Source organism: uncultured Treponema sp. (assembly GCF_946187725.1).
GTDB lineage: Bacteria > Spirochaetota > Spirochaetia > Treponematales > Treponemataceae > Treponema_D.
On sequence record NZ_CAMHSK010000010.1, the window covers coordinates 1 to 57,671 of the forward strand.

At 43.5% G+C, this 57,671-nt stretch carries 39 protein-coding genes and 2 tRNA genes (1 of these 41 running past the window's edge); 10 read left to right on the forward strand and 31 right to left on the reverse strand.

The annotated features are described in order from the left end of the window. Positions 1-206 precede the first annotated feature (206 nt). From Q0Q74_RS05820 to Q0Q74_RS05895, 16 genes are all read right to left on the reverse strand, one after another. Positions 207-818, reverse strand: a complete 612-nt coding sequence (locus Q0Q74_RS05820; RefSeq protein ID WP_294429322.1) for a septal ring lytic transglycosylase RlpA family protein — start codon at positions 816-818, stop codon at positions 207-209. Positions 819-898: 80 nt separating this feature from the next. Beyond that, positions 899-971: transfer RNA gene (locus tag Q0Q74_RS05825), tRNA-Pro, on the reverse strand. Positions 972-1,009: 38 nt separating this feature from the next. Then, positions 1,010-1,083: transfer RNA gene (locus Q0Q74_RS05830), tRNA-Asp, on the reverse strand. Positions 1,084-1,164: 81 nt separating this feature from the next. Continuing rightward, positions 1,165-2,199, reverse strand: coding sequence for a LysM peptidoglycan-binding domain-containing protein (locus Q0Q74_RS05835; protein WP_294429323.1), 1,035 nt, complete (start codon positions 2,197-2,199; stop codon positions 1,165-1,167). Between the two features lie 245 nt (positions 2,200-2,444). Continuing rightward, on the reverse strand, positions 2,445-3,677 hold the full coding sequence (locus tag Q0Q74_RS05840) for an HD domain-containing protein (protein ID WP_294429324.1): 1,233 nt from the start codon (positions 3,675-3,677) through the stop codon (positions 2,445-2,447). 1 nt (position 3,678) lies between these two features. Beyond that, positions 3,679-4,482 (reverse strand): hypothetical protein, encoded by an 804-nt coding sequence (locus tag Q0Q74_RS05845; RefSeq protein ID WP_294429325.1) that lies wholly within the window; start codon positions 4,480-4,482, stop codon positions 3,679-3,681. Further along, on the reverse strand, positions 4,482-6,242 hold the full coding sequence (gene recN, locus Q0Q74_RS05850) for a DNA repair protein RecN (protein ID WP_294429326.1): 1,761 nt from the start codon (positions 6,240-6,242) through the stop codon (positions 4,482-4,484). The genes Q0Q74_RS05845 and recN overlap by 1 nt, the downstream gene beginning before the upstream one ends. Continuing rightward, positions 6,235-7,086, reverse strand: coding sequence for an NAD(+)/NADH kinase (locus Q0Q74_RS05855; protein ID WP_294429327.1), 852 nt, complete (start codon positions 7,084-7,086; stop codon positions 6,235-6,237). Before Q0Q74_RS05855 ends, recN begins: the two co-directional genes overlap by 8 nt. 9 nt (positions 7,087-7,095) lie before the next feature. Beyond that, positions 7,096-8,169 (reverse strand): DegT/DnrJ/EryC1/StrS family aminotransferase, encoded by a 1,074-nt coding sequence (locus tag Q0Q74_RS05860; protein ID WP_294429328.1) that lies wholly within the window; start codon positions 8,167-8,169, stop codon positions 7,096-7,098. A 9-nt stretch (positions 8,170-8,178) separates the two neighbouring features. Beyond that, positions 8,179-8,676 (reverse strand): chemotaxis protein CheW, encoded by a 498-nt coding sequence (locus Q0Q74_RS05865; protein WP_294429329.1) that lies wholly within the window; start codon positions 8,674-8,676, stop codon positions 8,179-8,181. 90 nt (positions 8,677-8,766) lie between these two features. Then, positions 8,767-10,056 carry an NAD(P)-dependent oxidoreductase gene (locus Q0Q74_RS05870; RefSeq protein WP_294429330.1) on the reverse strand — a complete coding sequence of 430 codons (1,290 nt, stop codon included), beginning with the start codon at positions 10,054-10,056 and terminating at the stop codon, positions 8,767-8,769. Between the two features lie 98 nt (positions 10,057-10,154). Beyond that, positions 10,155-10,946 (reverse strand): ComF family protein, encoded by a 792-nt coding sequence (locus Q0Q74_RS05875; RefSeq protein ID WP_294429331.1) that lies wholly within the window; start codon positions 10,944-10,946, stop codon positions 10,155-10,157. Positions 10,947-11,036: 90 nt separating this feature from the next. Further along, complete coding sequence (gene mutS, locus Q0Q74_RS05880) at positions 11,037-13,703, reverse strand: DNA mismatch repair protein MutS (protein ID WP_294429332.1); 2,667 nt, start codon at positions 13,701-13,703, stop codon at positions 11,037-11,039. A 3-nt stretch (positions 13,704-13,706) separates the two neighbouring features. Next, positions 13,707-14,228: an OmpH family outer membrane protein gene (locus Q0Q74_RS05885; protein WP_367268328.1), complete on the reverse strand. Its 522-nt coding sequence runs from the start codon at positions 14,226-14,228 to the stop codon at positions 13,707-13,709. Positions 14,229-14,295: 67 nt separating this feature from the next. Then, positions 14,296-16,767 (reverse strand): outer membrane protein assembly factor BamA, encoded by a 2,472-nt coding sequence (gene bamA / locus Q0Q74_RS05890; protein ID WP_294429333.1) that lies wholly within the window; start codon positions 16,765-16,767, stop codon positions 14,296-14,298. 23 nt (positions 16,768-16,790) lie between these two features. Next, positions 16,791-21,257, reverse strand: a complete 4,467-nt coding sequence (locus Q0Q74_RS05895; RefSeq protein ID WP_294429334.1) for a hypothetical protein — start codon at positions 21,255-21,257, stop codon at positions 16,791-16,793. A 171-nt stretch (positions 21,258-21,428) separates the two neighbouring features. Here Q0Q74_RS05895 and tmk point away from each other — a divergent pair, with 171 nt between their 5' ends. The 5 genes from tmk to Q0Q74_RS05920 all read left to right on the forward strand — a co-directional run bounded on the left by tmk (position 21,429) and on the right by Q0Q74_RS05920 (position 26,039). Next, positions 21,429-22,049, forward strand: coding sequence for a dTMP kinase (gene tmk / locus Q0Q74_RS05900; protein ID WP_294429335.1), 621 nt, complete (start codon positions 21,429-21,431; stop codon positions 22,047-22,049). A gap of 189 nt (positions 22,050-22,238) precedes the next feature. Beyond that, complete coding sequence (locus tag Q0Q74_RS05905) at positions 22,239-22,853, forward strand: hypothetical protein (protein ID WP_294429336.1); 615 nt, start codon at positions 22,239-22,241, stop codon at positions 22,851-22,853. Between the two features lies 1 nt (position 22,854). After that, positions 22,855-24,027 (forward strand): 3-dehydroquinate synthase family protein, encoded by a 1,173-nt coding sequence (locus Q0Q74_RS05910; RefSeq protein ID WP_294429339.1) that lies wholly within the window; start codon positions 22,855-22,857, stop codon positions 24,025-24,027. Positions 24,028-24,326: 299 nt separating this feature from the next. After that, on the forward strand, positions 24,327-24,668 hold the full coding sequence (locus Q0Q74_RS05915) for a helix-turn-helix transcriptional regulator (protein WP_294429341.1): 342 nt from the start codon (positions 24,327-24,329) through the stop codon (positions 24,666-24,668). 129 nt (positions 24,669-24,797) lie between these two features. After that, complete coding sequence (locus tag Q0Q74_RS05920) at positions 24,798-26,039, forward strand: M20 family metallo-hydrolase (protein ID WP_294429343.1); 1,242 nt, start codon at positions 24,798-24,800, stop codon at positions 26,037-26,039. 70 nt (positions 26,040-26,109) lie between these two features. Here the strand turns inward: Q0Q74_RS05920 and Q0Q74_RS05925 are convergent, their stop codons facing one another. Genes Q0Q74_RS05925 through Q0Q74_RS05935 form a run of 3 tightly spaced genes read right to left on the reverse strand, consistent with a single transcriptional unit; the run spans position 26,110 to position 28,035 of the window. Then, positions 26,110-27,180, reverse strand: coding sequence for a phospho-N-acetylmuramoyl-pentapeptide-transferase (locus Q0Q74_RS05925; protein WP_294429345.1), 1,071 nt, complete (start codon positions 27,178-27,180; stop codon positions 26,110-26,112). A 43-nt stretch (positions 27,181-27,223) separates the two neighbouring features. Beyond that, on the reverse strand, positions 27,224-27,718 hold the full coding sequence (locus Q0Q74_RS05930) for a type II toxin-antitoxin system VapC family toxin (protein ID WP_294429346.1): 495 nt from the start codon (positions 27,716-27,718) through the stop codon (positions 27,224-27,226). 29 nt (positions 27,719-27,747) lie between these two features. Beyond that, positions 27,748-28,035: a type II toxin-antitoxin system Phd/YefM family antitoxin gene (locus Q0Q74_RS05935; RefSeq protein ID WP_294429347.1), complete on the reverse strand. Its 288-nt coding sequence runs from the start codon at positions 28,033-28,035 to the stop codon at positions 27,748-27,750. A 140-nt stretch (positions 28,036-28,175) separates the two neighbouring features. Between Q0Q74_RS05935 and Q0Q74_RS05940 the strand changes: the two genes are divergently transcribed. Then, entirely contained in the window at positions 28,176-29,831 is a 1,656-nt protein-coding gene (locus tag Q0Q74_RS05940) for a class I adenylate-forming enzyme family protein (RefSeq protein ID WP_294429348.1), read from the forward strand. Between the two features lie 39 nt (positions 29,832-29,870). Here Q0Q74_RS05940 and Q0Q74_RS05945 read toward each other — a convergent pair whose 3' ends face one another. Next, positions 29,871-31,496: a peptide ABC transporter substrate-binding protein gene (locus Q0Q74_RS05945; protein ID WP_294429349.1), complete on the reverse strand. Its 1,626-nt coding sequence runs from the start codon at positions 31,494-31,496 to the stop codon at positions 29,871-29,873. Positions 31,497-31,542: 46 nt separating this feature from the next. Next, positions 31,543-32,955, reverse strand: coding sequence for a hypothetical protein (locus tag Q0Q74_RS05950; protein WP_294429351.1), 1,413 nt, complete (start codon positions 32,953-32,955; stop codon positions 31,543-31,545). 242 nt (positions 32,956-33,197) lie between these two features. Here Q0Q74_RS05950 and thrS point away from each other — a divergent pair, with 242 nt between their 5' ends. Next, positions 33,198-34,955, forward strand: coding sequence for a threonine--tRNA ligase (gene thrS, locus Q0Q74_RS05955; RefSeq protein ID WP_294429352.1), 1,758 nt, complete (start codon positions 33,198-33,200; stop codon positions 34,953-34,955). A 90-nt stretch (positions 34,956-35,045) separates the two neighbouring features. On the opposite strand, the gene abc-f is transcribed toward thrS, so the two are convergent. From abc-f to Q0Q74_RS05970, 3 genes are all read right to left on the reverse strand, one after another. After that, positions 35,046-37,109, reverse strand: a complete 2,064-nt coding sequence (gene abc-f / locus Q0Q74_RS05960) for a ribosomal protection-like ABC-F family protein (RefSeq protein ID WP_294429353.1) — start codon at positions 37,107-37,109, stop codon at positions 35,046-35,048. A gap of 60 nt (positions 37,110-37,169) precedes the next feature. Continuing rightward, positions 37,170-41,615, reverse strand: coding sequence for an acyl-CoA dehydratase activase (locus Q0Q74_RS05965; protein ID WP_294429354.1), 4,446 nt, complete (start codon positions 41,613-41,615; stop codon positions 37,170-37,172). A gap of 237 nt (positions 41,616-41,852) precedes the next feature. After that, complete coding sequence (locus tag Q0Q74_RS05970; RefSeq protein ID WP_294429355.1) at positions 41,853-44,084, reverse strand: DEAD/DEAH box helicase; 2,232 nt, start codon at positions 44,082-44,084, stop codon at positions 41,853-41,855. 271 nt (positions 44,085-44,355) lie between these two features. On the opposite strand from Q0Q74_RS05970, the gene Q0Q74_RS05975 reads away from it, so the two are divergent. From Q0Q74_RS05975 to ispF, 3 genes are read left to right on the forward strand one after another with little or no spacing between them, the layout of a single operon-like run. After that, on the forward strand, positions 44,356-45,039 hold the full coding sequence (locus Q0Q74_RS05975) for a CarD family transcriptional regulator (RefSeq protein WP_294429356.1): 684 nt from the start codon (positions 44,356-44,358) through the stop codon (positions 45,037-45,039). After that, complete coding sequence (locus Q0Q74_RS05980) at positions 45,039-45,818, forward strand: IspD/TarI family cytidylyltransferase (protein ID WP_294429358.1); 780 nt, start codon at positions 45,039-45,041, stop codon at positions 45,816-45,818. The genes Q0Q74_RS05975 and Q0Q74_RS05980 overlap by 1 nt, the downstream gene beginning before the upstream one ends. A gap of 12 nt (positions 45,819-45,830) precedes the next feature. Further along, entirely contained in the window at positions 45,831-46,310 is a 480-nt protein-coding gene (gene ispF, locus Q0Q74_RS05985) for a 2-C-methyl-D-erythritol 2,4-cyclodiphosphate synthase (protein WP_294429359.1), read from the forward strand. A gap of 61 nt (positions 46,311-46,371) precedes the next feature. Here ispF and Q0Q74_RS05990 read toward each other — a convergent pair whose 3' ends face one another. The 7 genes in view from Q0Q74_RS05990 to Q0Q74_RS06020 are tightly spaced (at most 50 nt apart) and all read right to left on the reverse strand, a layout consistent with a single transcriptional unit that may run on beyond the window. Continuing rightward, positions 46,372-52,527 carry a hypothetical protein gene (locus Q0Q74_RS05990; RefSeq protein WP_294429360.1) on the reverse strand — a complete coding sequence of 2,052 codons (6,156 nt, stop codon included), beginning with the start codon at positions 52,525-52,527 and terminating at the stop codon, positions 46,372-46,374. Positions 52,528-52,567: 40 nt separating this feature from the next. After that, positions 52,568-53,236, reverse strand: a complete 669-nt coding sequence (locus Q0Q74_RS05995; protein ID WP_294429363.1) for an HAD family hydrolase — start codon at positions 53,234-53,236, stop codon at positions 52,568-52,570. Between the two features lie 50 nt (positions 53,237-53,286). After that, complete coding sequence (locus tag Q0Q74_RS06000) at positions 53,287-54,480, reverse strand: hypothetical protein (protein WP_294429364.1); 1,194 nt, start codon at positions 54,478-54,480, stop codon at positions 53,287-53,289. Then, positions 54,477-54,884, reverse strand: a complete 408-nt coding sequence (locus Q0Q74_RS06005) for a biopolymer transporter ExbD (RefSeq protein ID WP_294429365.1) — start codon at positions 54,882-54,884, stop codon at positions 54,477-54,479. The genes Q0Q74_RS06000 and Q0Q74_RS06005 overlap by 4 nt, the downstream gene beginning before the upstream one ends. Then, positions 54,881-55,492, reverse strand: a complete 612-nt coding sequence (locus Q0Q74_RS06010) for a MotA/TolQ/ExbB proton channel family protein (protein WP_294429366.1) — start codon at positions 55,490-55,492, stop codon at positions 54,881-54,883. Before Q0Q74_RS06010 ends, Q0Q74_RS06005 begins: the two co-directional genes overlap by 4 nt. Positions 55,493-55,505: 13 nt before the next feature. Beyond that, the gene (locus tag Q0Q74_RS06015) at positions 55,506-57,218 is read right to left on the reverse strand and encodes a hypothetical protein (RefSeq protein WP_294429368.1); all 1,713 of its coding nucleotides are present in this window, start codon (positions 57,216-57,218) and stop codon (positions 55,506-55,508) included. Positions 57,219-57,264: 46 nt separating this feature from the next. Beyond that, positions 57,265-57,671, reverse strand: the end of a protein-coding gene (locus Q0Q74_RS06020) for a tetratricopeptide repeat protein (RefSeq protein ID WP_294429370.1). It continues 2,485 nt past the right edge of the window; 407 of the gene's 2,892 nt are visible here — the last part of the coding sequence; its start codon lies beyond the right edge, outside the window — the gene reads right to left on this strand; its stop codon occupies positions 57,265-57,267.

Genomic DNA, 57,671 nt, shown 5'->3' on the forward strand with positions numbered 1-57,671 from the left:
CCTTTTCCGCAGGTTTTATGCCCCGTCCGACAGGATTCTCCCGCGAAGGCTCCCGACCCCTGCAGCATGATATGTACCGCGGGCGGGGCGTGACCGCCAGGCCATGGAGTGCCGCCGAAGGCGTTCCGGAGCAGGCCAAAGGCCGCGCAGGAATGAGCGCCAGCGAAGCACGGAACGGCGGCAGTAAGGAAAATTCGCGCCTAAAATTAAATGGTCTTTTTTACAATATAGCCCGCATATCCGTTTAGACGGAGACGCTCTTCTGTTGCCCGCAAATCCTCGTCCGGGATTCGTTTTAGCACGACACGGACTACGCGCTCGGTCTTCTGAAAATAAACATTTTTAAAACCGCTTTTCAGAAGATTCTGCGCGAGTCTGGAAGCATTTTCTTGATTTGAAAACGAGGCAATCTGCACATCCCAGAGTTCATGCGGGTCATCGCTTTTTTTGACAGTTTTATTTGGGGAGAGGATTTCTATTTTGACATTTGCTGTACCGGTCTTTATCATTCCGAGTTTTTGAGCGGCTGCCTTTGACACATCAATTTCACGATCTTTGACAAACGGCCCCCTGTCATTTACGCGCACATCTACATTTTTTCCATTGGCAAGATTTGTTACGCGAAGAACTGTGCCAAAAGGAAGAGTTTTATGCGCGCAAGTCATAGCATTCATGTTGAAGATTTCTCCGTTAGCGGTTTTTCTTCCGTGATATTTTTCTGCATAGTAAGAAGCTTTTGCATTTTCTTTATAGACTGATGAAAATGCAAAAGACGACAATGAGAATAGAAACAGCGTTAATAAAATTTTTGCTTTCATATTGTGATTATCGGCTGTTTTTGGATGGATTTTTTGACAGGAAATAAAAAAACACCGCCTGAAAAGCGGTGCCAGAAAAGTCGGGTAGACTGGATTCGAACCAGCGACCCCTACGTCCCGAACGTAGTGCGCTACCAGCTGCGCTACTACCCGAAAAAAAATAAAACCCGCTTAAAAAAGCGGGCAATAAACGGGAGCGAAGGGGCTCGAACCCTCGATCTCCGGCGTGACAGGCCAGCGCGATAACCAGCTTCGCTACGCCCCCAGTTGATGTTTGATAATATAGCAAAAAGACATAATCTCTGTCAATACTATGATTCTCGATTTTCGTTATTTTTTAGGAAAATCAACCACGCGGCGCCTTTGCCGGATCAATCGGCTGTCCGTTTTGGAAGACCATGAGAGAGATTTGTGACTTGCCTGTATAAGTGTCAATTCCTGCCGTTCCGATTTCAGAACTGTAGTTTATGTAATCACCTTTTGAGACATCGATTGAACCTAAGCCAGTGTATGCGTAAATATGCCCGGTTTTGCTCTGAATGAAGACGACATTTCCAAAACCTCGGTAAGAACCTGAGAACATAACCGTACCTGCACGAATGGCCTTTACTTCTTCATCTTTTTTCGCGGCCATGCTTACGCCGCCGACTTTTCCGTTTATGTAGACGATATTTTCAGTTTTTACCGGCCAGACAAGCGATGAATCGGCCTTTTTGCTTGAATAATTGTGAGGATCGTTTTTTGCAAGTTCTGGCACTTTGGCTGAAGAACTTGTTTTTGCGGCTTCCGATGAAGATTTTTCTGCCGAGCCAGATTTTGTGCTTGTAACTTCAGTTGAGGCAGGAATTTTTGCAGACGCGCCAGGAACTTTGATTTTCTGACCGACCTTTAACGCGGCTTCGCTTCCAACTCCGTTCAGTTTCTGCAAATCTGCGACCGAAATTCCATATTTTTTTGAAATTCCAAACCAAGTTTCGCCTTTTTGAACGGTATAAGTTCCGTCTGACAGAGCATTTTCCTTTGTTTGAGGGGTTGAAGCCTTTGCTGTTCCCGCAGATGATGCCGCCGTTTTTGTAGTGTTTGAACTTGCGGTTGCAGCTTGTGCGGTCTGAGTACCAGCAGCAGGAGCCTGAACGACGTTTTTTGCCGTCTGAGCAGATGTTTTTGACTGGTCAGGGATTTTTATCTTCTGGCCGATTTTGATACCTGCATCTGAAAGTCCGTTTGCTTCTTGAATCGTGCTTACTGAAACCCCGTAAGTTTTACTGATTGAATACAGAGTTTCGCCTTTCTGAACTTCATGTGTTGTATCAGAATACAAATGAGAGACGGCCGAACAAATTAAAATAAAAAATGCGACTTTAAAAACCGGAAATTTCATATCTTTGACATTTTCGGCAAGAAAAGAGAAAGATTTAAGTAAATTATGGGGGATTTTAAGGGGTAGTGGAAAAGCTAAGCTTTGAAACGAGGGATGTCTAAGAAGAAGTTTTTGCGGTGGTTGAGCCTGTTGAAACCACCACATATAGTATGAATGGTCATTTCGACAAGCTCAATGACCGTAACCACTGAACTTATCAGTCATCCCCTTTAATTTCTAACTGCTAATTGCTAATTGCTAATTGCTTAATCTTCCATGATTGACCAGAAAAGCTGCATTGCGTCAATTCCGTTGATTTTAACCCCTGAAAGATAGCTTTTGAGAATGTTGTCGCGACCACTTGTAAGCTGCTTGCTTGTGATTCCGTATTTTATCGAACTGTCAGCTTCAATAAATGCACTCAAATGGTCTGCCAGGCGGACAAGCTTTCCATCGACAGGAGAATAAACATCAGAGTTATAATTTTCGCGAAGTTCTTCCCATGTGACGGTCTGTGCGCTATGCCGGCCATCAAGTTCAGGAACAAGGATTCGATTCTGGAATTCATCGTTCGTAAAGTAAAGAATTTCGTCAACATAAAAATCTTCCATTAGCGGAACAAGCTCGGAATGAACGATGTCATCTTCAATATTTTTTACGATTCCAGGAAGTTCGTTTGTCGCCTGTTTTACAGGAGAAATTATGTCTCTTGTAACCGATTCAGGCAAATCATGGAAAAGCGCACTGAAAAAATCATTAAAAAGCCGCTTTTTGCATGGAGAATCACCGTTGTCACGGAGCAAAAGCAATGTTGCGACTGCTACAAAAAAACAATGTCCGAGAACGCTTGTCTGTGGAACGCGCGGAGTCTGATTCCATCGGGTCTGAAAACGAAGCTGCTCGGTCTTCATTATGAAATGAAAAGGTTTTTTGCGCTCCAAAAGCATTTTAACGCCTTTTAAATCGGCAAATCGCTTTAAATTTTCGCTCAGTTCCGTGTGAATTTTTTCTGTCCGCTCGATTTCATTGACTTTTTCAATCATTTCAAGCTCACGGAGAGAAGAAAATTTGTGCGCGGCTTCCAGAACACGCTCCGTCAGGGTAAATTCAGTGCGCTCAAGATTCGAATCCTGTTCCAGATATAAAGAAAAACGCTCCAGCAATTCATCATCGGAAATGATATCGCTGTATTTTGAGAAAACCCACTCATTGAGCTTTTTGTATTCTTCGGGGTACTTTGCCCGAATCATCTGCTGGACAGGCGATTTTATGTCACAGAGAGCGATTTTTCGGAGCAAATCAAACAGGGAAGCATAAATCATCCATTCCCAGTCAATTTCATGCCCTTCCGACTCTTCGTATTTTCCGATTATGTATGCGACAACCATCTTTTCGGCCGCTTTATCCATCTCAACCAAATCAAACGGTCTTACAAGGTCATTCCAGCGCTGAATGGAAAAACCTTCGAAAATTTTGAGAATGAGTTTTTTGTTAAGCATTTTAGTTTGCACGCCCCATTTTATGGTCAGCTTCGAGTTTCTGCTTCCAGACACCGGCCTTTTTCTTGATTTCTTCAGCCTCTTCTGATTCGCCCAAGGCTATGGCCACTCTTCTTCCGGCAGAAAGATAAAGGATGGCAAGACGCATATCATCGATTCGATGGGTTGAAAGTTCGTAACGGTCGCGATAAGCAGTTGCTGACTGATCCAAAAGTTTTCTTATGAGACGAATGTAAAGTACACTGTTGTCATAATCAGGAGAATGAGGATCGAAATAATCTTTTGAAGCCTGTTTTAAATCGAGAAGATTTCGTGCAACAGTCGCGAATCGCCCCTGAACTTCAACAAAAGACCACTTCCATTTTGTATTATCGCCGAATGCATCAATAAGAAGGGAAATAGCAAGGCCAAGCTTACGGATAAGATAAAATCGTTTTTCGAGAGGTGCTGTACCGATTGCGGCAATTTTATCATCAAGCTCTGTCTGAGGCGCATCAACGATATTAGAGACAATTTCTTCAAGATAGATGATTGCCTTGTAAATCATTTTTCGGGCATCATTGAGGGCATCGTTATCCTTTGTGTTCACGAATTTAACGGTAAGGTCGTTGATTGTGATGTAGTATGTTGCGCATCCAATCATTTCGTCACAAAGATTAAGCTTTTTATATGCGGCACCAGCAGGATTGTGTTCGATGGAGGCAAGAACCTTTTTTTCCCGATCAAAAGCCTCTTCTATCATTTTTTTGTAAGGTTCACATTTGATTTCGCAAAGCTCGCGATTTTCTGTAAGAACTTTTGCCATTAGTTTATCCCCCCAAACTTTGACAACATTGAACGGGCATGTTCAAGAGATTGTGAACTTGCCGCATCTCCAGAAAGCATTCTCGCAATCTCGGAGACCCTATCCTCACCTGTGATTTCATGGACACGAGTCTGTGTCGCCCCATTACTCACGCCTTTTTCTATTTTAATTTGATTATCGGCATAAACCGCGATGCTTGCAAGATGCGTAATGCACAAAACCTGACGATTTTTTGCCAAATTCTTGAGATGACTGCCTATTGAAACAGCAACTTCACCACCGATTCCAGTATCAATCTCATCAAAAATCATCGTGCCCACGGTTGAAGTGCCAGATTCATCTGACTGACACAAAATTGTCTTTAGTGACAACATGACTCGGCTTAATTCACCGCCAGAAGCGATTTTTGCAAGCGGCTGCAATGGCTGACCTGGGTTCGCGCTGATAAGGAATTCAATGTCATCGATTCCGTAAGGACCGCATTTTTGCGTAACATCATTTCCTGTTTTTTCGGCAACATTTACACAGAAACGGGTGCCCTTCATGCCAAGTGAAGAAAGAACCTGCACAACGCCCTGGGCCATTTTTTCCGCAGCAGCTTTTCGTGCCTGAGAAATTGATTTTGCCTCAAGGTAGACCTTTTTGCCAAGTTCAGCAATTTCCTTCTCAAGATTCTCTTTTTTGTCTGAAGATGAGTCCAGTTCTTCAAGGCGATTCTGTGCTTTTTCACAATATGAAATGACTTCAGAAAGAGGTGCCGTTACAGAAGAAGCGTATTTCTTTTTAAGATTATAAATTAAAGTCTGTCGCTCCTGAACCTGTGCAAGGCGTTCCGGGTCAAAAACAAGGGATGACGCGTAAGATTTGTACTCTTCGGCAATATCGTTAAGCTCGTAAAATGCGCTGTCAATTCGTTCAGTGAGCTTTTGAAGTGATTTGTCGGAAGAAGATGCAGAATCTGCAAATACACGGATTTTTTTGAGAACGGAAACAACAGCACCGCCCTCGCCGCCTGAAAGAGCCGAATTGATTGCTTCAACATCAGAGTAAAGTTTTTCAAATGAGGAAAGTTTGGTTTCTTCATCATCAAGCTCGACATCTTCATTCGGCTTTAATTTTGCATCGGTGATTTCCTTGACTGCAAAATTGAGAAAATCGATTTTTTGTGCACGATCACGGTCATCAGTGTTAAGTTCGTCCAAAATTTTGCGTTTTGCGACAAGCTCAGAATAAAGAGATGTAAAAGCAGAAACTTTTTCGGTCAGACCAGCATAAGAATCTAGGAATTTACGGTGCTCACTCACTTTCATGAGCGACTGATGTTCATGCTGACCGTGAATATCAATCAAAAATGCGCTGAATTCCGCCAAATCGGCACGAGTTACCGCAGTGCCTCCAATCCAGCTTCCTGATTTTCCGTTTTCGCGTATGACACGGCGAAGCAAGATTCGGTCATCTTCGGCTTCAATTCCATGTAAATTCAGCCATTCGTAAGCATTTAAAGGCTCTTCATCTTCAGAAAGCTCGCGCACTGAAGAAGGAGCACGCCCCAGATAAAAAGTGCCTGAAACTACAGATTCATGCGCTCCAGCGCGAATATGCTCAACGCCGCCCTTTCCACCAAGCAGAAAAGTCAAGGCACCGATTAAAAGGGATTTTCCCGCACCGGTTTCACCAGAAAGAACCGTAAAACCGCCGTTGAATTCAAGAGAAGCACTGTCGATAAGGGCAAAGTCTTTAATTGAAAGATCTTCAAGCATGTTGAGGGCCTCCTGACCAGTTCAATTTTGAGCGGAGTGCATTGTAAAATTTTTCTTTTGTGCAGCCAATCAGTTTCGCCTTTGCATCAATTTGTTTGATTTTAATTACATCACCGACATGCAAATCAACTGGAATCTGACCGTCCACACTAATTACGACATCAGAAATACGAGAAGGCAAAATTTCGATTTCAAGCTGCCCTTCAGGACTTAAAACAATCGGGCGACTCGAAAGCGAAAAAGCATTCATCAAAGTTAAAACCATAGCATCAAGCCCAGGATCAATTATTGGACCGCCCGCACTCGCTGAATAGGCGGTTGACCCTGTAGCCGTTGAAACAATCATGCCGTCAGCCTTTATTTCACCTAGCGGCACATTATCATATAAAACATTGAACGAAATCGTGTGCGCAGCAGTTTTTCCGCAGATTACAATGTCGTTTAATCCTGTTGCACTCAAACGACGCTTTTCATTGCAATATAAATCTGCCTGAAGCATACTTCGCTCATCAATCACTGATTTGTCGGCAAGAAAATCATCAAGTTCTTTTTTCCACTCATTTCGCTGAACACTCGCAATAAATCCGAAAGAACCAAAATTTATCGGAAAAATCGGGATTCCCAAAGGAGCACAACCGCGGGCCGCAAAAAGAACTGTACCGTCACCACCCATCGTAATAACAAAATCATAGCCGTAAAAAGGATATTGCTCAGAAAAACCGTTAAACAAAAAGATGTCAGTGCAAATTCCAAGCTTTTCAAGATACTGGAGGATTTCATTTCCGAGAGACTTTGATTCTTCTTTAAAACTGTTTACGACGATTAGTGACTTTTTTACTTTCATAGATTTTCGTTACGGCAATGTTCCCAGAACCTTGGCTATTTTGGTTGCAGATTCTGAACCAAGACGCGGATACAAAGGAAAAAGCACACAGCGGAGATACAGTGACTTAGCATGTATGAACTTAGACTGCTCTTCGTCTGCAAGAACGGCAATTACAGAATTTTCGTATGCCGGCCTGATTTCAATTTCCTTTCGTGAAGAATATTGTTTTGCATCCTTAAAACTTCCAGAAAGTACAACCGGAAATGACCAAATTGTCGAACCTTCTTCTGCTTCACGCACAAAAGTTTTGTTTTTACCGCTCATGAGCGATTTTTGGAAAATAGCAAACAAGGCTTTTCGAGCCTGTTCATTGCGGGCAAATTCTTTCATCTGAATGAAGCCCAATGCACTGTTCATATCCGGGAGAATATCAGTTTCAGGAGCATTATCGGTGAATTTTTTGAGGACAATCCATTCACGGCGTTTGGGAGAAATGAGAACGGCTCCACCGCCAGCCGTGATTGTATCATTTGCTTCGAGGCCAAGAATTGAATAGAGACCTGCCATCCCCGCCTTTTTGGGAGCATTTTCTTTATTATCTGGAGTTTCGCTGCCTTCTGCAGGAGCCGCTGGATAAACCGCTCCAACCGAATGAGAAATATCTTCGATTACAGGAATACCAAAAGCCAGGAAATCTTCGATTTTTGGCAGAATTCCCATTGTTTCATGCAAAAGAAGCAAACGGCCGCCGTTTTTAATTCCTTCTTCAACGGATTCTGGAGAAATAAGCCCGTCTTCTTCACGAACATCAAGAACGAGCGGGTTGAGACCAAGATTTTTGACTGCGGTATAGTGCCAGCTTGGAGCCAGGGCAGAAATCATTACAGATTCTCCCGGCTGCAAGTCCAATGCCTTGACTACATAAGAAAAAGCAATTGCGGGACTTCTGAATGCAACCGCGCCGTCACAGCCAGTAAATTCCTTTACCGTCTGGATAAGTTTTGCGTTCAACTCACCGGGACCGAGTTTTTCATCGACCATGCAAGTTAAAACCGCATCCATTTCTTTTCTGCGGATAGTAGAACTAAATGTCTGAATCATTTGTTATTGTTATTCCCCGTCTGAACCGGCATCGCCCGGATCAATAATCTTCTGAAGTTCCTTTGCGTTGAACAGTCGTCTCATATCAAGCATGATGAGATATTTATCGTCCTGACGGATAACACCGTGAATATATTCAGTACCGATTCCGCTAATCATCTGAGGCGGATCTTTGATGTCGGCAGTATTGATTGCTACGACTCGCGCGATTCGGTCAATGATAATGCCGATTCTGTTATTCTCAATGTTGAGAATGATGAATCCGCCTTCAAATTCCTCATCACCTTCAGGAACTGCAAGTTTTTGAATCTGGAAACGCTTGTGCAGATTGATTACAGGAATAATCTCGCTTCGGAGATTGAAAATTCCCTCTACATAGAACGGAGCGTTAGGAATCGGACGAACTTTCGTAACTTTTACGATTTCCTTTACATCCATGATGTCTACACCGTAGATTTCTCCGCCGAGCTGGAATGTAACCAATTGAATTTGAGTATTTTCTGCCATATTTTCCCCCTAGAAGATCCTAGATGTTATATATTTCAGTCATGCGCCACACGAATGTGGCATTTTGCAAGAATGAACTTTCTGTTCCCCTTACTCACCAAGCAATTTTTTAGCTTCAAGGAATTCTGAAATTCCGACCGCGACCTTTTTTGCCTCACGCATCGCAAGAACGACCGTTGCTGGTTTATGAACAACATCGCCGCCAGCAAAAACTCCGCGCCGGGTTGTCATGCCATACGGCTTCTGCTTTGTGATGACAAAACCGCCTTCATCAGCATCGATTCCTTCGGTTGTGCTGATGATTCTTGCAGCCGGACGAGAACCGATTGCAATAAGGATTTTATTTGCCGGCAAAATGACTTCTCCTTCTGGAGTCTGGCATTTGAGACCGGTAACTACACCGTTTTCACCGACAAATTCAAGAGGTGCGTGTTCCCATTTGAATTCGATTCCGTCACTGATTGCGCCATCATATTCGGCTTTTGCCGCGCGCATGAATTCGGCAGTCTTTCGATATGCGACAGTTACCTTTTTAGCCTTCATGCGAATTGCAGTGCGGCAGGCATCCATAGCGACATTTCCCGCACCAATTACGATTACTTCATCACCTTCATCGATTGGAACTTCTGACTTTTCGACATTGCCATCCTGATAGAGACGAACCATGCGCAAAAGGTAATTTGACTGAATTATGCCTTTGAGATCCTTGCCTGGAATATCAAGATCTTTTGAAAGGGCTGTACCGGTTCCGATGAAAACAGCATCAAATCCGTTTTCGAAAAGCTCATCAATTGTGATGTCGATTCCAATCATTGTATTTGTAACAAACTGAACGCCCAAATCAGCAATTTTTTTGGTAGTACTACGAACTACATCTTTTGGCAGACGGAATTCAGGAATTCCGTAGAGAAGAACTCCGCCCGGCTCACTTTCGCCCTCATAAACAACGACTTCGTAACCTTTGCGAGCCAAATCACCTGCAACAGTAAGACCTGCAGGGCCGGAACCGATTACAGCTACTTTTCCACCGATTTTTTCGATTTTCTTTTCACGGTTGAGGTTCATCTCGGTGTCAAAATCAGCGATAAAACGCTCAATCATGCCGATTTTGATGCCTTTTCCGGCTTTTGCAAGCACGCAATGACCTTCACATTGATTTTCATGAGGACAAACACGACCACAAATGGCTGGAAGATTGCTTCGCTGTGCGATTATGCTTCTGGCAGTACCAAAATCCCCCAAAGAAACAGCATGATTAAAAGCAGGGATGTCATTTTCGATTGGACAACCAGTACGACACAACGGCTTAGGACAATTCAAACAACGGCGTGCTTCGGAAATCGCTTCCTGAATTGTATAGCCTTTTATTTCTTCTTCCATAATATTTTGTACCTCATAAAAAAAAATTTTAGCATTTATAGTATAACGATAGATTTATTAAAATGCAAATCAATTAAATGAAATCTTAATTTTTGCAATCAGTCCACAGAAAATAAAGTTATGGAAAAGACCCGCTTAACGCCGAATTTCTTCAATTCCCTGGCACAAGCCTCAAGGGTTGAGCCAGTTGTCATGACATCATCGGCAAGCACCAGAGTTTCAGGTACATTACTGATTAATCGCCGTAATTTCCGCTCGTTTTTCAACCGATACGATGAAGAAATTCCTTCGATTCTCTGCACACGGTCAAGTTTTTTCTGTTGAACACGGCTCAATCGCTCCAAAAGACGCAGAATTCTCACATTCCAGCCTTTTTCGAGGTAAAAGCACAGTTCTTCAATCTGATCCCAACCTTTTTCCCGGATTTTTCCAGAACGAGGCGGAACAGGCACTACGCAAAGAGGTTCGCCGAGTTCTTCTTCAAGGGCCTTCAGTTTTCTAAATAAAAGAGCGGCAAAATACGCCGAAAGATTCCGTTTACCTTCCATCTTCCAGGCAAAAAGCAAAGCCTTTTTCCATAACTGATAACTGTGAAGGGTAAAAGCACAATCAATACTCTGAAGAGGCTGATTTTCGCGGCAATGCATGCAGATTCCACTCTCACTGATTAGAGCACGGCCGCAGTGGGAGCAAACTTCTCTTTCTCTGGAGGAAAAAAGTTCAGAAAGACAGTTTCTGCACAATGGAATACGGAGCGTGCGCCTTGAACAGCAAAGACATTTTTCACCGCCAAGCACAAGCGAAACCAGATTCTGCACGAATGAAATCGCAGCAAAATACAATGCGAAAAATCGGTTCTCAAAAACGATAGATGTTCTTTTCCCTTTCATCACTATATTATTTGAAAAGAAAATCACATTTCGGCAATCTGAATCGATAATTTTTTGTTATATTTGCAAAATTCTACAGATTCTTCGCTTTTATCGTCCGCTAAGAGATTTTTTCCATCTTGCGACCAAATCAAGAGCCTGTCTTGGGGTCATATCATCTGGATCACAGCTTAAAATCTCATCAAGAACAAGTTCTTCGTCAGTGAATAATCCCGGCAAGGTAGTTGATTTTTCAAGCGGAGTTTCTGTTGCAGTCTGAACCGTATTCAGATTCTGCACATTCGTTCCACTTTCAAAAGATTCAGAATCCGAATGAAGGGCAGCAAGGATTTCATTTGCACGACGAATTACGCTGGAAGGAACACCCGCCAGAGAAGCGACATGGATTCCGTATGAATTTTCGCTCGCACCCTCTTTAATCTTTCTGAGGAAGGTAATTTTATCGCTTTCTTCGCTCACATCCATGCACAAAAGTTTCAGTGCAGGATGATTCAATCGCGTAAGTTCATGATAATGCGTGGCAAAAAGAGTCTTGCACTTCAATGCATTCAAAAGATACTCGGAAACCGCCCATGCTATTGAAAGACCATCCTCCGTAGAAGTACCGCGTCCAACTTCATCCATAATGACAAGTGATTTTTCGGTCGCAGTACGCAGGATGTAGGCAGTCTCTGTCATTTCTACAAGAAAAGTTGATTCACCACGAGCAAGATTGTCGCTCGCACCAACACGACAGAAAATGCGGTCAACGATTCCAATATGAGCTTCGCTAGCGGGCACAAATGAACCAGTCTGCGCAAGAAGTGCAATCAACGCATTCTGGCGCAAATAAGTTGATTTACCAGCCATATTCGGACCAGTAATCAAGGCAAAATACGATTTCTGACTGTCCTTTTCTGCCGAAATATCAATGTCATTAGGAACGAATTCGCCGCCCGGAAGATGAAGTTCAACAACCGGATGACGGCCAGCCTTAACAGAAAAATGCCTTGAATTATCAACGAGAGGCTTTACCCAGCCATGCAAAATAGCCGCAAACGCAAATGCACTCGTGACATCAGCATAAGCGATTTCCTTTGCCGTCTGAAGCAGATAATTTGTATATTCAGCGATTTTTGAACGCACTTCAAGAAAAAGCGCCTTTTCGGTTTCGACGATTTTTAGTTCAGCGTCATTGATTTGCCTTTCAATCTGCTGGAGCCGCTCTGTAGTGTAACGATCTGCATTTGTAAGGGAACGACGAAGCATAAAATGACTCGGAACTGAATCGGCCTTTCCCCTTGTGATTTCAATGTAATAGCCAGTGAGATTATTGCTTCGAATTCTGAGGTTCATGATTCCAGAATTGTTTTTTTCTTCTTCAGCATAATCTTCAAGGATTTTGTTCACATTGTCATGAATTCTGCGGTACTCATCCAGTTCAGTTGACCAGCCTTCTTTGATAATCCGGCCTTCTCCCAAAGCCGTTGCAGGATCATCAAGAATGGAATTTCTGATTAAAGATGCGATTTCTTCAGCAATTGATTTTTCTGTCTTTGCAAAAGCAAAGGAATCAAGCTGTTTTCTTACTTCAAGCCATGCTTCAAGACTCGTACGCAATGCCTGCAAATCCTTGGCATGAGCGCGTTCCATCGCAATTCGTCCGGCAAGGCGTTCAATATCGAGAATATCAGCAAAAACTTCATGGACATATTCAAGAAGATTCCGATTTTTTACAAAAAGCTCAACATGATTCTGGCGTGAAAGGATTTCATCACAATTTGTAAGCGGATACAAAAGCCATGAACGCAAAAGCCTTTTTCCCATCGCGGTCTGTGTATGCGACACACATTCAAGCAGAGAAAACTGACTGGTCCCATCACGGAGATTCTGTACGATTTCGAGATTTCGGCGGGAAGAATCGTCCATTATGACAAACTGACTGTCACGATAAATTTTTATGCCTGTGACATGAGGTGCGTCGGTCGTTGCAGTCTTTTTGAGATAATCGAGCAAAAATCCTGCCGGGGCAACTTCCGGTGATTTTTCGTCAAGGGAAAACGACTGGAGATTCGCTGTCTTAAATTGTACAATAAGTCGCTTATAAGAAAGATTTTGGTCAAAATTCCAGTCAGGATAAAAAGATACGGCGATTCCCTCATATTGAAGGAGTGCGTTCTGAACGATTTCATTGTTTTCAAGGCTCTGAGGCAAAAGCAATTCCCTCGGATGACAGCGGCCAAGTTCTTTCGTGAAATTTTCGGCCATATCGCTCTCGTACCAGCTTGTCGCAAAAAAATCAGAAGTCGTTACATCGATATAGGCAAATCCGCATCTTCCCTTTTGAACGCAAACACAGGCAAGAAAGTTGTTCGCACCGCCGTCAAGATATTCGCTTTCGATTGCAGTTCCAGGAGTGATTACTTCGATTACCTTTCGCTCGGTTAGAGTTTTTCCGTTTGGCTCACCGACCTGCTCGCAGATGGCAATTCTTTTTCCACATCGTAAAAGCCGTGCAATATAGATTTTTGCCGCATGAAAAGGAATTCCACACATTGGTTCAGAACCACGATGCGTGAGAGTAAGATTTAAAAGTCTTGAAACCTCAATTGCATCCTGACCGAGCATTTCATAAAAATCTCCCAAACGAAAAAAGAGCACTTCATTCTTGTGCTGCTCTTTAATTGAGAGATATTGAATCATCATTGGGGTAAGTTCGGTAGATTCCGAACGGCTTTGAACCGAACCGGCAACAATCGCATCTTTTGAGCGGGGCATAACTTAAAGTCCCAGCTCGGAAATTACTTTTTCAGTGACATCAACTGATGAACTGTACCAAAGAATCGCGTTATCCTGCTGTAGTGAGAGAATCATGCTGTAGCCTTCGTTTTCCGCAACTCTTTCAAGCACTGAATAGAGTTTTTTATAGAACGAATCAGAGTTCTGAAGATTTCGTTTCATGGATTCAAGTTCGACATTTTTTGCATTTGTGTATTCGGTAAGTGCGTCCGTTTTTTTTATGATGTCAGCATCGATTTTTGAAGCAGAACTTTCATTATCGGAAGCCGTAAAATCAGCCTTCTGCTGTTTGAGCTTTTGAATTTCCTCGGTCTTTTTTGCAATTTCCTTCTGGAATTCGGCTTTTTTTGACTCATAATTACGCACTGGTGCAGAATTTCGGAAATAAGCCTGATAAACCTTTGCAGTGTCTACAACACCGAAGCGAGTAATCTGCTGTGCAAACACGCCTGATGTTAAAACAAGCGAAAAAAGAGCAAAAATCGAAAGTTTTTTGATATTCATGATGACCTCGTTTGTAGAGATGCCCGAAAACTGCGGCCGCCCTGCGACTGACATTTTCCGAACAGGTCTATTTATTCGTAATATTGAATGAAAGAACAAATTTCCAGTTTTTATCCCAGTGCCACTTTCCATCACCGACACCGTAATTGTCGGCTGAATCAAGTGAACCGAACTTACCTGTATTTGCAAACAGGAGACGCAACGGGAACTGCGGAATCGTGAAGCGAAGTCCTGGTCCGCAGCTAACAAAGAAGTCTTCTTTTGTCAAACTCTTGAGCATATCCGGCTCTTCCTTGATGACGGCCGCATCACCAAAGAAATCAACCGCAAGAACACCTGGAATGAGCGGAATTCTGAGCTCAAGAATGTTGCTCCACATGGCTTTTCCACGAACCTTGTTATAAATAGTTGTCCAGCCTCGTGCGTTAAACATACCATCGATGTAAAGACGACTTGAGTCTCCGATACCTGTTCCAGGTCTTGGGAATTGCATTGAAAGTCCAGAATAACCCATAAGAACAAGCTTGAAATCCCAGTTTTCTCCGACAGGAAGTTTGAAGAGCGTAAAATACTTTTCGAGTTTAGTATCTGTTCTCAAGAAATATTCTGTTTCAACAGGAGTAAGTCCGTACCATGTGAGTCTCTGGCTTGCGAACCAGCCCTTTGAAGGATCATAATTAATGTCCCGGTCATCAATAGAAACAGCAGTCCAGACAGAGTTCTGCCATCCCCAGCGATTGGCGTATTCGCTGATTGAAGCATCAACTGGGCTCCAGACATTTTCGTCATAAGTGTTGTTCTTTAAGCTGCCAGTAACGCCGCCAGTCCATGAAATGATTGCAAAATCAGGAGTCCATCTTCGGCCAAGAGAAAAGCCTGAACTCCATTTAAGCTGCTCATAATTCATGTAATAGGTGTCGTCGTCAATAATACCGTTGCGGTTAATTTTATTTCTGAGGGCAGAAAGACTTGAATGAGAAAGCTCAGTACTGATTGAAGTGCTGATTGCCATATCTTTGAGCCAGTTTGTGCCGTAACCAAGGCTGATTGACTGAGTATCCGTTGCGATTGTAGAACTTGCGCTAACAGAACGGCCTGTTCCCTTGATGTTTGAATCCTGCCATTTTACGAAGAGCGCAAAAGGAAGGTCATCCGGGTCAGAAACACCGCTGAAAGTAACACCAAATTCGATTGAAGTTGTAGACTGCTCTTCAACAGACACAATCAAATCAACAAGATTGTCTTCTGAACCAGGAACAACATCCGGAACAACTGCACTAAAATACTGCAGGTTGTAAAGATTTCGCAATCCGGTAGTAACTTTTGCCTTTGAGAAGATGTCGCCGGTTTCAATTGGAATTTCACGGCGGATTACATGTTCTTTTGTCTTTGTGTTGCCTTTGATTATGATGTTTTCGACATGAGAGCGGACATTTTCAACAATCATAAACTGATACGAAATCGTCTTTTTCTCAACATCTTTTTGCGGAACCTGATTGAAACGGTTTGCAGTGTAGCCGTTTTCATAATACAAATCCGCAACAGCCATGAGGCCTTCATTGAACTTTGTCTGATTGAAAATAGCACCTTTCTTGAGCTTAATCTTTGCCTGAAGCTCTTCATCATCAAAGATACGGTTTCCAACAAAACTGATGCCTTCGTAAGTGTATCTTGAACCTTCACTGATTACAAAAGTGATTGTAAGCTCATCGCGGTTCTTTTTTTCATTTACTTCGACAGTCTGAGTGATGTCAACAACATCCGCATCGATGTAGCCTTCATTTGCATAATAAGCAAGAATTGATTGGCGGTCAGCTTCAAGCATAGACTCCTGGAAAGCGCCCTTATTGAGCATTCCGACTTCTTTTAACTTGAGCTTTTTTTTGAGCGTTTTTGGAGAAATCGCCTTTAATCCAGAAAAATTAATGTGTGCAATTACGGTTGAGCGGCCTTCATCAATTGTGAATGTGATTTCGACACCCTTTGAAGTTTCTTTTGTAGAAGAAGTTACCCTTGCATTTGTGAAGCCTTTTTCGAGGTAATGATCACGAATTGACCGTTCATCAACAGAAAGTTTTGAAGGTATGAAAATATCTTTTTCTTTTGAAGTGATTGCTTCTTTGATTTCTGTAGTACGAATCTGTTTGTTACCATTGATGAAAATTCGGGTAACAGCAGGCTTTTCTTTGACCGTGAATGTAATTGTGACAGTGTTGCGCTTCATGTCACCAGGAAGCGCTTCCGGACTGATTTCATCAAACAAATCGAGCGCGTAAATTCGGTCCATCATGTCAGCAAAAAGCTCATCGGAGAATTTTTTGCCATAGAATCCAGAAACAACGCCCTCAACTTCCTTGCTGCTTACACTTTTGAGGCCCTTAAAATTTACTGACTTAATGATTGCACCGTAATACCAGTTGTCACCTGATTCAGAAGAAGTGCTTTCGGTGGAAGAAGCCGAACTCTGTGCGAAAACAGGCACTGCGGCAAAAACACAAAATACAAAGAACAAAGCGGTAAAACGCAGACGGATTGACATAAAATCCCCTCAAATCCATTTTTTTAGAAAGAAAACTTCCATGACAGAGTCATAGATGTAGACGGAACCCAAGTGTTCAAAAGTCCTTTTTGAAGCGAATCGATATCCGGTGCTACTCCGAGACGAATATTCACAAAAGGAGATGACATCTCAAAACCGAATTCTGGCTGAAGAATTACACCATTGACCGATGTGCCGTTGTCGATTCTGTTTTCGTCATAAGACCAATGAAGCATGGAGTCCACATAAATAGAACTGCCGAAGTACTTTCCCATATAAACAGTTGAATTGTCGATAAAGTTACCGATTGAAGGCTGTTTATTGTTTGTGCTGTCGTCCATGCTCAGTTTCAAAGAATTTTGCAGAACATTTGTCCGAATCGAAAATATATCAAAATTCAGCAATTCACGCAATGTATTCTCAACACGACGCATAACCGTAGACTGAATGAAAAAATCACCGCCGGAACCAAGGATGTCAGAGACGCCGCTGGAATCAGCAGAAATGACCTGTCCCAAAAGCTGCATGATTTCACGCTCGGATTTAGCAGGATTTGCTGAGAAGGTCGGGTTGAATGTACTGACCGCCTGATTGGTTGCAGACAATATAATAGAAACCATATTGCCGTTTTCATCCCGTTCACGAGTTTCCGCACGAACAGTTACTTTCGGGTCAATTGAATCCTGAGTTTCATTGAATACGATTCTACCCTCTTTCATATAGAAGTTTCTGTTGAGCCAAACGATTTCACCACCACGAAGGCTGATATCACTCTTGAATTCCAAATCCCCGGTATACGAATCAAAATAGATTGAAAGAGGCGTTCCCGGAGCAACGATTCCTCGAAGGAAAGGATTGAACAGAAGCTGAACTTTCTGACCAACAATGATGTCAAAATCAACATTCAAATTCAAAGAACTCGGATTCTTATTCGGAACCGAATCAAGTATATTATCGAGAGAGAACTGATTTTGCAGCGATGTTGCGACAATCTCAACATCCGTGTCGTCCGCAATGACAAAGCCAGAGACACTGACATCATTCGGAAGAGTATACGCAAGAGAAAGATTTCCACTCGCAAGGCCCTTCGCATGAATGAACGGGAATGACAAATCAAGCGGAACTTTTCTATTATCATCTATATTAATCTTCAATTCCAGAGAATTAGGAACCCATCGGTTAAAATCCATTCTATATTCTACCGTAGCAAGACCTTTTCCGAGCGTTACAAGAGTCGGAGTTACAACAGCCTCGCCCTGCCCTACAGTCATTATAACTTTATCTGCGTGCAGGTAATTCTGCGAAATGAACGGAATGACAAAATTCGGATGCGATACGCTGAACGCTCCCGTGAATTCAGGGTCTGTCGTCGGACCAGAAATTCTCAATGCCCCGGAAAGGAATCCTGAGTTAAAGCTGACAAACGGAATCTCAATTTCAGAACAGATAAAACGCATATCGGCGGCAATTCCCGTCAAATCGAGATTAAGGTTATTCTGCTCAATGCTTCCAGAAAGATTGAACTGGACCGGGCTGCCTTTTCCGGCCGAAGCGAAAATTTTTCCTCCATCAGTGTATGATGCCTTGAATCCGTTCGAAACATCGGTCATTACATCCCAACGACCAGGAGTGTGCATTGCGGTAATATTTAAAGGGAAATCACTCGCAATGAAATCACCTGTAATCTCCTTAGAAGTAAGAGAAACTGAATAATAATCAGGAACAGAGAACTTTTTCTCAGGAGGCGCGCCCTCAATGCTGATTTCAAATGGAGCGTGCAAAGTCTTACTCATCAGCTCGGCATCAACCGTAAGGGAAGATTTACCCTTGAATGTTCCCGGATCAAACGAAGCCTTTGCGTCAGATATTTTGAGGACAGACCAGTCACAATTCAGATTTTCAAAATGAATGCCCGTATCATCCAGGAAGAAAGAGCCGCTTGCCACCATCGGATAACCATAAAGCAAAAGCGAAGAACGATGCAGCATGATTGAAACGAACGGATTTGAAATAGTACCGCTCGCAGTAAAATCAGCAGAAACAGTGTTTTCAGGATTTTGGAACGAAAGCAATCGCGATGCAGGGAAAGATTTCAATTCAGCCTCTACCGAAAGATAAAAATCATTCTTCAGGGCATCAGCCGAAAAAGGAAGCTGATTCGGATTCGTCAAATCAGCGGAAAGCGTAAATTTTTCGGCGGAAATCGGGCTTTCTGCAATCAGAGAAGCATGAACCGAATCCAGAATATTTTCATTAAGATTCCATACGACATTTCCCGTACCGTCAAGCGTAGAAACTGTATCAGAATATGCAAGCGTACTGAGCACAAATCCGTATTTGCTGAGAGAGCCGGAAAGCGCAAGATGCGGGCTGAACTGCAAGTAAGAAGAAGGCTCATCGATTTCAAGACTAACGATATCGGCCTCGAAACCGCTTTCACTGTCAAGTCGAAGAACAGATGAAGTTGAAGCCGAGAAAACATATTTTCCGATGCTGAAAGGAAGCTGACTAAACTGAACCGTCGCACCAATCTGATTATCAATCGAAATAATCGCATCAAAATTATAGTCGCCAGAAACAGCAATCCATTCCGGGCTGAAATTTCCGAAGAAGCGGTATGGTACGGAATTGACCGTCAAATCACTCGTAAACGAGAATTGTCTGAAACTGTCGGCAAATTCAAGCGCGATTTCAGCATGCGCCGCCTGTCGTCCAAAAAGCAAGTCAAACTGGCTTACCTGGAAAGTCTGCTTTGAACCGTCAACCGCAAATCTGACAAGTTCAAGGTCTTTCTCGGTGTTAGCCAAAAGATTGTCCGGAGCATTCAGAGAAAATTCCTTGAAATCGCTGGAAAGATAAGCCTCTGTTTTGAAAATGTAAGGCCGAACATTTTCAGAAATTGAAGCAAAAGTCGCCTTTTTATCTTCGGGCATGAAGAATGCAAGAGTATCAACGATACTGTCTGCAAACACATCAGATACAAGCACGCTCGCCTGAACAAATTTCTCTTTTCCAGTCAAGAAACTTCCGTCAATCCGAACACGGCCAGTTTCTTCATAATCAGGATGAGCGAAATCCAAAAGCTCAAACTGGAAGTCAACGGAATTTTCGCCTGGGAAAAGCGTAAACTGAACACCGGTGAAACTTTTTTCATTCATGAAGATTTGAGGTGCAACGCAGGTAAAGCCGTTATGGTACGGATCAACGAAAATTTCTGTCGAAATAATTCCGCCGTTTTTGAGTGTAAAATAATCGAGCGTAAACAATCCCGAAGGCTGCATTGCCTTTATGTCAAAAGAACCAGAAAAATCAGCATCAATGAACGAACCGTTAGCCGCAAGTTTTGAAATATTGACGATTTCCTTGTCGCCGTCTGCCTTCAAGGTCAAATCGACGCTTTCACCGAGTATTTTTTTCGGAACCGCAAGCTTAATGTCAGTCAGGTAAGTAAAATCATTTTTATCGATTCGAGCCGAAAGAGAACCTGAAATTGTCGTGCCGTCAATTTTATGCAGAGTCGGATTTTTTCTACGGATTGAAACAAGTTTCAGCGGATTGAACCGGTCAAAATCCCCGGAAACAGTAAGGCTTGAATCCGACATATCGTATCGGGCAAAAAGCGAGAACGGAAGAACCGTACGCATTGTTCTGACTTCAAATTTCTCCTCGGAATAATTCAGAAGCATGTCCAGTCGGGAAAGAGTATAATCCGCACCGCTGGCACCAGAAAGACTCAGCAAAGCAGAGCTTCCCTCCATGTCAGGGAAAAGCGTTCCAGAAACCGAAAAATTGCACGCGAACGATGTCCATTTTCCGTCCGTCTTGACGACACCTGTCTTGCAGAAAATTTTTCCGTTAGTGTCGATTCCAACGCCGTCCGAAAAGTTAAAATCCTTGAGTTTCAGCGATTTCAGCGTAACGAGGGCATCATTTTGTTTATCCGAATAATGCAGCGAAAGATTTTTAACATTTATGTCGAGCGGGAGATCAAATTCTTTTTCAGCAAGAGAAAATTTTGAGTCCTTTTCGGCAGTGAGCATATCTTTTTGAAGAATGTCATTGCTTTCCTTTCGTTTTTCAAGAAGATTTTTGATTTTGTCGATGAACTGTGAATTCTGCAGTGCATCAAATTCGACCGTAACACCGCTAAGAGTCAGCTCCTTGAGTGCCACGACAGGATTTTTTGAGAAGAAACCGGCAACATTGTAAGACAGGGAAGCCCGCCTTATTTGCAGGATTTTATTCTTCGTCGAAACTTCATGAACCGAAATATTCTTAAAATTAACACCGACAAAAACCGACGGCGAAAGAGACTCGTAAGAAAGCGAAAGTCCAGTCTCATCTTCGAGTTTTTTAATAAGCGTGTTTTCAAGGTCAGACAAAGCCTCATTCAGACGCAGATACACCGGCCTCACAAGGGCAAGTGATGCAATCAGCAAGAGAATAAAAATTGAACTTCCAAGGCCAACGCCGTAAACCTTTGATTTCATCTGACAACAAAAAAATTCGACAGTTTTACTCTTCGTATATCGGCAAAAATAAGATTCTAATATATAAGAAAATAAAAAGAGCGAAAACAGGATACATAAGAGAATTTAAGACCGGAAAATTGAAAACCGTGCCGATTTGTGTTAATCTTTGGTTCAATCTGGAGTTTTATTATGATTTTGAAAAATTTTATCGTTTTTGAAGGAATTGACGGTGCCGGAACGAGCACGCAAATCAAACTGCTCAAAGAAAGAGAAGATGCCGACAGGTTCTTTTTTACGACAGAGCCAACCGACTCCGAAACAGGCAAATTCTTACGCAAAATGCTCAAAGGTGATGTAGAACTCGATCCACGGACAAGCGCATTTTTATTTGCCGCAGACAGAAACGAACATCTTTACGGAAAAGGCGGCACGAACTGCGGAGTCGTTGAAAAATGCGAAAGCGGTAAAATCGTTGTAAGCGACAGATATTTGTTTTCAAGCCTCACCTATCAGTGCGTAACTTGTGGCGAAGAGTTGCCGCGCAGACTGAACGAAAGTTTTCCTCTCCCGGAGATTTTATTTTTCTTCGACATCGACCCCGAAATTTCACTGAAGCGGGTGATTAGCCGAGGCGCAACAGAGATTTACGAAAAGCTCGACTTCCAGAAAGAAACAGCCGCACGCTACCGAAAAATAATCGACGAATACGAAGCAATGAATACAGGCATGAAAATCATCCGCCTGGACGCAACGCTCCCAATTGAGGAAGTCGCAAAAATTATCAACAAGCATTTAGAAGTGAGAAGTTAGCAAGTAGCAGTGAGCAATGAGAAATTAGCAAGTAGCAGTGAGCAATGAGAAATTAGCAAGTAGCAGTGAGCAATTAGCAATGAGCAATTAGAAACGGAAAATTTTATTGACGCTGTAAACCGAAGTTGAAATTATCAGCTTTCCACTTTCCACTTTCAGTTTTCCGTTTTATTTCCGATAATCAAAGAGATGAAAAAGAAATTTCTCACGGCGGTGATTGCCGCTTGTATCGCGATTTTCTCAGTTCAGAACGCTTTCTCTTACATGGTCAAATACAAGGAGGACTATTACAAGCTCTTCCATGTGCACTATCAGCAGTATCCTGACGATGTGATTGAAAACATTTACTGGCTTGAGCAGGCAGTTAAAGCTGATTTTTGCAATCCGCTGTATGCCCCGGTCAAAATCAATGATGAAAAAGATTGGGAAAAATACCGCTATCTCTTTATGATGCATATAAATCTTAAACTGATTGAGCAGCACACAAGGCTCGGCCGGACTTATGACAAGCAGGTCGCTCACTTCTACGATGCACCGTGGCGCGACGCTTACATCGAAAATCTGAACAAAGCGAAAACCTGTTATGAGGCAGGCCTTTACTATTGGCGAGAAGCAAAACTTTGGGCCGAAAAGGCAAATGTGGGAAAATTCAAATTCCTTACACTGACAGACATTCAGAACTGGGAAGACGAACGAGAACGGATTGGAACAGGAAAACTCGATTATGAGAAAATTCTGAACCGAGAACTCGCCCGCGTAAACAAAGTGATTGAAGAATTTGAAAAAATGAACAAGGACTACTAATATGACATTCGACGAAAAAGATATTATTTACCCGCCGGTACATCCCGGAACAGACAGGACTTTTATCCGCTTTTATGAAGGCGAACTTGATTTGAACGCAATTTTCTATTCTGCAGAAAAAGAAACGCTCCCGCAGAGAATTTTCGTGACAGACACGAGCGTAGCAGCACTTCCTGTTATGAAGGGATTCGTTGACTTTTTCCGTGGCGAAGATTTTTCTCATCCTAAGATTGAGGCAGGATTTACGGGCAAACGCGGCAAAGACATTCTTCTGATTTTGGGAGCAGGCGAACCGTTCAAAACGATTGAAAGCGTACTCGCAATCGTTAAGGCAGCACTCGACAACAACGGTCAGCGCTCGGCTGTTTTCGTAGGAATCGGTGGCGGTGTAATCACTGACATGACGGCATTTGCGGCTTCAATTTTTAAGCGCGGCGCACACTGTGAGCTTGTTCCGACCACGCTCCTTTCAATGGTTGACGCGGCAATCGGCGGCAAAACTGGCTGCGACTTTGATTCATACAAGAACATGATTGGCTCCTTCTTTCCGGCACAGAAAATCCACATCTGTCCGTCATTCATCGAAAGCCTTCCTCAACACGAATATCGCAGCGGAATGGCCGAAGTCGTAAAGACCGCCCTGCTCTATTCGCCGGAACTTTTTGAAAAACTTGAAAAATTCCCGCAAATTCTCGATGACAGAAAAAATCCGCTTGTAAAAGAAGCAATCCGAATCTGCGTGAACGCAAAAGCAAAAGTTGTAGAACAGGATTTAACCGAAAAAAATATCCGTATGCAGCTGAATCTTGGACACACTTTTGGTCATGCGCTTGAATCAATGTGCGGTCTCGGTGTAGTGACTCACGGTGACGGCGTTGCATGGGGAATGGCTCGTGCCGCTGATTTGTCACAAAAGCTCGGTCTCTGCACAAAAGAATATGCGAACCGCGTAAAGGCCTGTCTTGCCTCGTTCGGCTGGGAAACTGAACCGATTCACCCGGAAATGAAGAAAAAGTACGGAAATGATGACGAAATCGCAAAAACACTTCTTCTGGCGATGAAAAAGGATAAGAAAAACTCTTCGGACAAAGTGAGATTCATTTTGCAGTCAAATGTCGGTGAGACAGTCATAACAGAAGTGCCGGAAAGCGACATTCTAAGCGTCCTGAAGTAAGTAAAAGTCAAACTTCGAGTTTACATTCACGGTCTGCTACAAACCATGCTCTCAGCGAGAACATGACGGACAATCCCACGGAGCTTATTTTTTTCAAAAATAACTCAAGTGGGATTGCCGCCATAACCCCGCTTACGCATGGTTTGCATAAATCGACACTGAAATTCGAAATTGTCCATTTTATTTACTGTAAAGTGATTGGTTTCCGCCTTAAAATTACATTTTAAATGGGGAAAAATTCTCACTATTCCCATTTTCACTCTGTACCAAATCGAAAAATTCTCATCCATAATGAGTTCATGACTGAGTATCAGGAAAACTTTATTATTAAAATGAGGTTTTACAGAAAACAGGCAGGAATCACACAGGCAAAACTGGCTGAACTTTGTGGCGTATCAAGTGGGACGATTGGCAATATTGAATGTGGAATTACGAAGCCTTCTTTCGACCTGATTATCAGAATTGCTGAGGCCATAAAAATCCCTCCTGCGAATCTTTTCAAGACAGAATTGTATGATTATTATTCTGCCGATGACTCTGACGACAAACAGATTGAAGATGTTCAGGAATCGCTCAATTCAGCGGTAAATCAGGCTGTTTTTCAGACGCTAAAAGGTCTGAAGTTCAGGATTGTGCACTAAGTTTCGCGGGTTTTCATTTCTCCAATTACAGAAAAATTCTCCACATAATTTCATGATTGTGATAAAATCGACATGAAAAATCGACTGGTGATGGAACTATGTTTCCGCTCGCCTCTTATGGAGAAATAAATGAATTCTATCGAAACTTTCAAAAAAACGCTTGAAGATGACCGTTCGCGCATGATTGAGCTTGAACGGCTTCTTACATCAATCCCTGCAATCGCCCCGGAATCTGGTGGTGACGGCGAATCAAAAAAATGTGCCGCACTCGAAAAATGGCTTTGCGATGCCGGATTTGATGAGTCTCAGTTCAGTCACTATGACGCTCCGGACAACCGTGTTTCTTCTGGTGTACGACCGAATCTCGTGCTCACAATTCCTGGAAAATCTGATGATTATGCAATTTGGGTTATGGCACACATGGATGTTGTTCCGCCTGGAGATTTAAAGCTCTGGAACAGCGACCCGTTCACCGTTCAATATGACGAAAAAACTGACAAGCTGATTGGCCGTGGCGTTGAAGATAACCAGCAGGGCCTTGTTTCGGGTGTATTTGCCGCACTTGCGCTCTTAAAGAACAAAATTACCCCAGAACACACGGTTAAACTTCTCTTTATGGCAGACGAAGAATTTGGTTCTGTATATGGAATCAAATACCTGCTGAAGAATCATTCTGAGCTTTTTAATAAAAATGATTTGATTTTGATTCCAGACGGCGGTGATGAAAAAGGCGAAACAATCGAAGTTGCCGAAAAAAACATTCTCTGGCTCAAAATACACACAATCGGCCAGCAGAGTCACGGTTCAATGCCAAACAAAGGAAAAAATGCACATCTTGCGGCCTGTGATTTGGCACTCCGCCTCAATGATTTGGAAAATTTCTTCAACGAAAAGGACAATTTGTTCTGCCCGAATTATTCGACTTTCCAGCCGACAAAAAAAGAATCAAATGTTGAGACCGTTAACATCATTCCGGGAGACGATGTATTTTACATGGATTGCCGAATTCTCCCGCGCTACACGCTGGATGCAGTTCGTGCAGAAGTAAACAAGCGCGCCGCTGAAATTGAAGCAAAATACGGTGTAAAGATTGAAATCAGTGAACCGCAGGCACAGCAGTCTCCTGCAACACCTGTTGATGCACCTGTTGTAAAAAAACTTGCTGCAGCCATCAAAAATGCACACGGATTTGAAGCACGCCCGATCGGAATTGGCGGAGGAACAGTTGGTGCGGAACTTCGCTGCTGCGGCTACAATGCGGCCATCTGGTCAACGATGGACGAAGTATGCCATCAGCCGAACGAATATTGCTATGTACGGAATATAATCGCCGATGCAGTAACGCTCTGCGCTCTGTTTACAGAAAACTAAAAACAAAAAATGGAAAGCGGAAAAGTTAAAAATTCAACCTTCCGTTTTCCATTTTCATCTTTCTACTTTTTTATCGAACTTTGAAGATAATTCCCAAAACGCCGACTGTAATCAAAATCTGAAGAATCAGGAATTTAATTAAAACCTGTGTCGCGCTCCAGCCGTGATTTTTTCGCATGTGATCGTGAAGCGGGAAACGAATCGTCGTGAAGATTGAAATGTGCAGGAAGCGTTTCAAGAAAACCTTAACCAGTCCAAGACCGCCGTTCAAGAAAATCAATGAAGAAGTCGCGAGGATTATGAACGGATTTCGGGTAACCATTACGCATACACCAATGTAGAATCCAAGTGCACGGCTTCCAGCATCGCCCATGAGAACCTGGCTCGGAAATGCGTTGTGCCACAGATAGCCCATAAGAACGCCGGCAAGAGCAAATGTCATTACAGCCCATCCTGCACCGTCAGAAATATGGGGAACAAGAAGATATTCTGCAATGTCCTTATGACCGAGGATGAAATAGAAGACCGCACCAAGCGTAATCAAAGCAACAAGTACAAGCGTTGAACTCAGACCGTCAACTCCGTCCGTGCAGTTTGTTGTATTGATTGAGGCCCAAATCATGATTGTAGAGATTATTACAAAAAGCCACGGCACGACAGAAATTTCATGCGTAAATAAAGGAATCCAGAAATAAATCTTTCGGTCAGGTGAAGAATAAATCAAATAAAAACAAAGAATTACTGAAGCAAGAATCGCAATGAACAAATCAAGAAGAGCCTTGCGGTATTCCCCCCAGCTATTGATACTGTGGTCATCAAGATAACCGGTAAGCATCATAAGCCATGTCAAAATCAGTATGCTTGATTTTACCCAGTCAAGAGGAACAAAAATCATGCTCAAAATGACAAATGCCGAAATCCATACAACTCCGGCTCCAGTCGGTTTGCCCTTTGCTGCTTCGGCATTGACAGTGAATTCACGACCACGATCATGTGGAAGCACATCGTAAAATGCCGGCAAAAAATAGCGCACAATCAGAAAGCCTGAATAAAGCGCGAGAGCAATCAAAATCGTGTAAGACTGCAAAAGTCGAGCAGGACCAAAATACTTAGTTAAAATTCCGCCAAGATAATACAACATATTCATATTATCGGAAAAATTTATTTGCAGATTACAAAGATTATTAAATGCTTAAATCAGCATTTTGCGCTGCCTGCCGCAGGGCTTTATCCCAGGTTTTAAGAGCAACATCTTTACGCAAGGCAAGCTCCAGATATGTGGCATCGTAGTAAGAAAGCCCTTCATCAAGTGCAATTGAAAGAATCCGGGAACGCGTTTCTGAATCAGGCTGAAAATCCGTGTAAATTGGAAGTGCGGCTATGTCCATAAGAATTTCATTCAACTGGGCTTTTGTGATTCGACCTGCACTCCCGTCCTTTTTGGGCTTTGCGGCATTCAAAAGTACATTTCCGATTTCAAACCAAAACAGCTGAGGCACGATAATCTGACCGTTCTTTTCGATAAGATTCTGCAAAAAAGCCTGCGCCTCTGAATTTTCATCGCTAGTATAAGCTACCAGAATAGTACTCATAAAATACGATGTGTCAATTACCGCAACCGGAAGAGAATCTTCGATGTTTCCGTCTGAATCGATTACTATATGCTCTTTTTTTGCCATTTTCTCTCCGTTTTAGGCAGCCTTAACAACTACCTCAAACCATCATTGCGCCAGGTTTGAATCTGCTCAACAGAAATGGGATTGCTGCTATTTTTGCTGGAAATTGTTTTTGAAACCTTAATGAGACGCTGCCATGCTTTTTGTGCCTCTGTTGATTCCTTCTTTTTTGGGCTTTGCATTACGGCGACATCATGACCATTGCGGGTAATCGTAACAATAAAACCTTCTTCTACTTTGCGTAAAAGCTCTGCAAAATATGTTTTTGCCTGAAAAGAACCGATTGAAAGCCCTTGATTAACTCCAGCCGTTGCAACCATACGCACCCCCTTCTTCTTATAGATATAAAATAACACATGATTTTTCAAAAGTCAACCAGTTTTCCAACCAGTTTTATTTAATAAAAATCCCCCAAATGATTTTCGTTTCAAATTTTCAATTAGTCGATTATAATAGAGAAATGCGCACTTATGACGACACGATGTTCATCGACACTTTTGAGCACGAATACACCTGGCTCAACGGATTCATGCGGAATGTCGCCCGTTTTTCAAACAGAAATGCTCTTATAGATCCCGAAACATCACGCGTCTGGACTTACAAAACACTCAACGAAGAATCCAACCGTCTTGCAAATGCACTCCAAAGCATCGGTGTCCAAAAAAATGATGTCGTAATGGCCGCAATCAGAAACTGTCCGGAATTCGCCTTTTCTTACATTGGGCCACGAAAAATCGGTGCAATTTTACTTGCGGCGAATTTCAATCTTGCTGCAGGCGAATTTGCGCTTTTAATAAATCACAATAAACCGCGTGTCGTTCTGTATTCAGCAAATATTGCTAAAATCATCGATGAAGCCTCTAAAATCTGCCAGTGGAAGCCCGAAAAATTCATTCTTGTAGACAATATCGAAAAAGTCTGCATACCTGAGAATCATGTTTCTTACGAGGATTTCACAAAAAATGCTTCCTCAGAGAATCCAAAAATCAACTTCAGACCGCATATTTACGATGAAGTTTTACGGCTTTGGACCAGAGAAACAACGGCACTTCCAAAATCAGTCCCAATCAACGACATAAATGAAGTGCTTTCCGCTCACGATGTAATCATGCACTATCCGATGAATCAGAATGATATAACACTTAACATGACTCCTTGGTTCCATCGCGGAGGCTGCCATTCTGGAGGCTTGTGCCCGACTTTTTATGCAGGAGCAAGTGCCGTAATCATGCGGAAATTCCAGCCGACAGTTTCGCTTGAATGGGTCGAAAAATATCAAATCACCTTCCTGATGGGAAGTCCGCCGAACCTTGCCTTGCTCGCCCGCTCACAAGAAAAATCACCCAAAAATCTTTCTACTTTGCGGGGATTAGTCACAATGGGCGCACCCCTTTCAAAATCAGACTGTATACGATATATGCAAGTTCTCACTCCAAACATTTTCAACGGCTACGGCACAACCGAAAGCTTCTGGAATTCATTTCTCCGCCCTTACAATCTCCCTGACAGCGCAGGTTCCGTTGGTTTAAGTTGTACCGATGATGAAGTGCGTGTCGTCAAAATCTATAGTGACAGAAAAGCCGAGCCAGAAGATTGCGTTCCATGTGACAATAAAACCGAAGGAGAAATCATAATCCGTGCGCCCGGAAAAACGACTTACTCATATTTCAATAACGATGAAGCATGTCGTGATAAATTTTACAAGGGCTGGATGTACACAGGCGACAGCGGAATCTGGAACGAGGATTTATGCGTCACAGTCCGCGGCCGCAAAGACGATATGATTGTTGTCAGCGGAGAAAATATCTATCCAAATCAAATCGAAGAAGCAATTAACCGGCATCCAAAAGTCAAAGACTCAATCGCGACAGGAATTCCTGATAAAATTCGCGGTCAGGCAGTCGTGGCATACATTGTTCCAAAAGACAAAAGCCTCACCATACAGGAACTGTTTGAATTCTGCACAAAGAGCAAAATTCTTTCTATATATAAGCGTCCAAGATATTTCGCTCTTGTTGAGCAAATTCCGATGACGGCCACAGGAAAGAAAAAACGCTCCGAAATGAAAAGCCGTACGCTTGAAGACTTGGCAAAGGGCATTCTGCGAAAAGATTAAAGGGAGAGCGAGGAAGAGCTGATTACCGCTCGTCTCGCTTTAGATGACATTCGGGGCAGATTCAACCTTTACTTCTTTGAAATACAGGTATTTGTAAGGATGAATATCGAGAGCATTCACATACCAGCCGCCAATCTGCTGCAAATTTACCGCATGAAGGCTGATTGAGTGAGTAATTGGAAGCACTTCCCCTGAATCAAGCAAAAGCTGTTCCGCCTGAGCCAAAAGCTTATAATGCTCGCCATTATCGCTCGTTTCATTAGCCATTTTAATCAGCTCATCAAATTTCTCGCTATGCCATTTTGACGGATTGAGGGTCGAATTTGAGCGGAAAAGCTCCAGAAAGGCAATCGGATCCGCAAAATCTCCAATCCATGAATAAGAGAACAAATCTGCGTTCCAGCCGGGAATTGAATCGATGTAACGGTCATCGGGCGTAGTCTGGACTTTAAGTTCAACACCAAGTGGTTCCCAGGCGTTTTTGAGGATTTCAGCCTGTGATTTCTGTCTCTCCGAAATCGCAGAAATTCCAAATGTAAGCGAAAGTTTTTCATTCTCAGGAATTCCAAGCTTTTTCCGTGCCTCAATCATCATTTCCTGAGCATCCTCGATTGAAGTGTCAGTGATTCCTGTAACGCCATGATAACCCGCAAGCGGATAAATCAGCGTATTTGCCGCAACGAGACCGCTTTTTCTCAACAAATCCCACGGAACCGCTGAAAGAAGGGCATTCCTGAAATCAGCATCGTTCCAGGGCTTGTTTTTGCATGAAAAGAAAATGAATTCCGTGCCGAAAATCGCAGAGATTCGGATTGAGCTTTTGTTCAGAAGGGCATTCGTATCCATCATGCCGGAAAGCCAGTCAGCAGTACCGTCATTGTAAGCCCATGAATTATCTTTGATTTCATTTGACTGTAAAATTGTTATCTGAGGAATGTGAACATTTTTTGCATCCCAATAGCGTGGATTCTTCGCGAGAATCAGGGATTTTTCTGAATTCTCCTTGATAATAAAAGCACCGCTAAAAACAGAAGTGTCCGTACCGCCATTTTGATTTAACTTACATACGGCAAAGGCATGGTGACACAAAAGTTTTGCAAAATGAGCAACAGGAGAATTAAGCGTTACGACAAGAGTTTTGTCATTGCGTGCTCTGATTGCGACCTCGCTTTCCTGTACGGTGCCCTTTCTGAATTCGGCGGCACCCTTGATGCAGTCCAGAAGTGAAGCATAAGGAGCATTCGGTGTTCTCAAAAGTGAAATCCAGGCATTTTTTACGCTGTAAGCAGTAATTTTTTCACCGTCAGAAAAGGTCAGGTTGTCGCGCAGGGTAAAAGTCCAGCGCTTTTTATCGCGTGAAATCTTATAGCTTTCGGCAATTGCCGGCATCGGATCAAGATTTTTTGGATTATATGAAAAAAGCCCTTCGTAAAGGGAATCAAGGATTTGAGCTTCGCTTGAATAAGTGGCAGTGTGAATGTCGAGATTCCAGGGCTGAACGGCCATAAGAATCGTGAAATTCCTCTGCAACGAATCAATCACTGTTTTGTCTTCAGAAGAATCTTCCGTTTCTAGCTCATCAATCTGTGCTTCGTCAGAGAATTCCTGAGCATGAAGATGAAAGATAAAAAAAACTGCAAAAAACGCAAAAATAATTCTTTTCATAAACTTTATCATATTAGAGGTGTCGGAAACTGTGGCCGCCTTGCGACTAACCCTTAATTCCCAGTCGTCTCATCTGAGCTTCTTCTTCAATATATGAAGTGTACTCTACTCTCAGCTGATTTGCCTTGACGATTGAGTTTTTGAGGGTCGCAATGTCAATTTTGAGTCCTTTTACTTTTGATTTGTTTGTCGGACTTGCCGCAGCCTTAAAGAAATCATCAAGAGCATTCAGAAGTACCAGAAGATGATTACATTCAGAAATCTGGTTAGAGACAAATTCTGCGATTTTTTCTTCCGGCATTGCACTTATCTTCTTATAGCCCGGTGAATTTGTCTGTGCCACAGAAGCATAACGGCGAGTTTTTGTAGCCAAATCCGTCATGAAAGTCTGATAGTTGATTCGCTCGCTACGCTTGGTGTCGGTCGTCTGTTCAACAATCGTGACCGTATAAAAGAGAGGTTTTTCCGCGATTCCGAAAGCCTTTCTCAAGGCACGCTTCAATTTATCGAAGAAAGAATTATGCTCACTCTGAAGCAAATCATGGTTATCCTGAATTTTCTGGGCGATTACGGCAATCTGCTGAGGCATTGCTCCAAGAACCTGAAGAGCGCCCATAATCAGAGCCTTTGTATCAATTCTCTTTTCTGTCTTTTTGTCACTGTCTTTAGCAACATTCAGCTTATCGAGAAGGCGTTTCTGAAGTTCTTCCTTTTTTTCGCTCAAATCTTCCTGAACGATTTCTTCAATCAATTCATTATAGAAAGGAACTTTTCCCATTCCAGAAGAAAAATGCTTTTTAATCTGCTGGACTTCAGCCGCAGGGTCTCCGCCGATTTTGCCAGCCTCAAAAGCCGGACTCAGAAGAACATTGCGTCGAACCTGTCCTTTGTACCATTCTTTCTGGAAATCACTGTAATCTTTCAAAGCCGAATTTATATCAGAAAGTGCATGAGATGCCTTTGAAAGATTATCGTTTATCATGCTTGCTGTAAGCGGATCGCTGTTCTGTCTGGCCGAAAAAACCATGGTCGCAAGCACGCGGGTATTTATTTTGTTCGCGTTTGCAGAAAATGCGTTCCATGAAATTGAGTTGTTTACATCCATGAGTTTTTTAATATTCACGAGTGTAAGCTGGGAAACAGAAAATTTATAATAATTACAGAGGAAATCGAGAGTACTTTCATAATCAGAAAAACGCTGCCCCATAATGACGGAACGCTCATTTTCCACAAACTGTTCGCCGTCCGGTGCTTTGATGTCTGAAATCTTCTTGTCGAGTTTGTAAGGGTCCGGGGTAATCATCGCCTTTTTGACAAGGAATTCAAAGACAACTTTTACGCAAGTGTGCAAAAGTCTGTAATTTTCGAGAACGCGTGGAAGTTCCTCTGTGTCATACCACTGAGCCTTCGTGTCTAAAGCCTGAAGCAAAGTCTCTGTAAAATTATTTCCATTTTCCATATTATGAGTATCGGCATTTCTCAATTAGAAATTAGCAATTAGTAATGAGCAGTGAGCAATTTTTTATGGCGCGAATTTTTTCGTCGGACGCTGTTCCGCAGTTCGGTAGCCCTCATTCTTCCGCTGCGCTCCAGAACGCCTTCGGCGCTGCTCCATAGCTGGGCGGCATTTATTTTGATTATTGAAACTTATTGCTGAAAACACTATTCTATATAAACATTTTAAAAACAGAAGGTACAATTATGGCAGTTGATGAAAAACTTCAGATTGTGCGTCACTCTTGCGCACATGTTATGGCGGAAGCCGTCAAGCATTTGTTTCCGGGAACCAAAATTGCAATCGGCCCGGCTATCGAAAACGGATTTTATTACGATTTTGACTTTTCCACCGCCACTACCAAATTGACCGAAGATGATTTTGCTGCAGTTGAAAAAGAAATGCGAAAAATTCTTGCAAGCGGTGCAGAATTCGTACGCAAAGAAGTTTCAAAAGAAGAAGCTGTCAAGCTTTTCGCAGACGAGCCTTACAAACTTGAGCTGATTAACGATTTGCCGGAAGGCGAAACAATCTCAACTTACGAGCAGGACGGCTATCTCGACCTTTGCCGTGGCCCGCATGTTGCAACAACAAAAGAAATCAACGGTCAGGCTTTCAAGCTCGACAAAATTGCAGGTGCTTACTGGCGCGGTGACTCAAACCGCCCGATGCTCACACGAGTATACGCTCTCTGCTTTGAAAAACCGAACGACCTCAAAGAATATCTCGCTATGCTCGCAGAAGCCGAAAAACGCGACCACCGAAAGCTCGGTACCGAAATGGACTTGTTCCATGTTGACCCGGAAAATCCAGGTCAGGTTTACTGGCACCCGAACGGATGGACAATCTACACCACAATGCAGGATTACATGCGCAAAATGGTTCGCCGCGACGGCTATCAGGAAGTAAACACTCCTGCAATCATGCCACGCACTCTCTGGGAGCGAAGCGGTCACTGGGATCACTACCAGCGCAACATGTTCATCACCGAGTCAGAAAAGCGTTTGTTCGCAATCAAACCGATGAACTGCCCTGGTGCACTTGAAATCTTCAAGAGCCGACAGCGTTCATACAAAGACCTGCCTTTGCGTTTGGCAGAATTCGGTCATGATGTTCGAAACGAAGCAAGCGGCACTTTGCACGGGGTAATGCGCGTTCGAGGATTCGTTCAGGACGACGCTCACATCCTTTGTACAGAAGACCAGGTTGCATCAGAAGTTGCTAAATTCTGTAAGCTCCTCAAAAATGTTTACCATGACTTCGGTTTCGATGATTTGGTCGTAAAATTCTCAACAATGCCAGAAGACCATGTAGGCGATTTGGCAACATGGGAGCGTGCCGAAAAGGCTTTGGCAGACGCTTGTCATGAAGCAGGATTGAATTATGAAATCCAGCCGGGCGAAGGTGCATTCTACGGTCCAAAACTGGAATTCAAGCTTTACGACTGTATCGGTCGCGAATGGCAGTGCGGCACAATTCAGGCTGACTTCCAGCTTCCGTCTGCAGAGCGCCTTGACGCAACATACATCGGTGCCGACAACCAGAAGCATCACCCGGTAATGCTCCACCGTGCAATTTTGGGTTCTTTTGAGCGATTCCTTGGTATCCTCATTGAGAACTTTGCTGGTGCATTCCCGACATGGCTTGCATTCGAGCAGGCAGCAATCGTTCCAGTCACAAATGATTTCGATGACTACGCAAAAGAAGTCAACGATATTCTTGTGGCCAACGACATCCGCTCGAACGCATATCTTTCAACAGACAATATGCGCTCAAAAATCAAGACAATCACAAAGGAGCACAAGACTCCTTACATCTTGATTCTTGGCGAAAACGAAAAGAAAGAGCGAACAGTTACAGTCCGATTCCGCCAGTCAAGCGGCCTCGAGCAGAAAACAATGAAGATTGAAGAGTTCGTGGGCTATGTACAAGAGAAAGTAAATACACATTTCGTGGGTATCTAAAGCAGCCCTACGGGCACAGCTCTTCGGGAGACTCGCTAAACGCTTCTCAAGCGTTTTTGCCCCGCATCCGTGCGGGGCTTTTTTTTGCTTTTAATTAAATTCTTCAAGCTGCATTGCGGCTTCTTCCCACTGGGCGTTTAGCTCGTCGAGTTTTGCCGACAACTCAGAAATGCGGGCTTGCACAGCTTTTGCTTTTTCGCCGTTTGAGTAAACTTCGGGATTGGCCATTTTATTTTCTTCGAGAGATTTTTCTTCTTCGATTTTGGCGATTTCAGCTTCTATTTGTGAAACACGCTTTTCAGCCTTCCGTTTTTCTGCCTCGTATTTCTTTTTCTCTTCATAAGAAAGCCGTGCATCCGATTTTTCAGACTGATTCGGGGTGTTGCGGGGTATGGAGCGACCCGACAGGGGCAAAACCTGCGAGGCAGGTTTTGAGCGAGTCTCGGTGAAGGCTGTGCCTGAACCGCTCCCCGCCAATTGTGGGACTCCCCCCTTCCCATTGCTAATTGCTAATTGCTCACTGCTAACTTCCTCCCCGTTTGCCTCTCGCTCAATCCGTTCCATGTAATAGCGGTAGTCGCCTGGGAATGTGCGGAATTTGCCCGGTTTGAGTTCGAGCACGCGTGTTGAAAGCTCTTCGATAAATCCTCGGTCGTGGCTGACGAAAATTACTGTGCCACCAAAGTCTTTGAGGGCTTCGAGAAGGACATCTTTTGAATGCATGTCCAGGTGGTTGGTCGGTTCGTCAAGAATGAGAAGGTTGACCGGCTTGAGAAGGAGTTTGAGCAGTGCCACACGCGATTTTTCACCGCCCGAAAGCACATCGAGGCTCTTGAAAACATCATCGCCACGGAAAAGGAACGCACCCAGCATATCACGCAATTTCGGAATCAAATCAAGCGGCGCTTCGGCCTCAATCGTTTCAAGAATAGTCGCGCTGCCTTTGAGGGTTTCGGCGTTATCCTGCGAGAAGTAGCCGATTGAAACGCCTGCACCCAGTTTTACGCTGCCCTCAAAATTTGGGTCAACACCAGCAAGAATTCGCAAAAGAGTGGATTTTCCGGCACCGTTGTGACCTGCGACCACAAGACGGTCTCCATTTTCAAGAAGCAAATCAAGATTGTCGAGAACCTTTTTTTCTCCATCGTAAGATTTTGTTACTTTTTCAAGCGTGGCAACAAGACGCCCCGAATGAGGAGCCTGCGGGAACTTGAAATGAATCTTTTTGAGTGATTCAGGAATGACGATTTCGTGCTCAAGGATTTTGTCGAGCATTTTCTGTCGCTCCTGAGCCTGTGCCGCCTTTGTAGCCTTGGCACCAAAGCGGTCGATAAATTCCTGCAAGTGACGGATTTCTTCCTGCTGCTTTTCGTATTCTTTTATGAGTGTTTCTAGCTCGACTTCACGAACCTTTTCGTAGTGAGTAAAATTGCCGGGGTATCGGTGAAGCTCGCCGTTAAAAAGCTCGTAGACTTCGTTGATTGTATGGTCAAGGAAATATCGGTCATGACTTACAAGCAAAAATCCGCCTGCATAATTGTTCAGAAATTTTTCGAGCCATTCACGCGCCTCAATATCGAGGTAGTTGGTCGGTTCATCAAGAAGAAGAATGTCCGGGTTTACCATGAGATTTTTGGCAAGGGCGATTCGCATCTGCCATCCGCCGGAAAATTCTTCGCAATTGCGGTCCAAGTCTTCATGAGAGAAACCAAGACCAATCAAAATCTGCTCGGCGGTTACATTCCTGCGGTTAAAACCGGAACTTTCCATTTCGTTTATGATTTCATCATGGCGTTCAAGAAGGACTTTCTGATTTCCAATGCCTGCTTTCAAATCATCACCGATTTTATCAAGTTCTTCCTGCAATTTGTATCCGAATGCAAAGGCTTTGTCGGCCTCTTCACGAAGCGTGCATCCGTGGTGAGTAAGGCCGCTCTGAGGAAGATAGGCGATTCTTGCATCTTTGGAAACCGCACGAGAACCGTCATCCGGTGAGACAAGTCCTGCCATTACTTTGATGAGAGTTGATTTACCTGTTCCGTTTGCGCCAGTAAGCGCTGCCTTGCTGCCAGCAGCTAAATTTACCGATACATTTTTAAGAATATCCCTGTCGCCAAAAGCAAGCGACACCTTGTTGAATTGAACAAATGCCATAATTAACCTAAATGATAAATTGATATAGATTCGCACCGATTAAAAGTGCGCTTCCCCAGATTAACCGACGGTCTGGTACCTCGATTTTTCGTTCATAATCAGCATTTGCAGACGGTTTTCGACATTTGCAAAGCTTGTGTCCGGGTCAAGGTCGAGCGGCAAAATCTGAACGGCAGGAAATTCTTCCTTTACCTTTTTCATGATTCCACGGCCACAAATATGATTCGGGAGACAACCAAACGGCTGAAGAATTACAAACGACTGAACTCCTCGAAGCGCGTATTCCTTGATTTCACCCGGAATTAACCAGCCTTCACCCGAAAGGAAGGTACGGTTCATGATTTCGTCAGTTTCGGCTGCAAGAACAGGGAGCGGTGTTGCCTTTTCAAAGAGAGGATGCTGACTAGCTTCCTTTTCACAGACTTTCTGCGCATACCCAAAGAGTTTTTCTGCGACGCGGTCAAAAATCGCATTCATTTTGTCGAATTTGACATTCAAATCCTTTGACTCGACTACGCGGGCATAAAAATCTTTTCGGAACACATTCGCCATTCGAGGCAGAATCACTTCCATTCCGTTTTCTTCAAGATATCGTTCAACATGGAAGTTTGAACCAGGATGGAATGTAACGAGATATTCACCGGTCACAAAGACACGCGGACGCGGATTTGAGCGGTCGTATTTAATCTGACAGAGTTTTTTGATTCCTTTTTTGTATGCTTTGAGTGCCTTTGAAATGCCTTTGTCAATTCCAAGTGCGATATCATCAATCACTTCGTCAAATACGCGGTTTGTCTCGCCCTTGTTAAGCTCATACGGACGAATCTGACGGCGCAGTTCTTCGAGCATGTCCATCATCGTAACGACCCACAGCGAGCGGATGTTAAAGAGCGCACCGAGTCTGAACCCAGGATGCATATTTTTTGAATCAACAGGGTCAGTTGAGACAATCGGAACCTGATTGAATCCCGCCGCATCAAGCGCACGACGGAGCAATGCCGAATAATGCGAAAGACGACAGTCGCCCTGATATTTTGCCATACCGATTGCAACGCGGTCGAGCGGATATTTGCCGCTTTGAAGCGCAGAAATTGCCTCACCGATTACCATTTGAGCCGGGAAACAAGTGTCGTTGTGAACATATTTTTTGCCCACCTGAATCTGACTGTTTTCACCAAGCGAAAGCGGCAGTGCACGCAATCCCTGTTTTCGCAAAACACCAGAAAGCAGCTTACAGAAAGCGACAGAAACATTCGGAATCAGAACTGTGCGCATCTCCAAATCTTCTTTGCTGAATTTTGAAGAATAAGCGTCGCCCAACTCTTTAAACGGGAGATTGCCTTTTTTGGCCCTTCGCTCAGTAATCGTCTCGATGAAAGACTTTACGCGGATATTTAGGGAATTGGCCGCCCCGCCCTCATCAAGCTTGAGAATCAGCGGAGATTTTTCGGAAGTCTCGTTCATGATTCTGATGATTTCGTCTGAAAGAATCGCATCATGTCCGCAACCAAAGCTTACAATCTGAACATATTCAAGCACCGGCGATTTTGCCGCCAAAAGCGCGCCCGAAAGCATTCGTGTGTGGAAGTTATTTGTGACTTCGGCACGGGTGTAACGAAGATTAACATCGTTCAGTTCCGGCAAAGAATCAACCGTAAGAACAGGAATGTATTGCTTTGTAAAGACTCGCGAAAGATCGTGGCTTACAAGCGCATCCGTGTGATAAGGACGACCGGCCAGAACCACGGCAAAACTTCCTTCTTCGGTCACTTTGTCGATAATCTTCTGGCCTTCCTCACGCAATTTTGCACGGAAAGATTTAAGTGCTGTTTCACCCTGCTCAAAAGCGGCCTCAATTTCACTTTTTGGAAGCCCATAAGCCGAGTTAAAGTAATTGAGAATCTGATTTTTGCGGTCAGTTTCCGAATACCAGTGGAACATCGGGTTGTCAAAAGGAACATTCCAGCGTCGTGCAGGATTTTCGGAATGAGAAATAATCAGCGGATAGCCTTTTACGACTGCACAAACATAATTTGATGCTCTTGCCTTGTCGGTCGCAGGCATTTCCATGACCATTGGCATAAAGATTCGGCAATTTTCTTTGATTTTTTCAAACTGTTTGACCAAATCCTGGATGTGGCCGTGGGCTAGTTTGGCTGGGAAGCAGACAGTGTCGCTTGGAACGAATGGGATGCCGTTTTCGAACATTTCCCGGCTGCTTTTGTGCGAGAGAATTACGTCGTAACCGAGAGAACGGAAGAAAGTTGACCAGAAAGGCATTGAATCCCAGAATTCGAGAGTTCGTGGCAATCCGATTGTGATATTTTTCTTTTGGCTGACTTCTTTATAATCCCATTTTTTGAAAAGAAGCTGCTCGCGGATAAGGAAAAGGTCTGGAGTGTAGCGTGTCTTTGACTCAGGAATCACGCCCGGCTTTGTTTTCTCAGGCTCGCCAAGTCCAGAAACGGCTTCTTCGTCCCCGTCAGAAAGACGGATATTTTTGTCCTCGTCGCTCAATTCTTCCGGCAGAACAACTTCACCGCGCGCACAACGGTTTCCTGTGATGTAAGTCGTGCCGTTCGAGAACTGAATCAGGCTGCGTGAACAATGGTTCGCACATTTTGAGCAGATTACATTTTCGCGCTGTGTGTAAGAAAGTGATTCCAGTGCATCAAAGCCGATAAAATGGGATTTTTCGCCCAAATTATGCTTTTCTTTTGTGAGCAACGCCGCACCGATACAGCCCATTTCGCCTGGGTATGGAGCGCGCTGAACGTCCACGCCTAGATACTGCTCCAGAGAGCGCAAAACAGCATCGTTTTTGAAAGTTCCACCCTGAACTACGATTTTATTTCCGAGAATGCTTGTATTTGAAATTCGGACAACCTTTGTGAACACGTTTTCGATAATCGAGCGGCAAAGGCCAGCCATAATGTCATCTGGGCCGCAACCATTTTTCTGCTCGGTGATAATCGTTGAGTTCATGAAGACCGTACATCGGCTTCCGAGGTCAGCAGGCTTTTTTGAGCGGAAAGCCGCATCCGCAATTTTGTCAGTCGGGATTTTGAGTGAAGAAGCAAAATTTTCAAGGAAGGAACCGCATCCGCTCGAACAGGCCTCGTTGAGCGTAATGTTCGTGATGATTCCATCAGAAACCCAGATTCCCTTCATGTCCTGACCGCCAATATCCAGGATAAAGCTCACGTCGGGAACAAAGCGGCGGGCAGCGGTTGCATGTGCTACTGTTTCAACAGTGTGATAATCAGCTCCGTAAGCCTTTGCAATCAAAAGTTCTCCGTAACCTGTTGTGCCAAGTCCAAGCACGTTGAGTTTTACGCCCATCGCCTCGTATTTAGCATGAAGTTCCATGAGTCCGCGGCGAACGACATTGATTGGGTCGCCCCGGTTATTCGCATAGTAACGATCAAAGACTTTTTCGTCCTCGGTCATCAAGACCATTTTGCTCGTTGTACTTCCCGCATCAATTCCAATATAAACATTGAGCGTATCGCCCGATTTTAAATCAATTTTTGCAAGTTCCGGGGATTTATGAGCTTCACGCCAGGCCCTGCATTCTTCTTCGTTTTCAAAATATGGCTTTTTGATTTTTGAGCCAACATGCTCCACGCGAACAACTCCGCCATCAAGAGCATGAACGGCATCTTCGATTAAAATTCCGTCCGAACCTTCTTCGCATGGGAAAAGCTCATCCAGTGCAATCGCCGCACCTCGCGCAACGATTGTCTCCGGGTGCTCCGGGCGGATAATTTCTTCTGGTTTAAGATTTAATTTTTCGGCAAAAGCTTTTACAAGAGTATGGTCATAAGTGAGCGGGCCGCCCTCAAAAATAATCGGAGGCTTTAACTCCAGCCCCTGTGCCAGACCGCCCACAGTCTGCTTTACGATTGCATGAAAGGCCGAAAGGGCAATATCTTCACGTTTAACGCCCTGATTGAGCATGGACTGAATATCTGTCTTTGCAAAAACACCGCATCGCCCTGAAATCGAATGCACTTCCGTTCCTGCGGCCGCAAGACCTTCAAACTGCTCGGTCGGAACTTTTAAAAGCGAGGCGATTTCATCGATAAAAGCTCCTGTTCCGCCCGCACAGCTTCCGTTCATTCGCATGTCAGAAGTTACAAGCCGCCCGTCATCATCATAAAAGAAAATAATTTTGGCATCCTGACCGCCAAGCTCAATCGCCGTTCTGGTCTGAGGATACAAGGCTCGGACAGCCGAAGAATTGGCAACAACTTCCTGAACGAAATGCGCACCGATTTTATCTGAAATCGGTTTTCCGCCTGAACCACAAATCGCAATTCTGAAACGCTGACCGGGGAATTTCTGTGCTACATCACTCAAAAGCCTTTGAGCTGTGTTCCATTGTTCAGCATGATGCCGTTCGTAATGATTGTAAACGATTTCGTTTTTTTCAGTATCAAGAATTAAGATTTTAACAGTTGTGGAACCAACATCGATTCCCATTCGCAAAAGTTTCTGTGCCAAAATATTGCCTCAACTTGATTATAAAACAAAAAAAGGGGGGAAGTCTCCCCCTGATTTCAGATTTTATGCCCCGCATGGATGCGGGGTAACAGAAAAGAGAGAAAATTCAAACGGCAAAGTTAACGATATTTGCCGTGTTTGCCTTTAGGTGAACTCAAGAAAATCTAAAATTGGAAAGATTTTCTTGTTTGAATTTTCTCGTTGGAATCAAAAAATCCATGGACGGATTTTTTGTTCCTAGAATTCGTCTTTTCGGCTAGATTTTTTGTATGACGATGCTCCATTGCGCTCGGTCTGTGCGTGAGTTTTTCTGCCAAAACTGCGTTCTCTGTCACGACCGCCAAAGCCATGGTCACGCTCGCGTCCAAATCCGCCGGCAAAACCGCGACCTCTGCCACCACGGTCTCGTCCGCCAAATCCTCGGTCTTTTGAACCAAAATCATCAAAGTCATCACGGTCGCGTCTTCTTCCACCGCCGTTTCCGCCCTTCGAATCTACATGGACATGCGGAATTTTTCCGCTCTGCGAAAGGTCAAGAACCTTATTTGCGCTGTCAATTGGCAAACTGACGAGTGAGAAGTTCTGTGAAACATCAATTCGGTCAACAAGTCGTCCAGGAATATTGAGCAAATCACTGAAATAGTCCGCGATTCCGCGTGCGTTGTAACCATCGCGTCGGCCAAGCTGAATGAAAAGTCGCTTCTGATCGTTTCGGTCTTCTCCGCCGTCACTGAACCTTCTGCCGCCCATTCCTCGTTCGCCTCTTCTTCCGCTACGGTCACGGTCGCCAAATCTGTCTCCTCTCGGTCTGATTGGAGTGATGTCGCCATAGTGTGATTCGTCGAGTGATTTTCCGTAAGTTACGCTGAGCATTCCTGCAAGAACAGCTTCTGCATCCTGTCCGGCACAAAGTTCTGCAGCCATTTTTGTGTAGATTGCATCAACTGATTTAAGTTCTGGAACAAAATCATCCTGTTTTGCAAGGTCCTCACCTTCAACCTGTGCTTTTCCGCCACCGATGTAGACAACTCCGTCTTTGACATCAGCAGGGTCACGCATAAGTCCGAGCTGAACTTTGAGTGTGTCCAACATGCGCTCGCGTTTTACTTCGAGAACTTTCTTTACTGATGGAACTTCTTCTTCGTTCAACTCACCTTTTGCTGCCTTTCGGACTGTGTTTTTGAGGAATTCAAGTTTTCGGCGCTCTTCTGGTCGAACGAATGTGATTGCAGTTCCGCTTGTTCCAGCTCGGCCTGTACGACCGATTCGGTGAATGTATGTTGCTCCATCATATGGAAGAGAATAGTTTACAACATGTGAAAGTCCGTTGATATCGATACCACGAGCCGCAACATCAGTAGCTACGAGAACGCGAGTTTTTCGGCTTCGGAAGCGAGCAAGAATCTTCTCGCGCTGTCCCTGAGGGATGTCTCCGTGCAAAGCCGCAACATCATAGCCCTTTTCATCGAGCATTTTTGTAACATTGTCAGCGTCGTTCTTTGTCTGTGTGAAAACAAGACCGTAGAAATTCGGGCTCATATCGATGATTCGAACAAGTGCCTCAATTTTGTCACTTTCACGGACAAACCAGTACTTCTGATCAATCAAAAGTGGCTCTTCAACAAATCCCTCTTCCTCACAGATTTCATAGTCGCCCATGAACTGCTCTGCGATGCGAAGAATTGGTTTTGGCATTGTCGCACTGAAAAGCAAGATTCGTGCGTCTGGTTTTGCCTGCTCAAAAATATGCTCGATGTCATCGATAAAGCCCATGTCGAGCATTTCATCGCCTTCGTCGAGGATAAAGTAATCAATCTGGTCGAGTTTGAGAGTTCCGCGCTCCAAGTGGTCCTGGATTCGGCCTGGTGTACCAACAACGATTTCACAACCGCGTTTGAGGTCGCGAATCTGGTCACGGTAACTTGCTCCACCGTACAAAACAGTTGTTCGTGGATATTTTCCGCTTGTGAAAGTCTGAAGCTCATTGCAGGTCTGAATTGCAAGCTCGCGGGTTGGCTCCAAAATTACTGCGCGAACATGATCGCTTTCTTCGTGAACCCGCTGAACGATTGGCAAACCGAATGCGGCTGTTTTACCTGTACCTGTTCGGGCTTTTGCGATGATGTTTGCGTCTCCGTTCAAAAGGCGTGGGATTGCGAGCACCTGAATTGGTGACGGATGCTTGAATCCTTTCTTTTCGATTGCGGCAAGAACGGTTTCATCAAGACCTAAATCTGCGAATGAAATTTCTCCGTCGTCTTCATCAGCGTCATCCGACTCGTCATCGTCAAATTCTTCTGAATCTGTAAAATCACGGTCTAAATTATCGATGTAATTGTCGAGAGCTGATTTTGGCTCTTCGTTTGAAATGTCAGCTGATTCTTTAGAAACGACATTTTCCCCTGAAACTGCATTAGAGACAGTTTCCCCATTGATGACAGCTGTGCCGTCAAGTTCTTCATTTTCCATTTGTGTTCCCCTGTGGCGTGTTCGTTGCCTTTGGGAATCGCAAAATCTGTACAATTAAATTGCGGGATTGTGTTACCGGAGACCACCGGTAATCAGTGCGAAAACAAAAGCGTGAGCACGCATAGAAATTGGAAGCCCTCTGCTTCCATAAGAATGTTCGAATAATATATCGGAAATCTTTTGAAAATGCAAGCAAAATATTGAAAATCCCGCATTAAAGAATTTAACTGTGTGTTTTCTTTTTTAAGATACTGTGCTATAATAGAGGAATATGAGTGAAGAAAACTTTGAATTCGCCATTGATCAGCGGGTTGTTTACCCAAGTCAGGGCGTCGGTCAGATTAAAGAAATTTTCGACAGGAAGGTTGGTGAAGAAACCGTCAAATATTACAAAATTTATCTTGAAGTTTCAGATATGATTGTAATGATTCCAGTCGCAAACGCTGCAATGATTGGAATTCGTCCTATTGTAAGCGCAGAAGATGCTCAAAAAGCACTTGAACTTCTTGGTGAAGAAATCGAACCTGTCACATCAGACTGGAAGCTCCGCTATCAGATGAACCTTGATTTGCTCAAAAAAGGCAGCATTTTTGATATTGTCAGCATTGTCCGCTGCCTCTACCATCGCTCAAAGGTAAAGGAACTCCCAATTCTTGAGCGAAAACTTTACGACAATGCTAAAAAGCTTCTTGAAGATGAAATCGCGTTCGCACTCGACAAGCCATCAAAAGAAGTTGAGTCTATGCTTCATGCAAAACTCGAACCACTTGGAGCACTGCTTCCTAAAAAATCAATCATTATCGATGATGACGAAGATGATGATGATGAATTCTCTGACGAAATCAATGATAATGACTCAGATTCAGAAGATGATGATGATTCAGATGAGGCTGATTCAGCAGATGAAGCTGATGAAGGCGATGAGATGGATGACGATGGAGATGACGAGGAATAATGACAAATAATGATGAACTTGCATTAATTCTTGTTGCGGCTGGCTCTTCAGCAAGAATCGGTTTTGACAAAACAGGCACAAAAATCAAAAAAGAATATCTTCCCATGAATGGTGGCACAGTTCTTTCAAGTGCTGCAAAAGCGTTCCTTTCTACGCTCAATTTCAGCACTGTTGTCGTCACTTTTCCATCAGCAGAAAATTCCGTTGATTTAAAAGAAAACGAGCAAAAGTGCCGGGAAGCAATTTTTGCCGATGATTTTGTCAAAAGTTTTTCTTCAAAAACCAAGTTCATTTTTATTCCAGGCGGCAAAACTCGCCGTGAATCAGTTCATGACGCCCTCGAAACAATCAGTGAAAATTCTCCGGAATGTTCACTAGTTTTCATCCACGATGGAGCAAGGCCTTTCTTAAAATCAGAAACGGTCGAACTCACTTACCGTGCTGCAAGTGAATTTGGAGCAGCAGTTCCAGGCTTGCAGCCAACTGAAACACAGAAAAAAATTGACGAAAACGGCTTTATCGTAAAGCATCTGCTTCGTTCAAGTCTCACGGCTGTGCAGACACCTCAGGTTTTCAAATTCAAGCCAATTCTTGAAGCACATCGTTTTGCAGCCGAAAGCAACAAAACTTTCACAGACGATACAGAAATTTGGGATGAATTTGCCGCAAAACGCAAAGACGAAAATGGAGAATCTTATTCCCGCGTAAAAGTCGTTCTCGGCGACCCAGAAAACAAAAAAATCACTTATCCCGAAGACATCAAACTGCTCTCAGACTAAAGGATTTTCAAAATGATTCGAATCGGCATGGGCTATGACAAACACATTCTCACAGAGGGGCGTAAGCTCATGCTGGGCGGTGTAGAAATTCCTTCAGAAAAGGGGGAGCTCGGCCATTCTGACGGTGATGTTCTTCTTCATGCCATTACAGATTCACTTCTTGGTGCGAGCGGACTGGGAGATATTGGTTCATATTTTCCGCCGAACGAGCCAAAATGGAAGGATGCGGACTCAGCCATGCTGCTCAAAACTTGCTGGGAAGATGTTCTCAAAGCCGGTTGGCAACTCGGAAATCTTGACTGCGTAATCGCTCTCGAAAAGCCAAAATTTCTTCCTTTCCGCGAAAAAGTTCAAGAATCAATCGCAAACATTCTCGGTGTAAGCAAATCTCAAATCTTCGTAAAAGCCAAAACAGGTGAAAAGCTTGGTGACATTGGTGAAGGCCGCGCCGTAGAAGTCTGGGCAATCTGCCTGTTAGAAAACAGCAATTAATAATTAGTAATTAGAAATTAGCAATTGCACCTTTCTAATTGCTAATTTCTAATTCTTACACTTACAATCCCATTTCAATTACCATTTCGACTTCGCCAACCGTTCTCTTGTATCGGCGGGCAATTTCTTCTACGGTCCAGCCCATTCGTTTAAGCTGAATAATTGTTTCGCGGTCTTTTGGCGAAAGCCTTGAGCCTGCGCTGTATGAACCTGATTCAGCCGCACTTTCTTCAACTTCGGCACGAGTGATTTTCTCAAGCATGTCGAACTTATCGTTGATTTCCTGTGACAATTTGTTGAGACGGATTTCCGTGTTCACGATGCCTTCTTTTGCCTTCTGAACCTGCTCAGTTCGCTTTTCGGTTTCTTCAAGCAAATTCTGCAAAGAAGTGATTTGCTCAACGGCATCATTGATTTTGCCCGAATTAGCAGTAATTTCTTCGATTCGAGCCTGAATTTTGGAAATTGTCTGCGGAAGAGTTTCTGCCTGATTCTGAACAGTATCAAGACGACTCTCAACATTTTTGAGATTGTCAAAAGTTTTATCGACTTCGCCAGAAATTTGCTCCAGGACAGCCTGTTTCTTTTCGAGATTGTCATAACGGCCCGAAATTTTATCAAGGGATTCGTGGAAACTTCGCACAGTGAGCTGCAAAGACTGCAAATCAGAATTTGTTGTCTGCAATTCGCTGATTTTCTGATCCATTGTGTCACTCAAATTTACGAGGCGGTTGAAATCGCGTTCGATTGAATCAATCTGGCTCTTTTCAGCATTAAATTTAGCAAGTTTCTGGTCGATGTCACTGTTAATTCGCTGAATGTTCGTGAACTGACCTTCAAGCTCGTTGACAACAGACTGATATGTTCCGATTCGAGTAAGCTCTTTTTTGATTCCTTCAATCTGCTTTTCGAGGCTTGCCTGAAGTTCATCTGCTTTCTGATAAATCTGCATTCTCGCTTCGAAATTCTTAACCTGACCATCAATTTCGCTGAAACGGCTCTGCAGGGCATCAACATTGTTGTTCATCTGCATGATTGTTTCGCCCTGTCGTTCTGCAAGCTGATTCTTCATATCCTCAATTTGTTTCTGGATTTCACGGACAGCTTTTTCTGAATCAGCATTCTGTGCCGAAATGCGCTCTTTTGTTTCGTTGAGAATCTTATTGTATGATTTTTCCTGCTCAGAAACAATTTTTTCAGACTCGGTCCGGAAAGTTGAAACAGAAGCCTGAATCATGTCCTTTAATTCGCCAATGTTTGCAGAAATTTCTTCCTGGTCAGAATTTGCAGAACGCTTGAACTCTTCAAAATCAGCATTGAATTTATTTTTGATTTCTGTGAGGGCCTGTTCTGCCGCCTTATTAATATTCTCAAATTTTGAACTATAAAGCGATTTTGACTGCTCGAACTGATTGTTGAGCTGGGTACTCCATGCCCTGAAATCACCGACCATTGCATCGATATTCGCTTTGTTTGCCTCTGTTCGGTTGAGCAATTCAAGTTCCAAATCACTGATTTTTGTAGAACTTGAATCAATTGATTTGTTCAAAAGCTCGTTAAGGCGTTCACCGTAAGTTTTGAGCGTTCCCTTGATATAAGAATCAGAATTTGTGGTCGCAGCATCCAAGTCTGCACGGTTCTTTTCGCGGAAATCGTGCATTTTCTGCTCAACTTCGATAATCTGAGCCTGCAAATCTTCATTTGTCTTCTTTATAAGAGAATCATATCGTTCAAGAGTTTCGCGTGTCTTTTCTGTAAGTGAAGCAACATGATTTCTTAAATCTTCGGCGTACTTCACTTCAAGCTGACGGCGATTTTCTTCTTCATCAGACTGCAAAATCGACATCTTGGAATCAAAATTTTCACGCCAAGAATCGATGTTCGCGTCAATTTCTTCGCTTCGGCGGCGCAAATCATCACCGTACTTCTTTTCAAAGGCATTAAGTGCTTCGGTGACATTCGTACTTGCAGATTCTTCGAGCACTTTGAGTGAACTTTCGAGTTCCGCAAGCCTTCCCTGTGTGACTTCTGAATCTTTTTGAATTGCGTCCTGGAACTGATTGTGCCGAATTGCCTGTTCTTCTGTAAATTTGTTGAATTCTGCAAGAACGCGCTCCTGTGTTTTGGCAAGCGACTGTTTAAGTTCCTGCTCAAGAGCATCGACATCATTTCCGGTCTGTTCAAGTTTATCGAAACGATACTGCATTTCTTTCTGATAAGCTTCAAGCTGACGGTCAACCGCAGAGAAAAGCTCAGATTTTTTGGTATCGTAAGTGCCGGCAATGTTCTCAAGCATGTCTTTAAGCATTTCATTGATTGACTTGATTTGCTGATCAGACTGAAGTTTAAATGTATTGAGTTGCTCAGTTGCCGCTGTGACAGTTTTTGTAATCGTAGCCGCTGCTTCCGAAGCACCTTCAGTTGATGCTTCAAGATTCTGTTTGACTTCGCTGAGGGTTGCCTCAACCTTTTCATTTGTGCCGTTTACGCGATTGTCAACACTACTTTCGAGGCTTGAGATTCGGTTTTCGACTTCATTTTCAAGATTTTCGACCTTGTTAATTACATCGTTCTGCAAATTAGTTACTTTATCAACAACACTCTCTTGCAATGAAACAATATTGCTCTGGAATGTCGTGACTTTCTCTGAGACATTTTCCTGCAAATCAGCGACTTTTGCATCGACCTGCTCTTCCAAATCAGAAACAATACGCTGAACACCTTCCTGCATTGAGCTGACTTTTGTATTTACTTCGCCCTGCAAATCAGTGACCTGCTCAACAACATTCTGCTGGATTTCAGAGACTTTTCCGTTTACAGCCTCAAGAAGCTGCTGCATCTTTTCGCTTACACCGATGTCAAGTTTTGAGACATTTGAATTGACCGCTTCGTCCAAATCAGCAACTTTTCGTGCAACACCATCAACAATTACAGTGACTTTTGATTCAACGATATTCTGCAAGCCACCGACTTTCTGCTCAACGATTCCCTGAAGTTCATCGACCTTGTTTTTTACATCACTTTCAAGGCCGCCAACTCTTCCTTCAACAAAATCCTGCAAAGTATGAACTCGACCGTTTACCTGGTCTTCAAGGCCTGTAACCCGCGATTCAACAAGATTCTGCAAATCAGTGATTTTTGCGACAACGCCGTCTTCAAGACCAGTTGCTTTTCCATTAACAAGATTCTGCAAAATTTCAAGTTTTTCTGCTACTGAACCATCAAGGCCTGTAACCTTTGTTTCGACCATGTTCTGCAAATCAGCAACTTTTTCTGTGACGCCGCTTTCAAGATTTTTGACTTTTGTATTGACCGCATTCTGCAAATCAGTGACTTTCTGAGTGACATCTGTTTCAAGACCGCCGACCGTTGAATCGACCATTCCCTGAAGATTGTTAACTTTCTGATTGACATCAACTTCAAGACCAGTAACCTTGCCTTCGACCATCTCCTGCATACCGTCAACCTTTTGATTGACTTCGCCTTCAAGCTCTGAGACTTTACCTTCAACCAGTTCCTGAAGTTCAGATACTTTCTGAGTTACGCCAGCTTCAAGACCGGTGACTTTTGTATCGACCATGCCCTGCAATGTATCAACTTTCTGAGTAACCTCTGCTTCAAGGCCGGAAACCTTGCCTTCGACCATCTCCTGCAAGCCGTCAACCTTTTGATTGACTTCGCCTTCGAGTTCCGAAACCTTACCTTCAACCATTTCCTGAAGACCGGTGACTTTTTGAGTAACATCTGTTTCAAGACCGCCGACTGTTGAATCGACCATGCCCTGCAAAGTATCAACTTTCTGAGTAACCTCAGTTTCAAGTCCTGAAACCTTGCCTTCAACCAGTTCCTGCAAATCAAGGACTTTTCTGGTTACGCCATCTTCAAGACCTGAAACCTTTGAATCTACCATTTCCTGAAGACCGCTGACCTTCTGCGATACACCGTCTTCGAGGCCCGCAACTCTGGAATCAACCATGCCCTGCAAGCCGTCAACTTTTTTGGAAACAGTTTCATCAATTCCGCTGACCTTATATTCAACAACATCATCCAAATCAGCGACCTTATCACTGACTTTCTGTTCCAAATCATTGATTTTTGTATCAACCGCACTTTCAAGCGTGTAGACCTTTTCATTGACGCGGTTTTCCATGCCGTCAACTTTTGAGTCAACAATAGCCTGAAGTGAATCAACTTTATCATTGATGCCTTTAACGATTTCATCGACCTTGCCGTCTACATCGTAATCGAGGCCGTTAACTCGCTCTTCGACAGTCTGAACAAGGGAATTAACCTTACCGTCAACTGTACCATTAAGCTCTTCGATTTTGCCCTGAACAGAATTTTCGATTGTATCAATCTTCTGATTTACATCGCCCTGCAAATCATTGATTTTTGTGACAACATCCTGCTGCAAATCATTGACTTTTGATTCAACACCTTCTGTAAGCGTTGCAAATTTCGCAATGACTCCGGTCTGCAATTCATTGAATTTATTTTCGATTCCGTCTGAAAGACTGGCAACACGACTTTCAACACTTTCTGCCATGCCCGAAACAGTATTTTCAACTTCCTGCTGGCGTGCAAAAATATCATTCGTGAAATTCGTGACCTTAACATCAACATCACCCTGAAGGCTTGAAACCCTTCCATTTACTTCACGCTGAATTTCACTTACGCTCGCTTCAACAGAATCATGCAGCTCGACGACTTTTGAATCAACTTCGTTCTGCAAATTGGTGATTTTTGTGAGCATGTCACGCTGCATGTCCGTGACTTTTTCGTCAACGCCCTGAGTGAGACCGGCAAATTTAGAGACAACGCTTGACTGCAACTCGTTGAATTTGCCTTCGATTCCACCTGAAAGATTTGCAAATCTGCCCTCAACATTTTCAACAAGACCAGAAACTTTTGCTTCGATTTCAGTCTGTTTTTCTGTGATGTCCGTCGTGAAATTCGTAACGCGTGAATTGACTTCACTCTGCATTCCATTGATTTTTTCTTCAACACGAGACTTGAACAAATCAAGATGCTCGTCTGAAATTTTCTGATATTTTTCGTAAGCGGCGGTTTCTTTTTCGTCCGCATTCTGAATTGCTTTCTGGAACAGTTTTGCGTATCGTTCCTGCAAAGTCTGAATCTGCTTGCCCAAATTTTCGCGCAAAGTTTCGAGAGTTTTTCCGTTGCCGTTGTTTTCTGCCGCAAGTTCCTTTGAAGTAGCTTTTGCAGAAGAAAGTGCCTCTGTAAGAAGCTGGCGGATTTCTGCATTTCCGGCGTTAAACTGCTGATTGAGAGCCTTAGTCTTCTCTTTTATAGAAGAATCTATTTCAGCGATATCATTGTCTACATTTGTGGCAATAGCTCCGACTTTTTGATTAAGCGCAGTTTCAAGTTCAGTGATTTTTGCAATGCTTGCCTTTTGTGAAACAGCAATCTGATTATCAATCTGACCTGAAAGCTGGTTAGTCTGGCTTTCCATTGCCTTGAGGATATTTTCTTTGCGACTTTCGGCTGCCTGAGTAAGCTGAGCAAATGCCTGTTCTTCAAGATTTTGTGCCTTGCTTGCAGCCTGTTCGTATGCTTCTTTTATGCCGTTCTGAAGATGTTTGAGAAGTTCTTCAACGCGTTCAACAGATGCCGTTGTAGAGCCGTCAATTTCCTGGGCGCGTTCTTTATATTGATTAAGAAGCTCGGTTCCAATGAGCTTGAGACTTTCGTTGTTTCGCTTTGAGAATTCGTTGCTGATTTCGGGGATTTTGCCTTCGATTCTGTTTACTGCCTTTTCCTGTTCGGCGATTTTGGAATTCAGTTTTTCGATTAATGCAGATTCTTTTTTGATTCGGAGCAGGTTTTCTTCGACATTTTCTGTCATTTCCATAAGTTCAGAAAGGACTTTGCCGTACGCGTCGATTTTTTGGCCGATATTGTCAACAGCATCAAACTGCTTGTCAAAATCAGCACTTGCGGAGTCAAATTCAGAGATTTGTGATTCAAGTTTTTTTACAGCGGCGGCGGCCTGAGCCTGCTGAGTTTCAAGATCGGCGGAAATAGAATTTAAGCGCTGACCTCGTTCCTCGAACATCCGCTCTATTTCCTTTTTTTTATTTTCAATGAAAACCCTGAGATTATCGTTGGTCGGAGTTCCACCGCCCAATTTACGCATGACAAAAGAGACTGAAGCCGACGCAACAATCGACAATAATACTGCTAGACCTATCACTTTTTTATCCCCACCCTAACTTTAAAAGTTAAGCCACTTATTATAACACAATATTGAGAAATTGACGATAGTTTGAGAATGAAATATCAGCTTCTTTGATTTTTTTGCTGAAAAATTTTTTAAGCGGAGAAGCGATTACTGCACTTTTCATGCCGGCATTATTTGCCCCACGGACATCAAATTTGAAACTATTGCCGACATAAAGGATTTGATTTGGTTCAAGCGCAAGAGCCTTTGCCATAACACCAAACGGATATTTTGAAGGTTTGAGTGCTCCAAGTTCTTCTGAACCGAGAACAAAATCGCAGTAAGGAATTAAGCCCCAGATTTCACCTTTTTGACTTGGAGGAAAATCGGAAAGGAGAGCGATTTTGTAGCCCTTTTCGCGGAGAGCTTTGAAGGTTTCGTGTACTGCCGTGAATGGCTTGATTCGTTCAAAGTACGGCCTGAGACCGTCATAAGCAATTCTTTTGATTTGGGCTTTTGCTTCGGCGACTGTACAACCGTAATGCTCGGCAAAAACCCGCCCCTGATACTCGTAAAAATCCGGCAGGGGAGCCGTTCTGTGCATGATTTTTCGGACTTTATTGTAGTGCAGATAGAATCGAAAATGCCTGATGATATATGGAATAATCCTCCAGTATAGAGAGAAAGAAGGGTAAAGAGTGCCGTCAATGTCAAACGCAACAGCCTTTATATCATCGAGCATAACGACTAATTATAGATTAAAAACAGGAAATTTTCAATAAAATTGCCAGTCTAATTCTTTTTAATCGTGTAGTCGAAACGAGCCGTACCGTCATAAGAAACAGCCTGGAATCGCCAGCGCGAAATTTGCTCACGGATTTCCATTGTAACGAGTGACGGAAGAATATCCGGAGAAATTTTTACGCTTGTGACCGGAACATTTCCGCTTGCAGTAACTGTGAATGAAACGGTGAGGCGTTTTGTGCTGTCAATCAGGGCAGCCGCTTCTGGAGAAAGAATGATTTTAGGCTCGGCCGGTTCCAGAAGAACTCGCGGCGTGCCGTCAGTCATTTGAAGTGAAACCTTGCCGTCTGATGATTTTCCAGTGTTTGCCGTAACAGAAGAAGAAACATCACCAGACGATGAAGAATATGCCTTTGCGGAAACAGCCTGAGCAAGCGCGCTTGATGTGGCCGCACTAGCCGTCTGATTTGCAGAAGAGCGTGCCGTGCTTGAAGCCACAGTCGTAGCAGTTGATGTGTTTGAAGAAGATGATGCCGCACTGCCAGAAAATGCGTTCTGACTTGCCGCAGTGCTTGGATTTACCTTTGCGACCGCTGATGATGAAGAATTTGAAGAAGTCGTGCCTTCGATTTCATCAAACTGAGACCAGTCAAATTCTTTTTTGGGTGCCTTTTTCTGCTGCTGTTCAGCCATAAGTTCTTCCATGCTTTTTTGCAGCTTTTGCTCGACAGGTTTAGGCTGTTCAACGGTCTTCGTTTCAGTTTTTTTTGTAGCCTGCGTTGTTTTTGCAGGCTCAGTTTTTTTAGGCTCCGAAGGCTTAGAAGCAGATTTTGCAGGTTCTGCCTTTTTAGGCTCCGTTTTTTTTGGCTCAGATTTTTTTGCCTCTGATTTAGCAGGGGCGTTGCGGGGTGTCCCCGCAGAAGGGGTAGCGAAAGACGGCGCAGCCGGCTGAAGTGAGGGGGAGACTTCCCCCTTTGTATTATTTTCTGTCTTTTGAGCAGAAGTTTCAGCTTTTTGAGGTTCGGATTTTTTTTGCTCGGTCTTTTGAGATTCAGATTTTTTGCTTTCGGCATTCTTCGGACTTTCAGTTTTTGTGGGTGCGTCAAGCCGAATTTTTATAGTTTTATACTGCTTTGGTGCAAGCAGAATCGCCCCAAAATAAAAGAAGAGAAAAATCAAAATCCAGACCAGAACCGTGCCTACAGCTCCCACGATTGCGGGTTTCTGCTCAACCTGCCTCATTTTTCGCTCGTCCTAAGATTTACGCTCACAAATCCTTCGCCACGAAGAACATCAAAGATTTTAACGATTGAACCGTTCGTTACATTTTCATCAGCTTCAAGAGTGACCGGATATTCTTCTTTTTTGCGGCCTTCAGTGTCATAATTTGCCAGTTTTTCACCCAGCGTCCTGAACGAAACCTGCTCATCATTGAACCACATTTTGCCATTTGACTGAACGGTAATTGTGATTCCTGCGATGTCGGCTCCCTGTGCCGTTGAACTTTCGGGCAAATTTACATTGATTGCCGGTAAAATTGCAAAAGTCGTTGAAACGAGAAAAAACAGAATCAGCTGAAAAACGACATCAATCATCGGCGTAAGATCGACATTTACGCCCCGTCTTTTTCGATTGGAAACTTTCATAGAACTCGCCCGGTGAGTCTGAGAATCAATTTTGTGACCGTGCCTTCCATTTCAGTAACAAGCTTGTCTGCCTTGCGTGAAAGAGCATTGCTGAAAATAAGAGAAGGAATTGCAACAAAAAGACCAGCCGCAGTTGTCATCAAGGCCTCGGAAATTGAACTTGCGAGAACAGCCGGATTACCCATGGTACCCCCGGAACCCAAAACACCGAATGCCTTAATGTTGCCGGTTACAGTTCCAAAAAGACCGAGAAGTGTTGAAATATTTGCGATTGTGCTCAAAAGAGTGAGCCAGTGATCAAACTGTGGTGCAACAGAATCAATCTCGCACTGAACGATTTCACGCATGTCATCTTCGGTGAGCTTACGACAGCCGATTGCCTTTTTGGCCACATGAGAGAGCGGCGTGCCAGCCTGATTGCAGAAAGCCTCTGCTGCAGAAAATTCTCCGCGTCCAAGCAGTTCCTCAAGATTTTTGCGTAATTCTCTGTCGCGCTTCTGAACTGAAGCAAAGTAAACGCAACGCTCAATGATAATGTAAGTCGCAAAAAGACCACAAAGCAAAATCGGAATCATCAAGATTCCGCCACTTTTTAATAAACCAATCATATTTTCCCCTCAATTAGAACTGGAATTTAGCCAGCAAAACCGCATTTCCAGAAGTTGTTATGTACTGAGAATGTGCGAAATCGCGGCTTGTTCCATGAAGTAATTTTATTACATCATTGACTTCAAAAGCAATACTAAGCGCGCCAGCTACCCGGATTTCTGCCCATCCAGAAAGATTCGGACATTTGTCGGCATTTTCGCCAAGAGCAAAAAGCGTTGAAGTTCCGGCATTCCACTTTGCATCAAGACTCTGATATTCGAGCGAAAGGCGGACTTTATGTTCATCTTCAAGAGTCGGACAATCTTTCCAGAATGATTTCCATTCCAATCCGGCTTTAACAGGTGAAAAATCAGCAAAGAAACCAAGATTTGTGTTGAATTCCGTGCGCTCTTCAGGTGCAATCAGATAAAGGCCAAAATTATGAACTGCTTCCGCTGCATCGATAGCAGAGAGAAGATTTGAATTCTCGTACTTTGCCATCCAGATTCCGTTTTCAAAGGCAGTTTTTCGGAATTCAAAGCCAGATTTTACTTCAAATGAACTCAAAACAGGCAGTGTCAAATCAAGGCTTGCAAACCAGTCCGAAGTTTCACATGGAAGGGCCGGTGCTACAGCAAAGCGGTATTTATTCTCAAGATTGCGTATTTTTTCCTGATAAGAATCGAGGCCGCCCCGGAATGAAAGCGTGATGTCCCTGTCTTCAGTAAAGCTTTCGGTCTTGAGGTCAAAAATGCCTGTAAATGCCGGGAGAACTTTTTTTGAACCAGTTGCAGTTCCGACGATTACAGAACCATCTGCACCAGCAGTAATTGATTCATTTTCTACTGAAAGAGCCAGCTTAAACTGTCCGCGATGCGAATAGTCAGCACTTGAAGAATCTTCGAGTTTCAAAAGATTTTCACCCTTTTCAAGATTTGCCTGAAATCCGTAAAAACCAGTGAAGATGAGCTTAAAAACATCGTCCGTCCAGCCGATTCCTGCAAAGGGATTCAAGTCCATGATTTTCGTACTATCGATATAATTTCCGCTCGTAAAATTGTCCTTCATGACTTCGCCGTAACGGTTAAACCATGCAGCGTCCACTCCATAAGAAATAAGCAGCCCTTTGTCAGTACGCCAGTTTGATTCAGCATTTCCTGAAATTGTATGCTTTACCGTGTCAGAAAATGCGTCAGATTTGAGCTGAAGGCCGTCATCACTCATCTTGTACTCGCCCTCAATTTCATGCTTTCCGTAAGTTCCGAACAGCGATTTTTTTCCGTGAACAGAAGTTCCCCGCTCAAAATAGCCTTCCTTTGACTTTTTGCCGGCAAAACCTTCTGAACTTTCATGATTAAAATCAATTTCAAATGGTGAATTTCCCGAAGCCCTGTAAATCGAAAAATCGCCTTTAAAATAGAAAGGATAACCGGCACCGAGCTCGCCCTGTGCGTAAATGTCCTTTTCTTTTTGACTTGCACGCTCCCGGCTTTCAGGAATTTCCCTGGCGGCCTTTACGCCTTCCATCTGAGGAAGCTGAACCTTTGGTGCAGAAGACTCAGGCAAAATCTTTGTATAATCAGGAACCGAGTCTTTGCCTGCGGTGAAAGTTTTTCCGTTTACAACAGTCGTGACATCGGGCAACTCAATTTCTTCTTCGACTACCTCGTTCTGCTTTGCCTGATTCTGTGCGAAAATTGAAACAGTGGCTGAAAGTAAAATCATTTTCAATAAAAATTTCTTCATCACTAAACTCCTTATAAACTCCGCGTTAACGGCGTTGCCTCCTTGACTACAAGTGATTCACGATTTTTTCTGCATCTTTTGTATATTTATTTTCTGGATAAAGCTTCTTCATCTCTGTGAAAGTCGCCTTTGCATCTGCGTATAAACCTGCCGCATCAAATGATTCAACTGCCCCGTACAAACTTCTGGCAGCATTATCATCTTTTCCTGCCTGTCGCGAATATTTTACGGCATCAAGATACATTTCTGCCGATTTTTTGTTTTCGCCACGGTTTCGGTATGCACCAGCAAGGAAAATCGCATTCTTCATGGCAGCCGCACTCTGCGAAGGATCTTTCTTCTGTTTGGCAAGTGCTGTTTCCGCAGATTTTATTCTGTCTTCTTCAGAATTTGCGTTCCAGACAGTCGAATTTTTCAGTTCTTTGATTTTTTTGTCGATTCCGTCTCGTAAAG

Excerpts from the sequence above, each read along its gene's own strand:
- Q0Q74_RS05820 (WP_294429322.1), bottom strand. The coding sequence starts at position 818 with ATGAAAGCAAAAATTTTATTAACGCTGTTTCTATTCTCATTGTCGTCT.
- Q0Q74_RS05835 (WP_294429323.1), bottom strand. The coding sequence starts at position 2,199 with ATGAAATTTCCGGTTTTTAAAGTCGCATTTTTTATTTTAATTTGTTCG.
- Q0Q74_RS05840 (WP_294429324.1), bottom strand. The coding sequence starts at position 3,677 with ATGCTTAACAAAAAACTCATTCTCAAAATTTTCGAAGGTTTTTCCATT.
- Q0Q74_RS05845 (WP_294429325.1), bottom strand. The coding sequence starts at position 4,482 with ATGGCAAAAGTTCTTACAGAAAATCGCGAGCTTTGCGAAATCAAATGT.
- recN (WP_294429326.1), bottom strand. The coding sequence starts at position 6,242 with ATGCTTGAAGATCTTTCAATTAAAGACTTTGCCCTTATCGACAGTGCT.
- Q0Q74_RS05855 (WP_294429327.1), bottom strand. The coding sequence starts at position 7,086 with ATGAAAGTAAAAAAGTCACTAATCGTCGTAAACAGTTTTAAAGAAGAA.
- Q0Q74_RS05860 (WP_294429328.1), bottom strand. The coding sequence starts at position 8,169 with ATGATTCAGACATTTAGTTCTACTATCCGCAGAAAAGAAATGGATGCG.
- Q0Q74_RS05865 (WP_294429329.1), bottom strand. The coding sequence starts at position 8,676 with ATGGCAGAAAATACTCAAATTCAATTGGTTACATTCCAGCTCGGCGGA.
- Q0Q74_RS05870 (WP_294429330.1), bottom strand. The coding sequence starts at position 10,056 with ATGGAAGAAGAAATAAAAGGCTATACAATTCAGGAAGCGATTTCCGAA.
- Q0Q74_RS05875 (WP_294429331.1), bottom strand. The coding sequence starts at position 10,946 with ATGAAAGGGAAAAGAACATCTATCGTTTTTGAGAACCGATTTTTCGCA.
- mutS (WP_294429332.1), bottom strand. The coding sequence starts at position 13,703 with ATGCCCCGCTCAAAAGATGCGATTGTTGCCGGTTCGGTTCAAAGCCGT.
- Q0Q74_RS05885 (WP_367268328.1), bottom strand. The coding sequence starts at position 14,228 with ATGAATATCAAAAAACTTTCGATTTTTGCTCTTTTTTCGCTTGTTTTA.
- bamA (WP_294429333.1), bottom strand. The coding sequence starts at position 16,767 with ATGTCAATCCGTCTGCGTTTTACCGCTTTGTTCTTTGTATTTTGTGTT.
- Q0Q74_RS05895 (WP_294429334.1), bottom strand. The coding sequence starts at position 21,257 with ATGAAATCAAAGGTTTACGGCGTTGGCCTTGGAAGTTCAATTTTTATT.
- tmk (WP_294429335.1), top strand. The coding sequence starts at position 21,429 with ATGATTTTGAAAAATTTTATCGTTTTTGAAGGAATTGACGGTGCCGGA.
- Q0Q74_RS05905 (WP_294429336.1), top strand. The coding sequence starts at position 22,239 with ATGAAAAAGAAATTTCTCACGGCGGTGATTGCCGCTTGTATCGCGATT.
- Q0Q74_RS05910 (WP_294429339.1), top strand. The coding sequence starts at position 22,855 with ATGACATTCGACGAAAAAGATATTATTTACCCGCCGGTACATCCCGGA.
- Q0Q74_RS05915 (WP_294429341.1), top strand. The coding sequence starts at position 24,327 with ATGACTGAGTATCAGGAAAACTTTATTATTAAAATGAGGTTTTACAGA.
- Q0Q74_RS05920 (WP_294429343.1), top strand. The coding sequence starts at position 24,798 with ATGAATTCTATCGAAACTTTCAAAAAAACGCTTGAAGATGACCGTTCG.
- Q0Q74_RS05925 (WP_294429345.1), bottom strand. The coding sequence starts at position 27,180 with ATGTTGTATTATCTTGGCGGAATTTTAACTAAGTATTTTGGTCCTGCT.
- Q0Q74_RS05930 (WP_294429346.1), bottom strand. The coding sequence starts at position 27,718 with ATGGCAAAAAAAGAGCATATAGTAATCGATTCAGACGGAAACATCGAA.
- Q0Q74_RS05935 (WP_294429347.1), bottom strand. The coding sequence starts at position 28,035 with ATGGTTGCAACGGCTGGAGTTAATCAAGGGCTTTCAATCGGTTCTTTT.
- Q0Q74_RS05940 (WP_294429348.1), top strand. The coding sequence starts at position 28,176 with ATGCGCACTTATGACGACACGATGTTCATCGACACTTTTGAGCACGAA.
- Q0Q74_RS05945 (WP_294429349.1), bottom strand. The coding sequence starts at position 31,496 with ATGAAAAGAATTATTTTTGCGTTTTTTGCAGTTTTTTTTATCTTTCAT.
- Q0Q74_RS05950 (WP_294429351.1), bottom strand. The coding sequence starts at position 32,955 with ATGGAAAATGGAAATAATTTTACAGAGACTTTGCTTCAGGCTTTAGAC.
- thrS (WP_294429352.1), top strand. The coding sequence starts at position 33,198 with ATGGCAGTTGATGAAAAACTTCAGATTGTGCGTCACTCTTGCGCACAT.
- abc-f (WP_294429353.1), bottom strand. The coding sequence starts at position 37,109 with ATGGCATTTGTTCAATTCAACAAGGTGTCGCTTGCTTTTGGCGACAGG.
- Q0Q74_RS05970 (WP_294429355.1), bottom strand. The coding sequence starts at position 44,084 with ATGGAAAATGAAGAACTTGACGGCACAGCTGTCATCAATGGGGAAACT.
- Q0Q74_RS05975 (WP_294429356.1), top strand. The coding sequence starts at position 44,356 with ATGAGTGAAGAAAACTTTGAATTCGCCATTGATCAGCGGGTTGTTTAC.
- Q0Q74_RS05980 (WP_294429358.1), top strand. The coding sequence starts at position 45,039 with ATGACAAATAATGATGAACTTGCATTAATTCTTGTTGCGGCTGGCTCT.
- ispF (WP_294429359.1), top strand. The coding sequence starts at position 45,831 with ATGATTCGAATCGGCATGGGCTATGACAAACACATTCTCACAGAGGGG.
- Q0Q74_RS05995 (WP_294429363.1), bottom strand. The coding sequence starts at position 53,236 with ATGCTCGATGATATAAAGGCTGTTGCGTTTGACATTGACGGCACTCTT.
- Q0Q74_RS06000 (WP_294429364.1), bottom strand. The coding sequence starts at position 54,480 with ATGAGGCAGGTTGAGCAGAAACCCGCAATCGTGGGAGCTGTAGGCACG.
- Q0Q74_RS06005 (WP_294429365.1), bottom strand. The coding sequence starts at position 54,884 with ATGAAAGTTTCCAATCGAAAAAGACGGGGCGTAAATGTCGATCTTACG.
- Q0Q74_RS06010 (WP_294429366.1), bottom strand. The coding sequence starts at position 55,492 with ATGATTGGTTTATTAAAAAGTGGCGGAATCTTGATGATTCCGATTTTG.
- Q0Q74_RS06015 (WP_294429368.1), bottom strand. The coding sequence starts at position 57,218 with ATGAAGAAATTTTTATTGAAAATGATTTTACTTTCAGCCACTGTTTCA.